The sequence below is a fragment of the Paenibacillus sp. Soil787 genome, from assembly GCF_001429545.1.
In the GTDB taxonomy this organism is placed as follows: domain Bacteria; phylum Bacillota; class Bacilli; order Paenibacillales; family NBRC-103111; genus Paenibacillus_E.
In genome coordinates this window covers 391,681-449,351 of record NZ_LMSP01000023.1, presented here as the reverse complement: position 1 = coordinate 449,351, position 57,671 = coordinate 391,681, and the positions used below count along the sequence as shown (strand labels likewise).

49 protein-coding genes, 1 pseudogene and 2 riboswitches (2 of these 52 only partly in view) are annotated in these 57,671 nt (G+C 46.1%); of the genes and pseudogenes, 27 read left to right on the top strand and 23 right to left on the bottom strand.

What is annotated here, in order from left to right; genetic code table 11:
* Together ASG93_RS21550 and ASG93_RS21545 are read right to left on the bottom strand one after the other, a co-directional pair.
* Window positions 1-1,014, bottom strand: the beginning of a protein-coding gene (locus ASG93_RS21550) for a 1,4-alpha-glucan branching protein domain-containing protein (protein WP_056835067.1). The gene continues 1,821 nt to the left of window position 1, outside the view; 1,014 of the gene's 2,835 nt are visible here — the first part of the coding sequence; its start codon is at window positions 1,012-1,014; the stop codon falls past the left edge of the window.
* A 9-nt stretch (window positions 1,015-1,023) separates the two neighbouring features.
* A complete protein-coding gene (locus ASG93_RS21545) occupies window positions 1,024-1,530 on the bottom strand; it encodes a DUF4912 domain-containing protein (protein WP_056835065.1) in 507 nt (168 codons plus the stop codon).
* A gap of 215 nt (window positions 1,531-1,745) precedes the next feature.
* Between ASG93_RS21545 and ASG93_RS21540 the strand changes: the two genes are divergently transcribed.
* Window positions 1,746-2,168, top strand: coding sequence for a hypothetical protein (locus tag ASG93_RS21540; RefSeq protein WP_047680975.1), 423 nt, complete (start codon window positions 1,746-1,748; stop codon window positions 2,166-2,168).
* Window positions 2,169-2,482: 314 nt separating this feature from the next.
* Here the strand turns inward: ASG93_RS21540 and ASG93_RS21535 are convergent, their stop codons facing one another.
* Window positions 2,483-3,328: a LytR/AlgR family response regulator transcription factor gene (locus ASG93_RS21535; protein WP_056835062.1), complete on the bottom strand. Its 846-nt coding sequence runs from the start codon at window positions 3,326-3,328 to the stop codon at window positions 2,483-2,485.
* Window positions 3,329-3,435: 107 nt separating this feature from the next.
* Here ASG93_RS21535 and ASG93_RS21530 point away from each other — a divergent pair, with 107 nt between their 5' ends.
* Entirely contained in the window at window positions 3,436-4,065 is a 630-nt protein-coding gene (locus ASG93_RS21530) for a hypothetical protein (RefSeq protein WP_056835061.1), read from the top strand.
* Here ASG93_RS21530 and ASG93_RS21525 read toward each other — a convergent pair.
* The gene (locus tag ASG93_RS21525) at window positions 4,036-4,683 is read right to left on the bottom strand and encodes a helix-turn-helix domain-containing protein (RefSeq protein WP_162262871.1); all 648 of its coding nucleotides are present in this window, start codon (window positions 4,681-4,683) and stop codon (window positions 4,036-4,038) included. The two genes, ASG93_RS21530 and ASG93_RS21525, sit on opposite strands and share 30 nt — an antisense overlap.
* 197 nt (window positions 4,684-4,880) lie before the next feature.
* Between ASG93_RS21525 and sigI the strand changes: the two genes are divergently transcribed.
* Window positions 4,881-5,660: an RNA polymerase sigma factor SigI gene (gene sigI, locus ASG93_RS21520; protein ID WP_056835059.1), complete on the top strand. Its 780-nt coding sequence runs from the start codon at window positions 4,881-4,883 to the stop codon at window positions 5,658-5,660.
* 29 nt (window positions 5,661-5,689) lie between these two features.
* The gene (locus ASG93_RS21515; protein WP_056835056.1) at window positions 5,690-7,042 is read left to right on the top strand and encodes an anti-sigma factor domain-containing protein; all 1,353 of its coding nucleotides are present in this window, start codon (window positions 5,690-5,692) and stop codon (window positions 7,040-7,042) included.
* Between the two features lie 144 nt (window positions 7,043-7,186).
* Here the strand turns inward: ASG93_RS21515 and ASG93_RS21510 are convergent, their stop codons facing one another.
* The gene (locus ASG93_RS21510) at window positions 7,187-8,347 is read right to left on the bottom strand and encodes a PepSY-associated TM helix domain-containing protein (protein ID WP_056835053.1); all 1,161 of its coding nucleotides are present in this window, start codon (window positions 8,345-8,347) and stop codon (window positions 7,187-7,189) included.
* Between the two features lie 233 nt (window positions 8,348-8,580).
* Here ASG93_RS21510 and ASG93_RS21505 point away from each other — a divergent pair, with 233 nt between their 5' ends.
* Window positions 8,581-9,594, top strand: coding sequence for an aldo/keto reductase (locus tag ASG93_RS21505; RefSeq protein WP_056835051.1), 1,014 nt, complete (start codon window positions 8,581-8,583; stop codon window positions 9,592-9,594).
* A gap of 88 nt (window positions 9,595-9,682) precedes the next feature.
* The gene (locus ASG93_RS21500; RefSeq protein ID WP_063891922.1) at window positions 9,683-11,191 is read left to right on the top strand and encodes a leucyl aminopeptidase; all 1,509 of its coding nucleotides are present in this window, start codon (window positions 9,683-9,685) and stop codon (window positions 11,189-11,191) included.
* A 492-nt stretch (window positions 11,192-11,683) separates the two neighbouring features.
* Here ASG93_RS21500 and ASG93_RS21495 read toward each other — a convergent pair whose 3' ends face one another.
* A complete protein-coding gene (locus ASG93_RS21495) occupies window positions 11,684-12,241 on the bottom strand; it encodes a hypothetical protein (protein WP_056835049.1) in 558 nt (185 codons plus the stop codon).
* Between the two features lie 124 nt (window positions 12,242-12,365).
* Here ASG93_RS21495 and ASG93_RS21490 point away from each other — a divergent pair, with 124 nt between their 5' ends.
* On the top strand, window positions 12,366-13,649 hold the full coding sequence (locus ASG93_RS21490; RefSeq protein WP_235550927.1) for an MFS transporter: 1,284 nt from the start codon (window positions 12,366-12,368) through the stop codon (window positions 13,647-13,649).
* The gene (locus tag ASG93_RS21485; RefSeq protein ID WP_056835047.1) at window positions 13,646-14,569 is read left to right on the top strand and encodes a Gfo/Idh/MocA family protein; all 924 of its coding nucleotides are present in this window, start codon (window positions 13,646-13,648) and stop codon (window positions 14,567-14,569) included. The genes ASG93_RS21490 and ASG93_RS21485 overlap by 4 nt, the downstream gene beginning before the upstream one ends.
* 513 nt (window positions 14,570-15,082) lie before the next feature.
* Here the strand turns inward: ASG93_RS21485 and ASG93_RS21480 are convergent.
* The 8 genes from ASG93_RS21480 to gcvT all read right to left on the bottom strand — a co-directional run bounded on the left by ASG93_RS21480 (window position 15,083) and on the right by gcvT (window position 30,911).
* Entirely contained in the window at window positions 15,083-20,134 is a 5,052-nt protein-coding gene (locus ASG93_RS21480; RefSeq protein ID WP_056835045.1) for an OmpL47-type beta-barrel domain-containing protein, read from the bottom strand.
* 114 nt (window positions 20,135-20,248) lie between these two features.
* The gene (locus ASG93_RS21475) at window positions 20,249-21,922 is read right to left on the bottom strand and encodes an extracellular solute-binding protein (protein ID WP_056835043.1); all 1,674 of its coding nucleotides are present in this window, start codon (window positions 21,920-21,922) and stop codon (window positions 20,249-20,251) included.
* 66 nt (window positions 21,923-21,988) lie between these two features.
* Window positions 21,989-22,864 (bottom strand): carbohydrate ABC transporter permease, encoded by an 876-nt coding sequence (locus ASG93_RS21470; protein ID WP_056835041.1) that lies wholly within the window; start codon window positions 22,862-22,864, stop codon window positions 21,989-21,991.
* Window positions 22,865-22,882: 18 nt separating this feature from the next.
* The gene (locus tag ASG93_RS21465) at window positions 22,883-23,821 is read right to left on the bottom strand and encodes an ABC transporter permease (RefSeq protein WP_056835176.1); all 939 of its coding nucleotides are present in this window, start codon (window positions 23,819-23,821) and stop codon (window positions 22,883-22,885) included.
* Between the two features lie 253 nt (window positions 23,822-24,074).
* Entirely contained in the window at window positions 24,075-26,312 is a 2,238-nt protein-coding gene (locus ASG93_RS21460; RefSeq protein WP_056835039.1) for a helix-turn-helix domain-containing protein, read from the bottom strand.
* A gap of 636 nt (window positions 26,313-26,948) precedes the next feature.
* Window positions 26,949-28,430 carry an aminomethyl-transferring glycine dehydrogenase subunit GcvPB gene (gene gcvPB / locus ASG93_RS21455; RefSeq protein WP_056835037.1) on the bottom strand — a complete coding sequence of 494 codons (1,482 nt, stop codon included), beginning with the start codon at window positions 28,428-28,430 and terminating at the stop codon, window positions 26,949-26,951.
* Complete coding sequence (gene gcvPA, locus ASG93_RS21450) at window positions 28,427-29,782, bottom strand: aminomethyl-transferring glycine dehydrogenase subunit GcvPA (RefSeq protein ID WP_056835036.1); 1,356 nt, start codon at window positions 29,780-29,782, stop codon at window positions 28,427-28,429. The genes gcvPB and gcvPA overlap by 4 nt, the downstream gene beginning before the upstream one ends.
* 34 nt (window positions 29,783-29,816) lie before the next feature.
* On the bottom strand, window positions 29,817-30,911 hold the full coding sequence (gcvT, locus tag ASG93_RS21445) for a glycine cleavage system aminomethyltransferase GcvT (protein ID WP_082615008.1): 1,095 nt from the start codon (window positions 30,909-30,911) through the stop codon (window positions 29,817-29,819).
* Window positions 30,912-31,126: 215 nt separating this feature from the next.
* Window positions 31,127-31,223, bottom strand: a riboswitch (glycine riboswitch).
* Window positions 31,224-31,419: 196 nt separating this feature from the next.
* On the opposite strand from gcvT, the gene gcvH reads away from it, so the two are divergent.
* The 8 genes from gcvH (at window position 31,420) to ASG93_RS21405 (ending at window position 36,510) form a co-directional block, all read left to right on the top strand.
* Complete coding sequence (gcvH, locus tag ASG93_RS21440; protein ID WP_056835031.1) at window positions 31,420-31,809, top strand: glycine cleavage system protein GcvH; 390 nt, start codon at window positions 31,420-31,422, stop codon at window positions 31,807-31,809.
* 15 nt (window positions 31,810-31,824) lie between these two features.
* Window positions 31,825-32,418, top strand: a complete 594-nt coding sequence (locus ASG93_RS21435; RefSeq protein WP_056835030.1) for a sulfite oxidase-like oxidoreductase — start codon at window positions 31,825-31,827, stop codon at window positions 32,416-32,418.
* Window positions 32,419-33,185: 767 nt separating this feature from the next.
* Complete coding sequence (locus tag ASG93_RS21430; RefSeq protein WP_056835028.1) at window positions 33,186-33,542, top strand: YmaF family protein; 357 nt, start codon at window positions 33,186-33,188, stop codon at window positions 33,540-33,542.
* Between the two features lie 233 nt (window positions 33,543-33,775).
* A complete protein-coding gene (locus tag ASG93_RS21425) occupies window positions 33,776-34,303 on the top strand; it encodes a TetR/AcrR family transcriptional regulator (RefSeq protein WP_056835026.1) in 528 nt (175 codons plus the stop codon).
* Between the two features lie 46 nt (window positions 34,304-34,349).
* Window positions 34,350-35,219 (top strand): proline iminopeptidase-family hydrolase, encoded by an 870-nt coding sequence (locus tag ASG93_RS21420; RefSeq protein WP_056835024.1) that lies wholly within the window; start codon window positions 34,350-34,352, stop codon window positions 35,217-35,219.
* 73 nt (window positions 35,220-35,292) lie between these two features.
* On the top strand, window positions 35,293-35,520 hold the full coding sequence (locus ASG93_RS21415; protein ID WP_056835022.1) for a spore germination protein: 228 nt from the start codon (window positions 35,293-35,295) through the stop codon (window positions 35,518-35,520).
* 129 nt (window positions 35,521-35,649) lie between these two features.
* Complete coding sequence (locus tag ASG93_RS21410) at window positions 35,650-35,859, top strand: hypothetical protein (RefSeq protein WP_056835020.1); 210 nt, start codon at window positions 35,650-35,652, stop codon at window positions 35,857-35,859.
* Window positions 35,860-36,009: 150 nt separating this feature from the next.
* Window positions 36,010-36,510, top strand: coding sequence for a DinB family protein (locus ASG93_RS21405; protein WP_056835018.1), 501 nt, complete (start codon window positions 36,010-36,012; stop codon window positions 36,508-36,510).
* 52 nt (window positions 36,511-36,562) lie between these two features.
* Here ASG93_RS21405 and ASG93_RS21400 read toward each other — a convergent pair whose 3' ends face one another.
* From ASG93_RS21400 to ASG93_RS21390, 3 genes are all read right to left on the bottom strand, one after another.
* The gene (locus ASG93_RS21400; RefSeq protein WP_056835016.1) at window positions 36,563-36,991 is read right to left on the bottom strand and encodes a VOC family protein; all 429 of its coding nucleotides are present in this window, start codon (window positions 36,989-36,991) and stop codon (window positions 36,563-36,565) included.
* Window positions 36,992-37,463: 472 nt separating this feature from the next.
* Window positions 37,464-38,474 carry a Gfo/Idh/MocA family protein gene (locus ASG93_RS21395; protein WP_056835015.1) on the bottom strand — a complete coding sequence of 337 codons (1,011 nt, stop codon included), beginning with the start codon at window positions 38,472-38,474 and terminating at the stop codon, window positions 37,464-37,466.
* The gene (locus ASG93_RS21390; RefSeq protein ID WP_056835013.1) at window positions 38,471-39,481 is read right to left on the bottom strand and encodes a Gfo/Idh/MocA family protein; all 1,011 of its coding nucleotides are present in this window, start codon (window positions 39,479-39,481) and stop codon (window positions 38,471-38,473) included. Before ASG93_RS21390 ends, ASG93_RS21395 begins: the two co-directional genes overlap by 4 nt.
* 140 nt (window positions 39,482-39,621) lie before the next feature.
* On the opposite strand from ASG93_RS21390, the gene ASG93_RS21385 reads away from it, so the two are divergent.
* The 3 genes from ASG93_RS21385 to sdaAA all read left to right on the top strand — a co-directional run bounded on the left by ASG93_RS21385 (window position 39,622) and on the right by sdaAA (window position 42,265).
* On the top strand, window positions 39,622-40,512 hold the full coding sequence (locus tag ASG93_RS21385) for a helix-turn-helix domain-containing protein (RefSeq protein WP_056835175.1): 891 nt from the start codon (window positions 39,622-39,624) through the stop codon (window positions 40,510-40,512).
* A 187-nt stretch (window positions 40,513-40,699) separates the two neighbouring features.
* On the top strand, window positions 40,700-41,377 hold the full coding sequence (gene sdaAB / locus ASG93_RS21380) for an L-serine ammonia-lyase, iron-sulfur-dependent subunit beta (RefSeq protein ID WP_056835011.1): 678 nt from the start codon (window positions 40,700-40,702) through the stop codon (window positions 41,375-41,377).
* A complete protein-coding gene (gene sdaAA, locus ASG93_RS21375; protein WP_056835010.1) occupies window positions 41,378-42,265 on the top strand; it encodes an L-serine ammonia-lyase, iron-sulfur-dependent, subunit alpha in 888 nt (295 codons plus the stop codon). It begins immediately after the preceding gene.
* A gap of 454 nt (window positions 42,266-42,719) precedes the next feature.
* Here the strand turns inward: sdaAA and ASG93_RS21370 are convergent.
* From ASG93_RS21370 to ASG93_RS21350, 5 genes and pseudogenes are all read right to left on the bottom strand, one after another.
* Window positions 42,720-43,042 (bottom strand): annotated as a pseudogene (locus ASG93_RS21370) (TauD/TfdA dioxygenase family protein); the annotation flags it as partial.
* Between the two features lie 83 nt (window positions 43,043-43,125).
* Window positions 43,126-44,469 carry an LLM class flavin-dependent oxidoreductase gene (locus tag ASG93_RS21365; protein WP_056835005.1) on the bottom strand — a complete coding sequence of 448 codons (1,344 nt, stop codon included), beginning with the start codon at window positions 44,467-44,469 and terminating at the stop codon, window positions 43,126-43,128.
* 26 nt (window positions 44,470-44,495) lie between these two features.
* Window positions 44,496-45,332 (bottom strand): ABC transporter permease, encoded by an 837-nt coding sequence (locus tag ASG93_RS21360; protein ID WP_056835002.1) that lies wholly within the window; start codon window positions 45,330-45,332, stop codon window positions 44,496-44,498.
* Window positions 45,325-46,203 carry an ABC transporter ATP-binding protein gene (locus ASG93_RS21355; RefSeq protein WP_056835000.1) on the bottom strand — a complete coding sequence of 293 codons (879 nt, stop codon included), beginning with the start codon at window positions 46,201-46,203 and terminating at the stop codon, window positions 45,325-45,327. Before ASG93_RS21355 ends, ASG93_RS21360 begins: the two co-directional genes overlap by 8 nt.
* Window positions 46,204-46,263: 60 nt before the next feature.
* Window positions 46,264-47,304 (bottom strand): ABC transporter substrate-binding protein, encoded by a 1,041-nt coding sequence (locus tag ASG93_RS21350; protein ID WP_082615006.1) that lies wholly within the window; start codon window positions 47,302-47,304, stop codon window positions 46,264-46,266.
* Between the two features lie 218 nt (window positions 47,305-47,522).
* Between ASG93_RS21350 and ASG93_RS21345 the strand changes: the two genes are divergently transcribed.
* The 6 genes from ASG93_RS21345 (at window position 47,523) to ASG93_RS21320 (ending at window position 54,648) form a co-directional block, all read left to right on the top strand.
* Window positions 47,523-48,710: a helix-turn-helix domain-containing protein gene (locus ASG93_RS21345; RefSeq protein ID WP_056834996.1), complete on the top strand. Its 1,188-nt coding sequence runs from the start codon at window positions 47,523-47,525 to the stop codon at window positions 48,708-48,710.
* Between the two features lie 75 nt (window positions 48,711-48,785).
* Window positions 48,786-50,837, top strand: a complete 2,052-nt coding sequence (locus tag ASG93_RS21340) for a molybdopterin oxidoreductase family protein (RefSeq protein WP_056834994.1) — start codon at window positions 48,786-48,788, stop codon at window positions 50,835-50,837.
* A gap of 47 nt (window positions 50,838-50,884) precedes the next feature.
* Entirely contained in the window at window positions 50,885-51,130 is a 246-nt protein-coding gene (locus tag ASG93_RS21335) for a hypothetical protein (protein WP_056834993.1), read from the top strand.
* A gap of 589 nt (window positions 51,131-51,719) precedes the next feature.
* On the top strand, window positions 51,720-52,427 hold the full coding sequence (locus tag ASG93_RS21330; protein ID WP_056834990.1) for a DNA alkylation repair protein: 708 nt from the start codon (window positions 51,720-51,722) through the stop codon (window positions 52,425-52,427).
* A gap of 251 nt (window positions 52,428-52,678) precedes the next feature.
* Entirely contained in the window at window positions 52,679-53,923 is a 1,245-nt protein-coding gene (locus tag ASG93_RS21325; RefSeq protein ID WP_056834988.1) for an ATP-binding protein, read from the top strand.
* 53 nt (window positions 53,924-53,976) lie between these two features.
* The gene (locus ASG93_RS21320) at window positions 53,977-54,648 is read left to right on the top strand and encodes a DUF421 domain-containing protein (protein ID WP_063891935.1); all 672 of its coding nucleotides are present in this window, start codon (window positions 53,977-53,979) and stop codon (window positions 54,646-54,648) included.
* 73 nt (window positions 54,649-54,721) lie between these two features.
* Here ASG93_RS21320 and queF read toward each other — a convergent pair whose 3' ends face one another.
* Window positions 54,722-55,222, bottom strand: coding sequence for a preQ(1) synthase (gene queF / locus ASG93_RS21315; RefSeq protein ID WP_056834983.1), 501 nt, complete (start codon window positions 55,220-55,222; stop codon window positions 54,722-54,724).
* Between the two features lie 11 nt (window positions 55,223-55,233).
* A riboswitch (PreQ1 riboswitch) is annotated at window positions 55,234-55,277 on the bottom strand.
* Window positions 55,278-55,557: 280 nt separating this feature from the next.
* Between queF and ASG93_RS36830 the strand changes: the two genes are divergently transcribed.
* A complete protein-coding gene (locus ASG93_RS36830) occupies window positions 55,558-55,680 on the top strand; it encodes a hypothetical protein (RefSeq protein WP_268796039.1) in 123 nt (40 codons plus the stop codon).
* Window positions 55,681-56,629: 949 nt separating this feature from the next.
* A protein-coding gene (locus tag ASG93_RS21305; protein WP_056834979.1) for an AraC family transcriptional regulator crosses the window boundary here: on the top strand, window positions 56,630-57,671 show its 5' portion. The gene runs 1,202 nt beyond the window's last position; 1,042 of the gene's 2,244 nt are visible here — the first part of the coding sequence; it begins with the start codon at window positions 56,630-56,632; its stop codon lies beyond the right edge, outside the window.

Sequence of the window (57,671 nt, the reverse complement as noted above, 5' to 3'; positions counted from 1 at the left end):
GGGTGATACGATGAGGGGTTTGCGATCCAGCCAGCGTTCCCAATGAGCAGCTTGCTTTTGGCGATTTGCTAGAAAATGATCGGCATGTTCAGCAGCTTTTTCTAAAGCCAGCTCTGGTTGATAAGGCTCCTTATGGCTGCCTTTGCTTGTGTTGCGATAATATTTAAACCCCGTGTCCTGCCCGATGTCACTGTAGTATTCACGATAGTTGAAATCTCCTGGGTAGCCGTTCTCGGCACTCCATACTTGATTGGTGGATTCCGGGTCGCGAGGAAAGGCGGTGACCCCATAGGGGGTCATAAGCGGAGCAGCCAATTCTCTAGCGGGCTGCGGTGAAGCGAACGCGATAGCAGAGGAATCGGTGAAAAAATATTGGATCCCAGCCTGCTTCAAAATGCGATCAATACCAGGTGTATAGCCACATTCAGGTAACCAGATGCCGCGTGGCTTTTGATCAAAATAACGTTCATAATCCCGAACTGCAGTCATTATCTGTGCTTTTATTGCCTCTTCTGTCTTCATTAGAGGAAGAAATCCATGCGTTGCGGCCGATGTAACAATTTCAATACGACCTAAATCTTGATAGTGTTTGAATGTCGCGATGACATTTCCTTTGCAGCTTTCATAAAGCTTCTGAAGCTCACGGAATCGTTCTGCATAATGTGCCGCCAGAGGAAGAAAAGAAGGATTTTTTTGTAACCGAACCCGTTCCTTATCTGCTAGCCCAATAAGCTTACTAAGGTAAGCGTGATAGTTGTCTTGCAAGTATGGATTGCTGAACAGGGACAAGATAGTCGGGGTTATGGAGAAGGTTAAGCGGAAATCTATCTTATCACTAGTCAGACGATTCATGACTTCAATTAGGGGGAGATACGTTTCTGTCATGGCTTGGTAGAACCATTGTTCTTCCAGATTATCGTTATGCTTCTGATGACGAATATAGGGAAGGTGAGCATGCAGCACGAGAACGAAATATCCCTTGAGCTCCGGCTTCGGTTTGATGCGATTGATCAAGAGATAACGTCACCTCACATAGGGAGAATAGGCTTGTATATTTTCAAAAAAATAGGGCTTGATTCGATTGTGAATTCGTTCAGCTTCGGCTTCTGGTACAACCGTTTGCACCGGTTCCCCCCATTTGGTTTCGGTATCCTTAGGTGTGGCGACACAATTGGAACGAAGAAGTGGAATGAACTCGCGCTCCCACGTGTAAGTGCCAATATCTACAAGGTAGGTACGGCCTGCACCTAGATGGTGAAGATACCAATTGTTAGCTTCAGACGTCGTTGTTACATCCCAGTATTCATGTGCATTACTGCCATTGAAATATAGGCTGGTCACATCGTACAAACGTATCACTCTGGGCATTGACTCATAGCCGCATTCAAAATGCTGAGATACAAGCCATCTCCGTCTATCGCTGATTTCCCAATATACATAGAGCGAATGTGCATCTACGATCATAAGATGGAGTATGTCCGTGTAATATCGATCGGGAACCTCGAACCCTGTGATAGGTAATGCCTTCAAGGTGAATTCCTCTTTTCTAATGCTATTTACTTCCTTTTCACTGTAAAAGCATGCGCTTTTCCAAAGAAAAATATGCGTGGATTGCTAAAATCTAGCTGTCCTAAAAAAAAGGAATTTCACACTTTTCCAGCGAATATATTGGACTAATCCGGGTTAAAAAGTTTATGCTTAAGATGCAAGCTTTCCTAACGGAAAGCTCTAAGGGAGGGATATCCATGAGTTTTTGTTGTGGAGCCAGTATGATTGGAACGAAAGGTACCTTGAAGCACATTCGTACACAAATTCACAATGTACCCATTCTTTTTTGCCCGGTATGTCACCGCATTGAAGTTCATTATCTGGTGGAGAACGAGTACGAGATACTAGCGGAGTATGCGCATGGAGACGGTGCTCCTGAGGTGGATTTTACGGAATATGTAGATGGTAAGGATCATCTTTTGCATGATAATTGTGTCAACCATGAGGGCGAAGAGCCCTTAGATATAGTACGCTGTCAAATTGATATGGCCCTTGATCTGCTTGGGGTTGCGAAATCGATTGGCGATAATGAATGGGAAGACCAGCTTAAGAAAAGATTGAAAATGCTGAGTGTACGCCGAGATAAACTGAAAAACAAAAAAACCTCCAAGCACACGTAGGCTGCTACTCTAATCTAGTCTATCTGGCGGGGAACGAGGAGTCGCTATTTCAGCGATTATGCCGAAACGGAGCTGGTAGGCGGAACGTAGGAGCGCTATTTTGGTGTTTTTGCGGTTTTTACACATCGAAAACGGAAATAAAGGCTCCTCGTTCCGCGAAAACGGGAAATAAGCGGCTTCGAGCCAAATAAGGTCTCTACGTTCCGCGAGCGTAAAGGTAATGTTAGTTAGGATTCTATAAAAAAGAAGACGGTAGGGTCACGGTAAAATGTGCCTATAACGTCTTCTTTTTTTCTATGGCAAGCACTTGGTGCTTAGTGAAGTTCCTGCAGAAGCTTCGCCAAATCCTTTTGTAGATTCCTGCTTAGTGGAACCTTAACAGGCGTATGGTTTAAATGAATTAGAAATCTTCTCGAAGTGGGGAATCCACTTTCTTTTGCATACGATACCACATGGCGCAAATTGACCAGAAAACCTTTGAATGGACTGAACATATGAGGGGAGCACTGTGCCAGGATATCCGTTAAATTCGTGCTGGATTCCATATGTGCTCCATTCATGAGATGGATTCTGGTTAAACGCTTGTCTTCTTTTTCAATGAAGAGGATGGAGTCTTCGGAAATAGGCAGCTCTGATTTTTGATTTTTTACAGTAATCCATGTTGTCGTTCTAGGCTTCGGAGCTTCTACAAGTTGACTGCGTTCTAGCTGAATCTCCGCAATGGCTTTCCGAATAGCCGCTTGAAACTTTGGCAGCATGACTGGCTTGGACAGGAAGTAGAGGGAACCTAGATCATGAAAGCTCGTCAGAACATGGTCGATATTCGTCGTTCCGCTAACCATAATGACTTTCTGCTGATAGCCAGCGCTTCGCAAAGATTGAACCATCGTGATGCCATCTAAATTCCCTTCCAATCCTATGTCCACTAGCATAATATCAGGCTGAAGCTGATCGTATATTTGTAATAACTGTTCGCCTTCCGAAATGATTGAGATGACTCTCAATCCGCATTGCTGGCAATAACTTTCGAGTAATTTGCCTGCCCAATAGTTATCTTCCACGATGGCCACTGTGAAACGGTGTCCCATACGTTCATCGCACTCCAATCCTCTCACCCATTGCCCATTGCGTCCTGTCAACTCATGCTCAGAAACAGCCAACTTAGTCCACTTTGAAGGCAAAAGAACGGTTATCTTGTATAGTTCTAAGTGTGGATTCAAATTGGTAGGCTGCTTAAGAGAAGGCATAGAAATGAGGGAACGTGTATTTGTTTACATGGGTGAAATTTATCCTATCCTGTATTGATTTTGTACCTATGATTTTATTCGCATTACTACTATTCAGACAAAGAGTGAAACCATATTGGATACAAATAACGCTCGCTGCACTAGCAGGAACGATGGTTGCTTATTTTGACAATTGGCCATTATTATACGTTTGTATTATTTGTACGCTGCTTATGATGGTTTGGAAATTTAGCCTTGTACCGACTTTAATTATAGCATTATCCGGATATATTCTGTCGGTCATCGTATCTACGATTGTTCTCTTTTGTTGTGATTTAACCGATCTCGCTGCTTATACAGATATCGAGGATGACTCGTTAACGACAAATTTGATATTACTTTTGACCATTCTAGTGAAATGCGGCGTTCTTCTTGCCATACATAAGCTTCGGCTCGGATTTACTTTTCTCTCGAATTATACGAGAATTCCACTTACTAGGGAAAATGCAGGCTTCTATCTCTTCATTGTAGTTGTTATTATTGGCATCACATATCGTCATTCTTATCCGGATAGCGCGTTAAGCGCGCTGATGCCGATCCAAATGCTAGGTATGGCGACTGTTCTCTTCATATACGTTATGCTAGGTAAGGAACTTGGCTTTCAAAGATGAATGCCGTGGGCTAGATTCAGCTTCCACAACAAGCCCTGTATTGCGAGCCTCATACTCAAGAAGAGTTTGGTGATATTTCTTTTGCGGCAAAGCGGCGATGGTGACACTAGGACCTTCTTCATAGTCATTAAAATAAAGTTTGCCTTCTGAGGGGGCATACTTTTTTATTTTGTTCAGATTGACGAAAAGATGCATGTCCAATTTCACAAAATGGTGATCCGTTAATGCTTCTATGAAACTCGTGAACGCCACAAGTGATTCTACGTTCTCTTCCATGATGCCATCTGGCGAAACATATTGTATCGATTTGATACCAAACTCAACATACCAAACGTTATCTAAGTGGATTTGAAAAGAAGTTTGCGAAGATGAGGCTTCGGCTTCTTCTAAATATCCTGCTTTTATTAATAAATCTGTGTAAGGATATTGGTATGCTTGTGATAGCTTTCTCAAGGTGTCAGGGGATGGCTTGATGACATCATTCGTGGTACGATTACGTCCGAGCTCTAGATCCCTAATATAGGCATGAGACAAGCCGCTTTTATTTGCAACTTTACGCAAGGACAGTTTACCTCGTAACGTCTCGAGAAACTTGCCAAAGTGATTGCCGGGTTCCAAATGAAACACCTCCCATGCCTTTAATTGTATAGGATTCATGGTTAAAATGAAACCGTACATTAGGTTTTATTTGCCATTAGGTGCCCAATTGGACATCTATGGTATAATAAATTTACTTTTTATTTCTGAATGCATATAATTGTACCCCCCGAATTGTTATACATAGGGACGAAACTACTATACTGTGAGGTGGAACGGTGCTACTGGTACTATTCAAAAAGTTCCTTGTAAAGAAGGAATCCCAGAGACAGAGTGAACCGCATGCCTCTTCCCTTGAGGTAACCATACATCAAATTCAAGCAGGAGACCTACGACTTAGGAACCAATTTATAGCTGATTACCAGCCCTATGTGGCTAAAGTTACAAGTAGGTTCTGCAAGCGATATATCGACCCTGCACGAGATGACGAATTCAGTATCGCATTAGCAGCGTTTAATGAAGCGATTAATCAATATTCTTCCGTTATGGGAAGGTCTTTCCTAGGCTTTGCAGAAACGGTGATAAGGAGGAGATTAATTGATTTCTTACGCAAAGAACAGCGTTTCAAAGGACAGATTCCTTACAGCTCGTTCGATCAAGAAGATGATGAAGATAACCTACTCAATCCAATTGAGGTTCATCAAGCTATCGAAGCTTATGAAAAGCAAAAGGGACTTGAAGAACGGCGAAGTGAAATTACTGATTTTAGCCGATGTTTAAGTGATTTTGATATCGATTTCTCTGAATTGACAGAAGCATCCCCTAAACACGACGATTCCAGGCAAATGCTGTTCGGTATCGGCCGCACGCTAGCACAGGATGCAGAGCTTATGCGTACTCTTCTTACGAAACGGCAGCTGCCGATTAAAGAGCTGCTGGAGCAAGTCCAGGTTTCCAGAAAAACATTGGAGCGAAACCGTAAGTATTTAATTGCGATAGCTCTCATCTTTAACGGACCCTACCCTTACTTGCGAGATTATTTACATATTCGAGAATGAGGAAAGCATAAAGAAAGGAAGAACAGCGCATGAACAAGGGAATCGTAATGGAAATAAGCGACAGCTCCATTATTGTCATGAATCCAGAGGGTCGGTTCGATAAGCTTCCGAGGGGAACGCGGAATTGTGAAGTTGGGGAAGAGATACTATACGCACCTGTAAAGCGGCGTATGCGTGTACCGCAAATGGCTATTGCATCAGGACTGGCGGCCGCAATCGTACTATGCTTTGTCTTAGTATCAACGTTGACTGGAACCGTTCCAGGTGGCCAAGTGGTTGCCTACGTAACCATAGATATCAATCCTAGCGTAGAAATAGGCATTGATAATGATGAAGTTGTACAGGATTTAACTGGGTTAAATTCGGATGGTGTTGACCTCATTCAAACGTTAGTCTATAAAGGGAAGTCGTTAGAAGCTGTCACATCTGATATTTTAGACAAAGCCGAGCAGGGAGCACTTGCTAGAGGTGAAGGAGATATCATCATCAGCTCAACGATTGTAGAACAAAAAACGGATGTGAATGATCAGGCGATTGCTACAAAGCTGAAAGCTCAGGTCAGTAAACATTTAGAGCAAACCCATCCGGATCAAATTAAAAATTATGAAGTGACAGCGTTCGCCGCCCCGCAAGAAGTAAGACAAGAGGCGAAGGCCAGCGGTGTATCGGCAGGGAAGTATGCGATATATTTAAATGCGGTAGACAATGGCGCGAAAGTATCTCTCGACGACATCAAAACGGTGTCGATTCATCAACTCGCAAAGGAAAACGGCGGGATTGATAAATTCGTAAAACCGGATAAGCCGATTGATAAATCATCGCTGCAAAGGCTAATCGAAGATGAAAAATCCGGAAAGCTCAGCGAGAAAATTCAGCAAATTCAGGACGAGAAATCGGCCAAAGACAAGAACAACGATAAAAATGATAAGAACGATAAGAACGATAAAAATAACAACGGTAAGAACGGTAATAATGGCAAGGCTACGGTGAAACCAACACCGTCTTCGAGAAATGACAAAAACGACAGGAACGACAATAATAAGAACTACAACAAGAACGATAATAAGAACGACAACAAGAACGATAGAAATGGCAATGATCGTAATAATGACAATAAATCAACGCTTAAACCGAGCCACTCGGATGATGACGATGAGGATGATTCGAAGAAAGAATCATCCTCAAAACCTAGAGCGACATCAACGCCAAAGCCTACAGCAAAACCTTTCAGTAAGCCAATAGGCTCAAGCAAACCGACAGATAGGCCATCTGACAAGCAAACGCAGAAACCAAAATCGGATATTGATAGAAGCACCGTTTTCCCTTGGAGCTGGAGTGATCGGAACAAAGATTCAAAAAACCACGATGATGACAAAGATTAGCAGGAGTTAAAAGAATAGAACAAGTACATAAACAACTTAGAACTATACATAAAAAATTTAGAACTATACATAAAAGACCATACATAAACACCCTAGGCATACTTCATCTTCATGTGAAGCGCTGCCTAGGGTGTTTATGTATGTTTATTCGGCAGAACTCATCGTGGGAACCATTGCTTTTGGCGGAATTTCGTTGATGCGGGAAGAGCTTTTACTTCTGCGGCGAGCTCTAGCTTTGAATTGCCAAATGACCAAACCAGTAATCATGAGGAACAAGGGCATCATACCCATGAGGAAGCTCGCGATTCTTACAGTTACTCCACCCCAAGCAGCGAAATGCAAACCTCTTTTCCAAGCACTGTAAAACACCATTGGAGCATTTGGATTGGTTTTACCTAAAATTTCACCGGTATAAGGGTCTTCATAGACGGTAACATTGCTGGAACCACTTGGACTGTACCCTTCTTTCATCGCTAACTGATAAGTTTGATCAGGCTTTATGGGCAGTTGAACTCGGACCAGCTTATAGTTAGGAAATCGTTCTTGCACATTTTGAACGATGGTGTCAAGAGAAAGTGGTGAACCGTTCATCATTGTTGTTTTGCTCCAAGAGGCAGCTGCTTCGATTTTGGTCGACAATCCGAACCATCCAAGCACATATTTATCAAGTTGAAATGCCGTACCTGTGAGGGCGAAGACGAGAAGGAAAGGAATAGTTACTATACCGACTGTTTTATGTAGTCCTAAATTGAGGGCAAGTTTTCCTTTGTTTCGAATAATTCGGAAGCCAAGAGCGAATTTTCGAAGGCCAGGCCACCAAAGATAAGCACCTGTGACTAGAATGATGATGAGACCGATACCCATGAAGCCGCCGACAATGGAAGCATTAGCTTTGCCAAGTACATCCTGGGTAAGTAAATAACGATGTATTTGCAGAATCTTCGTAAAGAAAACATTTCTATTAGGTCCTACAGGCCCAAGTACTTGGGCGGAACCTGGATCAACGTAAACATTTTGCGTCGATGCTTTGCCATTTACGTCTTTGGATAATCTTACCTGATAAAGACCATCACTTGTCGGAAGATCGATTCGATCCATCTTGAACCCTGGAAAAGCTTGCTCCACACTCTGCTGAACGTCGAGTAGTTGGGCATGACCGGGTGTAGGTTTATAAAGCTGCGGATGTATCCATTTCTTTACATCATTTTCAATGATGAGCAGACTGCCTGTCGTACAGATGACAACAATGAATAAGCCTAGAAGTAAACTTATCCATAGATGAATTTGTAATAATAATTTACGCATAGTGGCCCCTTTCATAATTGAGAATGATTATCAAAATCACGATTCTGTTTAGAATGATAATGATTATCACTTTCATTGTCAATACATTTATGGCTAGTAAAGTGTGATTGCTGTTTTTGAATTTTGTGATAGCGATTACAATTACCTACTTCATGGCATCTAGGACCGAGTTGTATTACAATAGTTGTAAGCGCAATTATGATTGATTTTCTTAGTTGGAAGGAGATTTTGGCTTGAGATATTCAACTTTCGGTAAGTCCGGCTACAACGTTTCATCACTTGGATTTGGTGCTATGAATCTTCCAGGTGTACCTCTAGAACAAGCGAGAGAAGCATTGAACTACGCCTTGGATCACGGCATTAATTATATCGATACAGCAGCAGCATACCGGAACAGCGAGGAAATTATCGGCGAATGCATCTCCCATCGCAGACAGGAATATTTTCTAGCGACGAAGACAGGGGCACGTGATTACGAAACGGCGAAAGCAGAGATTGAGCGAAGCTTGGTTCGTATGAAAACAGACCATGTAGATCTACTGCAAATTCACTACGTGAACTATGTGAGTGAGTTTAAGAAAGCGATGGATGTTGGCGGCGCCTATGAAGCTGCTCTCGAGGCTCAGCGGGAAGGGAAAGTGCGATTTATCGGCATTTCCGGACACCGTCCTGATTTACTTGCGAAATGGATCGCCAAAGGGCAATTTTCGCAGATTTTGTTTCATCTTAATTTGGCACAGCCGTTTGCACTTGATGAGCTGATCCCCAAAGCGACAGAGATGGATTTAATGAAAGTGGCGATGAAGCCTTTGTCCGGCGGGTTCATTCAACCGGTTGATCGTGCCATTCGCTATCCATACAGTCAAGACGTGCATGTGACGATTTCTGGGATGGTGAGTATCAAGGAAGTGCAAGAAAACTTGGCTGCGCAGGAGCAGGAAGTAGGAGACGAGGAGCGTCAGGAGCTGGAACAATTGGCAATAGAGCTAGGTCAACACGATTGCAGACGCTGCAATTATTGTTCATGCCCGCTCGAAATCTCAATACCAGATGTGATGATTGCCAGTAGATTTAGAGAGAAATTCGGATTGCTGCCGAAGGGTGACGGATTTTTCCAAAGACAAAAGGATAGAATAGTAGGCTGTGCAGACCATGATCCATGCAAAGAGAAACCGCTTTGCGAAGAGAAGTGCCCATACCAGCTGCCGATGCAGTCGGTGGTACAGAAGGCCGCATCTTTTTATTAATTTGAGAGACTATATAAACTATAGAAACAATAGAACAACAGAAACTACAGAAACAACAGAATCTACTTGAAGGTAAGGAGAAGTACTTATGTTTGATAAAATTACAGATGTAACGACGGGTGTATTTACGTCGTTGATGGATAATGAGACGGGGGCAGACGCGATCCTCGTCTGCCTAAGTGAAGCTGAGCTGCGCCAGGACAATGTTCTGGGACTGCCGCAGCTTGATCAGGCCCTTGAGCGCATGCGCGCAAAGGGCCTATTCATGGGCGCCTCAGGCGAGCTCGAGGCGCTGCCGACCCACGGGCTGCTGCCGTACGCGTACGTGTTCGTTGCGGGGCTCGGCCCCGCAGCGTCACGCGATACGCTGCGCGCAGCCGCGGTATTCGCAGCGCGCAAGGCGCTCGCGCTGCAGTTCGAACGCTTGGCGCTGAAGCTACCAAGCGGGTTCGACAGCCGGTCAGCCGCCTCGGCGCTGACCGAAGGGCTGCTCCTCGGTACGTACCGCATCGCGGCGTACCGCAAGAACGAGCCTGCGCGCGCGGAGCTGCGCCAGGCGGTTCTGCTCACAGAAGCGGCTGCGGATGCAGCGCTTCTGGAGGGGGCGATCGCAGCCGCTGAGGCGGTTGCGGAGGGCACGAACTATGCCCGGGATCTCACGAACCTCCCGGGCAATAGGCTCATTCCGGCTTCCATCGCAGAGGAAGCCGTTCGGCTCGCCCAGCACTACGGCTTCGCCTGCGAAGTGCTGGACGAGCACGAGATTGCCGCCCGCGGGATGGGCGGCCTTACCGCGGTTGGCGCAGGCAGCGTCAACCCGCCGCGCATGATCACCCTGCAGTATAAGGGTGATCCAGATTCGGCCGACGTGCTGGGCCTCGTCGGCAAGGGCGTGACCTTCGATACCGGCGGAATCTCGATGAAGAAACCCGACGGCATGGAAGAAATGATCAGCGATATGGGCGGAGCCGCTACCCTGCTCGGTGCCCTGCACGTCGTCGGTCAACTGAAGCCGAAGGTCAACCTGATCGTGGTTATCCCTGCGGCGGAGAACATGACGTCTGGCTCGGCCTATCGTCCAGGTGATATCGTGACAATGCTCAGCGGACATTCCGTGGAAGTGTTGAATACAGATGCGGAAGGCCGCATTATATTGGCCGATGGCTTGACCTACGCGAAGCAGCTTGGAGCGAATCGCCTGATTGATGTTGCAACATTAACAGGAGCCATCTTAATCTGCTTCGCCGATGTAGCGACTGGCGCTGTTACGAACGATGACGAGTTTCTGAAGCCGCTGCTCCAAGCAGCCTCGGCGGCTGGAGAAAAACTATGGCAGCTGCCAAACTATCCAGAGTATCGCGCCATGCTGAAAAGCGATGTCGCCGATATCAAGAATGCCACTTCATCCGACCGCTGGGCAGGCGCTATTACAGCAGGTCTGTTCATTGGATACTTCGCCGAAGAAACGCCTTGGATCCATCTGGATACAGGCGGCACGGCTTGGTTATGGTCGGCCAAAGGCATCGAACCTAAAGGTGGAACAGGCGTCATGGTTCGTACACTGGCATCCTATTTGTGCGGGGACGAACTTAACTAGTTTTTTCTGAGCTATAGGTTGATTAAAGTAGGAAAAGTGGTTGAAGTGCTCGATCAAAGTAGGATGGCTAAGTTTTTAACAACGATCGATGAAATAGCAGTCTTTAAGAGCTCTTATTTGGCCCCGAAAAGCGTGTTTGCAGCAAATAGAAGCCCCTAAAGGCTCTAATATACAGAAGAATTGTAGAAATCGGCGTCCTCTGATGAGGATAGAAGTCTTTAAAGACTCTTATTTAGAGGCTTTCACACGATTTTCTCTAAATAACAGCCTTTGGAGACTCTTAAGCATTTCTTGCACAAGCTACCCTCAATCATGAGCTAAACCTGGGTTTATCCAACAATAAACACACAAAAAAATCACCCATCATCGAGTTACCGTCATCCAACCACGAAGGTTGAATAGCGTAATAACTCAAGACAGGGTGATTTTTTGAGTAGATAAGACTTCCATGCCGCGTTGCGGCACCACTGATGAATGAAAATTTTAATTTTCTTAGGCGCCGATACTTTGTCCAGCTGCAGTAGACTGATTAACAGGCCTTTGAAGCAGTTCATTCACGTCGGATATCCGAATGACCAGACGGTTGATTTCATTTGTCGTATAAGAGAGATGTTCGGTGCGCTGTTCAAGCTGCGCTAAGGAAATGCCGATCCAATTTTTCTTACTTCGATGTTGAAATAGATCATATTTTAATACCGTCATTGCGGCGGCGAGGGGATCAGGCTTGATGTAGACATCTTTCATGATATCTTCCATATTGAAAAAGAGTTTCCCACGCTTCCATCTGACATACCCCGGTTCAAACAAGATAACAAGAAAACCAGAATCAGCCTTGTCCTTATTCTCCATGGTAATCAATCTTACAGCACCCTTAGCTTGATTCGGCTTAATGAACTGATTAGACCGAATATCGGGAAGGAAAGGAACAATGAGGAGCGGACATACGCTGGCGATATACAAATAAATGGTTGACTGGAACATGAGAGAGAGTACAATGAAAGTCAAAAAGAGTAATGAGCTTGTGATAAGACCAAAATGTTTTGGTTTCATAATAGTTGGGTGATCCCGCCTGACATGATAGAATAGGTACTCATTCCTATTTTACCATAAGCGCCCTATAGTTTGAAACTTTAAGATCAGTCATTCATCATAAGAATTACATCTGGAGGCGAGTATGGCAATGAAAATTGCGGGTTATTTACGAAATCCCAGAAAAAAAGTATCCTCCTACCGTAAAAGTCTGCTCATCGCAACGTTGGAGGGATTCCCGGCGGTTATTATTTTCCAGCTCCTTGGCGGTCCGTTTCTAACGGGTTATTTGCTTTATTTAGGAGCGACTTCAACCGAAATTGGTTTAGTGTTGGCCATTACAACCGTCGTCAATATCATTCAAATTGGGATGGCTGTGGTCATGCAAAAATTCAGAAACCGCAAACGGATGCTGCTCATATTTGCTTCCTCACACCGATTGCTCTGGACCTCTGTGGGCTTGATTCCTTTTTTATTTCCCAAAGATCTGTGGGTTGTCATGTATATTGTGCTTTATACGGCTGCTCATTTGGGAAATGCCGCGGGTGGAATCGTTTGGACTTCGCTGATTAGCGATGCGGTGCCAGGTCCGATTCGAGGACGATATTTTGGACTTCGCAACACGATATTAGGCGGGGTAAGTTCTCTAGCTCTTTTCATTGGCGGACAAATATTAGATCGATATCCAGGCGGGCAAGGTTTTAACTATTTATTTATTATATGCGGCGTTTGTGTGGTCTTAAATATACTCGCCTTTGGTTTATATCCGAATCCACCTTTCGAGCCATCTACGGCATCGAATCCGGTAGGGATGATCGGGAAGCCGTTGAAGGATCGCGCTTTTCTTAAAGCGATTCTCTTTTTGGCTGTGTTTTTATTCGTGCAAGGGGTAACCGTGCCGCTTTTCTCTTATGTCATGCTCAAGCTGATGAAAATTAATTATGAAACCGTCTCGTTAATTACGGTCGTTCATACCGTGGTCATGATGGCTAGTTACTATGTATGGGGTAATCTGAATGTGCGTTACTCGGCTCAAACCTTGCTGCTGTGGTCCTTACCGATCATCGCGTTAGCTTGTTTATTATGGGGAGCGATTGCTTTCCTTCCAGCCATTGTTGTGCTGTATGCCGTTCATATCGTTCTAGGCGTTGGACTCGGTGGGTTTAATCAGATGGTATTCACGTTTACGATTGGCGATACACCGAAGAGCGAACGTCCGATGTATATTGCTACTTATTCAGCTATCACCGGCTTTGCCGCTTTCTTGGGGCCGATTTTTGGCGGAAAAATATATGCCCTGATTACAGATGCCCCGATGTGGGTGCAAATATATGGTGTTTCTACGGCGGTTGGCGTTATTTTATTTATACTTGGACTGGTTGTTGGACGTATGGTTCTGGGAAAACAGATGAGGAGTGAAGCATTGTGACGAAGAAAAGAATTGGATTAATTGGTCTAGGTGATATTGCCCAAAAAGTGTATCTGCCTCTTTTATCGGTCAACGAGCAAGTGGAGATCGTAGGCATCATGAGCCGGGCCCCGGCGACGGTAGAACGGATGAAGGCAAAGTATCGCATTCCTTACGGGATAACGAACGTAGATGAGCTTCTTGCACAAGGGCTGGATGCCGTTTTCGTTCATAGTCCGACATCAACCCATTACGATATGGCGATGAAAAGTATAGAGCAGGGTGTAGCTGTTTATGTAGATAAACCGTTGTCCTACGATTGGGCACAGTCCTTGGAGATGGCTTCTTATGCGGAGCGAAAAGGTGTTTTGCTGGCAGCGGGGTTTAACCGCAGATTTGCTCCCCTATATATGGAGGCAAAGCAATGGCTGCAGGAGGCAGGCGGCTTCGATTGGTGTTCAGCCGTTAAGCACCGTATCAAGCAGCAAGGTCATAGCGCCAAAGAGACGTTGTACGATGACCTGATTCACATGCTCGACCTTTTGCTATGGCTTGGAAAGAGCCCCTATGAAGTGAGTACATACAACCAACAAGTCGATGAAGCAGGCAGACTGCTCCACGCGTCAGGGACGTTGGCATTCGGCTCTTCACTAGGCAATTACAGTATGGTTAGACTTGCAGGTGTTGATTTAGAAAAAGTGGAGCTGCACGGAAGCGGCCGATCGGTAGAAGTAACGAACCTAGAGTCAGCCGTTTTTTATGAAAAAGGCGCCGCGCCACGCGTGCGCTCCTTCGGCAGCTGGGACACGGTGCTTGAAAGAAGGGGCTTTGCCGGTGTTGTTCAGCATTTCCTAGACAGCTTGAACAATCCGAATGCCTGCAGCATCCGTGGAGACCTTGTCCTAGAGTCGCATCAATTAGTGGAACGATTGTCCGTATAGATCGGGTGACAAGTATCATTTCTCAGAGCACGCGAATCCTGGCCCGTGTTATAGCACTGCTTTATGGCGCTGCTCAACCCTGAGTTTTTTTTTTTGTGAGTCGGAAGTGGATCATCGAGATTCAGAATATACACTCGTATGAAAAGAAGGGGATTTCCCAAAAGTAGATAAGTCTGCTTGGGGGAGCTTGGGGGGCATTTTGAGCCTATTATGAGCAATAATAATCACCATACCACTAGTTAGAGGAACGACGATTCGTTATTTTGGGAAGTTTATGCTGGAAATCAAATTAGGGGGAACGTGGGTACGCTATTTGGCTAAAATGAACGATCCAAAGGCAAAAACCGTGAAATAACGCACTGTCGTTCCTCTTCCTCATGATTTTTGGTAGTTTTCGTCCAAATAGAGCATCGACGTTCCCTCTCTGGGGAATTTTGGTTAACATAGTATAGTAAAAAAAAGGGTAAAGGGGCATATCATCCAAGTGACTATGGATGATATGCCCCTTCTTATTCATTTCCCCGACTTTTGCTGCAAGTATAGAATGGCATCCTGAAGCAGCTTGGCGGTCGTACTATCCGTATACTTGCCATCGTTGATGACAGCATCAAAGATAGTCTGATCTTTAAGCTGGCTTTGGTTTAGCAGTTTCTGGAGCTGAGCAACCTTGTTCTGCAAGCTGTTGTAAGTGCTTTGATTTGGGAAATATCCTAGATTCCATAGTAAACGGAGTAGATCGTCCAAATGATCGAGATCCATGACCACCTTCAAAACAAAGGTACGTACCGTCGTATTGCCCGCGCTATCTGCTGCCGTTACTTCAATCGTGTGCTGGCCAATCCACAAGCTGAGCGGTTGGAGGTTAATGTTAGGGCTAACAACGGCACCGTCCAGTTTGACCACAGATGAGGCCACGCCACTTAAAGCATCTGTGATACTAACATTTAATACAATCGGATCCGTCCAAAATACAGTTAAAGGACCGGCAATGTTGATTTCAGGTGCTTGCGGATCGAAGCGTACTTCCGCAGAATGACTAGCTTCCTGATTGCCTGCCAAATCAACGCTGTAATAGTGTATCGTGTTTACACCGTAAGTGTTTACCGTAACCGAGGTTCCGGCTATGGCAGTTCCCCCATTGAGCATGTAAAAGGTCATCTCAACACCGCTCAAAGAATCATAAGCCGCTAATGTGACGGTTTGCGGCGTGTGCTGCCACCCTGCTAATGATGTGTGCACGGTTGCAGGAGCCGTTTTATCGATGCCTATAACCAAATCTTTGGGCACTTCTTCGTTATTCGTCATATCAATCGAGCGGTACTGGATTTGATGCACTCCTTCATCACTGAAGGTGACCGGCTGAGCTGTGACAGGTTGCCATGTTCCACCTTGAATTCGGTAATCCGTTTGTCTGACTCCTTCGCCATCTGCTGGATCCACCGCTGTAAAAGTGACATGAACATTTTGTTTGTTGAATGTGCCTGCCCCAGTTGCCCCGTCCGCTGTCGCAGTTGTCACAGGAGGGGTGACATCCCGCTTTTTCACCTGGAAAGTAATCTCCTTTGTATTGTTCGTGCGATCCATCTCAGTGAAACGGCCGATATCATTGATATTGACGCTTAATTGGTAGGTGGCTTCTCCATTAGGAACTTCCCAATATCCGTTCTCACCGCCTGCGTTTGTATAGAGTTTTGCACTGCCGCCTACAGGGATGGATTGATTATACGTATCCGTATAGCCAAACGAACCGCCGTTCAAACCAAACACGGCTCCGGTTATTTTGCCGGCTGGGGTTGGGAGAATACCGACATTTTTCACTGTGACATAGAATCGAATTCCCGTTTGCCCGGCATACGGATCTGCTGGATCCGTTCCAAGATCTGTTACGACAAGATCGGGGCCTGGAGTTAAGGGCTGGCGTTCCAAACTCAAAAACTCGAACGATTGATGGATGATCCGGCCGCTTTTAGCGACAACTTTGATGATATGGTTTGCCATAGGGAGACCCGTCTTTTCGAAAACAACCTTCTTCGCGCCTTGTGTGTTCGCTGTTTTCAAATCCACAGTTGCTTGCAGGACATCATCGATATAAACATCAGCCTCGCCTAGAGATGACTCAATATCGGAATACCAACGGATTCCCGTCCCTTTAAAGCCCATAGCTGTGTAATCGCCCGGCGTTGTCGTTTCATGAAGATTTGCGCCATTAGCGCCGAGAGCGAAGGTTGGAGCGGAATAATACATATTCGTACTGGAATGAATGACATTCGTCCAGAGGGCTTGAGGTGTTTCATCCAAGATGCCTTCTTTCAGCTCGAACCAATCGAAGAAGGCGAACACATTATCGCTGCTCTTGACGATGGAAAGCACAAGGTTGCTTATGTCCGCAGGCATCATGACGTTATATTCGATGGTTGTATAGACGTTTGGTTCTGTTCCCGGCAAATCAAGCGTTCGAACCAGCTGATTGTCGATAACGAGATTGACCTTTTTGTTCGCGGCCGAACTATATTTAAGCTTAAGAATGTAATTGGTATTGGCTTTTACAGGAGGTTTCAGCATGTTCATCCGTCCTTGTGTAAAGTACATGCCGACGAATGTGCCATGATGGGTCACTCCTTCCAGCTCCGTTTGCTCTGCTTCAACATGCAGAGCTCCCGTAGACGTAGCGGTAAAAGGAGATGCCGGCAATGCTAAGGAGGATATGGCTAAAGGATCGCTTGGTACGGATTCGTTGCCCGAGTCATCATAAGCGATCAGCGTATAAGAGTGTGCGCTTTCCGGTCTAACGTCTTGGTGCGAATAACGGGTTACGGCTTTTGGCAGCTTAGCTAGCAATACGCCGTTATCATAGAGTTTATACCCGGCTACTTCTGCATTATCCGTAGAAGGCTGCCAAGTCAGCTTGATTTGTTTGTACGAAACGGCCCGAGCTTGCAGCGTAGGCTTGCTTGGTGCTAGATGTTCTAACGGGGTCAAAATAAACTGCACGGCTTCGCCCGGCTGAAGTGTTTCCGATAACTGCGCGCCCGAAGCGGCGTCAATGGTCGCGAAACTGCGTGCAGCCGCATACGTGTTGCCTGCGCCAAAGCGTTCTGCTGCATACTGAGCGTTAATAGGCAGTGTGACATGGACGTTCATCGTGACCGGTGTCGTTTCAAAATTAACAAAATTGAGCAGAATTTTATTGGATTTTGCGTTGGTAGCGCTCACACTAAGACTTGATGTATCCACCGCGCGGAAATAAGCTTTTTTCCCGGCAAGCTCGCTCTGATTTGTATACACATAAGGGAGCGGTTTGCCATGCGTACTGTAGGCTAGCGCTAAGCGGCGGAAAACCTTCAAACGCGTTTCATCGGGATCGCTCGAGTTGATCCATGCTTCGGCATCGTCAGCGGATTTCATCTCGATGTCTTCTTTGAGCAAGCTGTACTCTCGGAAGTAAGCCGCATGCTGCATAATGTAATCGAGATAGCCGATGGTACTGCGCGTTTCCCGATCAAAGATGGAGGCGAAACGATGTGTGAACGTATCGTAACGGTTATTGTCGGTATGAAAATCATTAGCTCCCGTTTCACTCATCATCATCGGCTTTGCCATTCCGTCACCCTGATATTCAGGAAACGTCTTTAACGTCTCAACGACTGCGCCTCCCTCACCGCTCGAGATCCCGCTTAAGGTATAGCTGTGGCCGTTCGTCATATCGGTATAGTCTTCAATCTGTCTGCGATAGGCAGGATCGCGCTCCCAGCCATCGGGAATTCCTTTGGTGGGCCAGTAGGCCCAGCCAGGCGCAACCACTTTCAGCCATGGGTTTAGCAAAGGCTTCTGTTCACTAACATACTTGGCAAGAGCCAAATCGGCAGCAAAAGCATTGTTGAACACGCCGGGTTCATTATCAAGCTCCAAGTATTCGAATAAATCCCCATTTTCTGCAATGAGATTGTTGTAGTACTCTTTGAGCTTCTCAGGGACAACCCCCGAAGAAAGCTCAGGATCCCTGATAAAGGCTCCGAATGGCAGAAGGACGGGTGCCAAATTCAAATCGCGCAAGGCAGTCAGCCATTCCCGCGAGAATTGACTGGAACGAATGACGTTCCCGCTATAGGCGAGTCCAAGCCATTTCGTTACTTCCATCGTTTGCAAATCGCGATCCTTCAAAACATGAGAGACAAGCGCTGTTCCTAGATGGATATACCGCCCATGAATCGGTTCAGCAGCCGGAGCCCCGAGTGCCTCAAGTTTGGCATAGTCCCATTCAAACCAATGATATTCATCACCTTCAGTTCCCGCATACAAGCCTCGATCCAAAGACAGCTTCAGTTCATTAGATCCAACCTTCAGCATTTCCTTAGGAATATAAAGCTCGTAAGTTTCTTTAAATTTCCGAGTCGTATTCCCGCCGCTCAAGCCGACAATCTGGATTAATCCGGCCATCGTATCATTGGAAAATACAGCTAATTGCGGAACGGATACATACGCATCCAAGCTCCTGAAGCTGAACTGCACGCCATGTTCCGGGATCGCAGCTAAGTTGTAAGTAATAACCATAGAACCGTTGCGATTAAGCTTCAGTCCTTTAGACACTGAACTCCAATCTGTGCGAGTGGCCCAGTCAGAAGGAAGGTTGAAGGACTCGACGGGTGTTGATTTATAATCACTAAATTCAGTTGAGAGCTGATTATCAAGCCCGATTTTCCAAAGCGTTGTATAAACTGGCGCAGGCTGTTCCACGGTAGTTAGCGTATAAAAGGCGGTTGAATACAGGATCTTTCCGGCAGGCTGCGCTGTCGTTTCTTTCAACCGAACTTGTATTTGTCCCGTCGTGTAATTGATATTGTCCAGTTGAAGCGGGTTCGTTGTCACGGTTTGCCACGTGTAACCGCGATCTGTGCTGTATTCATAGGCTGCCACATCCGGATAACCGGGAATAGGTGTCCATCCGAATGTATTCGCTGTATCATCCTGCACGGGATTTGTTGGTGCATCAGGCAGCACATAGGGTGTCAGGTAAGTGCCAGGTATCACCTGTTGGGCAATTCCCGGCCCTTGCCAGGCGACAGCCAAATTGTCATTCGAGGTGTTTTCTTTGTGCAGCGCCTCGATATAATACCTTTTCCCGCTGGCTAGCTGAATGACCACTGATTTCTGAGTTGGCGATTTTTCCCACTCTCTGGGCTTGGCGAAGACGGTATTAGACGCTATCTTCTCTTTGTGCGCAGGATCGCCATCAGGACTCAGCCATAGCTCGGAGCTGTCATCCGCTGCAATCCAGAAGGTATAGCCTCCGGTGACTGGCGGCGTCAGAAAACCGTAAATGCGAGAACCATAAAGATCCCCCGTATTGTTCGGCGTCTCGAAGTTAGCGAGCAACCTCGAACCCGATGGAGGCGTCTTTACAGGAATCTGTTCCACCTTCCCTCCAGGAACGTTGTTCCAATAGTCTTGGGTAATACCGGCTGCAGCCGCAGCTGCACGATGCGCTGGAAAGAAAGGAAACAGTGAAGCAATGATCGCCGACAGAAGGACTGAAACAAGGAGTTTTGACTTTTGTAGGGATCTCATAATTACCTCCATGAACGAGATTATCAATAGGATTCCCTAATCCTATCCGGGGTCCACGTCATGTGTAGACGGCGCTCCGATACATCTAACTTGGAGCGCCGCTCCTCCTTCGTTCTATTTCAGCTCTTTCTGAGATTGTTCAGCAAATTTGTACAGATCATCGATACTAAACGCTTTGGTTTTGTTGTTCTCATACCATTTGGCGTAATAATCGTCGACTTGCTTGCCGCCTGCTTTTTCCCATACATCCTTGGCATCCTTCACAGCTTGCTGTGCGGTATAGCCAGTGCCGCCGACCAAAGCTTTCAACCAGATGTCGCCTTTATCGATGTTGTTGGATTTGCTTGTGCTTTTGACAATCGCTTGCAGATCATCAGGCAATACAGGTAAGAAGTCGTAGCCGAGCGAAGGAATAGGACGATCTTTATTGATATAAATTTCTTTGGATTTGAGGTTGATATCGAGCAGTTCTTTCTGGGTTGGCACTTCTGGGCGCAAGTTCACCAGATACACTTCCGCGCATTTGCCCAGCAGCAAATCGGATCTCATCATATTCAGATCGTCGGTGTACAGCTCTTTCTTATTTTTCTCCGTATCGATAGGCTGCAAACAGCCATTCGAGCCTTTTTGCGAATGTGTACCCTCAATACCATTCTTCAGCAAGCTTGCATGCTCTGGATCCACCATCCAGTCAATATATTGCATAATCGCTTTCGGATCCTTCGCTTTGGCATTGACGACACCGACCATTTGCACAGGTGTGCTGATAATCGGGCTGAACTGCCCGAATTGGCTCTTCGGTAAAGCCATCGGAATGACCTTAGCCGTAGGGTTGTTCTTCTTCAAAGTTTCATAGTTCGAAATGGTAAACCATGCACTGTCGATCGCGAAAATCCCTAATTTTCCGTTCATGAAATCTTGGATGCCTTTTTGTCCGTTTTTATCTGTGAGAAAATCCTTATCGACTAAACCGTCGTCAAACAAACGCTTCTGGAATTCTACGGATGCTTGGAGGCGTTCCCAATCATGTACAAAGTTACCGTTTTGCTCGGCCCAATCGATCGAACGACCGAAGATATGGCTGATCACGGAGAAGCCGACGCCGCTCAGGTTGATACCGAAGGTATCCTTTTTACCGTTGCCGTCTGGATCCTGGGTCACGAATGCTTTGGCTACGTTATACAATTCCTCAGTCGTAGTCGGGACTTGGAGGTTCAGCTTCTGGAGCCAATCCTCACGGATTAAGAGACGATGATGCGGGGCGACGACATTCAAACGCCCGATTTCATACAACTTGCCGTCTTCTTTCGTTCCAATCTTACGCAGCAGCGGGTATTTCTCCAGAATTTGCTTGTAGTTCGTGCTGTACTTGTCAATCATCTCATCGATCGGCATCAGCAGCTTCTGCGAATACCAGCTGTTCCTATAGTTGGCATCATACTCCAGAATCAAATCCGGCGCGCTTCCAGAGGCAAGCAAAGCATTAAATTTCGGGAACGATTCCCAGCGGGGAACGGGTGTATATTTCACATCGACAGGACCGTTCTTGTTGATCCACTCCACCCAACGGTTTTTATCCCAGTTGCCTTCCTCCGGAGGAATATTGCCCCGATCATAGACGGAAACATGGATTGCTCCTCTTTTAGCCGGTTCGGGTGCTGGGGTCGCATTCGGGCTTGACGATGTCCCTGGATCGTTGACTTTGGCTGTGGAGCAGCCTGCTAATACTGCGATTAAAGCTAACGTGAACAGATGAGCTTTCCGATGATTCTTACGTAACATAGACATGGATATACCCCCCTTAAATAATTCGTTTCCTAAAACAGTTCTAGTTAAAATGAGTCGCCGTTCGTGTTATCCTTTAATCGCGCCGATCATGACGCCTTTAACAAAATACTTCTGTAAAAATGGATAAACGATCAGCATAGGCACAATGAGTACAATCACGCCGGCCGCTTTAATGGATTCTGGTGTCATTTGCTGCAAATCATCCGGCCTCACCGAATTAAGCTCTTGAAGAATCGATTGGCTGGCGACCATCTGTTGAATCATAACCGCCAGATTCATCCGTGTGCTGTCATTGATAAACATAAGTACGTGTAAGAATGAATTCCAATAGCCGACGCCATAGAATAAAGTCAACGTAGCCAAGACGGGCAGGGATAAAGGGAGAATAATCCGGGTGAGAAGTCTCCATTCTCCACAGCCATCCATGCGCGCTGCCTCTTCAAGCTCTTCAGGCACATTCATAAAAAAGGTCCGAAGCACAAGCATATTGAACGCGCTGATCAGTCCCGGCATCCATATAGCGCCGTAAGTATCCAGTAAGCCGAGACCTTTCACGATCAGGAACAGAGGAATTAACGGTGTTCCGAACAGCATGGTAAATACGATGGCCAGTGTAAAAAAGCGACGCGCATAGAAATATTTCTTGGCTAAAGGGTAAGCCGCCATAATCGTAAACCACATGCTAAGCACAACGCCTATAACAGTAATTACGATACTATTACGAAACGCTTTGACCATATTCGTGCCAACATATAAGGCTTTGTACGCTTCTACAGTCCAGCCTTGCGGCCACAGGGTCACATGCCCTGATACAATCGCCTGATAGCTGCTCAGAGATAAAGATACGATATGCATCAAGGGAAGAACGCAGCTTAGAGCTGCAAGGCCTAGGAACATATAATTGATCGTGTAAAAGATTTTCTCATCCCATGCTGGTTTCATGACGGGGAGGCTCCTTTCTTACCACAGTCCTTGATCGAATTTACGGGCAAGTTGATTCGCAAGGACGACGAAGAAGAAGCCGACCAGAGATTCAAACAACCCGACCGCCGTCGTAAAACTGAACTGTCCTCCCTGGACACCCACAATAAAGATATAGGTGCTGATGACATTCGAGACATCCGAAACGGCTGCATTTTGGAGCGTGTACACATGGTCAAACCCGACTTCCATGACATTCCCCATACTCAGAATCAGCATGAGAATAATCGTGCTGCGAATGCCGGGAAGCGTGACATGCCAGATCTGCTTCCATTTGGACGCACCGTCGATGCTGGCTGCTTCATACAGATGCGTATCGATCGTGGTAAGTGCAGCCAGATAAATGATCGCTCCCCAACCGGCTTCCTTCCAAATCCCCGAGCCGAGGAAGATAGCTATCCAGCTATGCTCCTGATACAAGAAAGCAGTTGTGTGACCCGTCCATAGCGTGAGCAGCTTGTTAACGATACCGGATTGCTGGGAGAATATTGTAACAACTATACCTCCGACAATAACCCAAGAGAAGAAGTGAGGGATATAGATCAGTGTCTGTACAATTCGTTTGAACCGCATGGCGCGAACTTCATTCAGTAAGATGGCAATGATAATCGGAAATGGAAATCCAGCGACAATACTTAATAAGCTCAATGTGACGGTGTTGCGGATGATGGTCAGCGTCTGGGGTTGGGTGAAAAGGGCCTTGAAATGCTTTAGACCGACCCATGGGCTACCCCATATGCCATCCATCAAGTTATAGTTCTTGAAGGCGATGATGTTCCCCAATATTGGAAAATATTTAAAAATAATAAAGTAAGCGATAACCGGTACAAACATAATCAACAGCGGCATATTTTGCTTGAAACGACGACGGGGTTGCGACTTGGCGGCATCGTGGATAAATCTTCGTGTAGAAATCATGGGGGCTGATTGAATGTTGTCTAGCGGTGTATGTGGCATCGTTTGTCACCTCCTTTAGTGTATAAATTGAACCATCTTTTGCTCGCTTGCCGTCGATGGAATCAATGTACCCTAGAAGCGCAATCGTTCTCAATATACATGAATTAGCGAATAAACTCTTTTGTAACCCCTTGCTGTACAAGGCTTTTGTGGATGTGATGCAGAGGCGAATAAACAACAATTAACGATATACTTTTCTTGAAAAAAGGCATAATTACTCTTGCTTACGATAATCGCCGGGCGTAACGCCCGTATACTTCTTGAAGGCGCGTATAAACGATATCGCATGCGTGTATCCAACCATGCTCCCAATATCCTGGACGGAGTCACGGCTGCTTTGGAGCAGCTTTTTCGCTTGTTCCATCCGGATCTTAACGAGATAATCGACGAATTTTTCGCCAAACTCCTCTTTGAATGCACGACTGACATGCGAGGCATGAAGCTGAAACTGCTCGCTTAGAGAGGTAAGCGATAACTCTGGGTCTGCATAATGGCTCTCCACGTAGGTGCGAACTTGGGTCATTACCGCATGTGTGCTTCTGTCTTCGCGAATAGCAGCCATCCGCTGCGAGACTTCTTCTAACATATGAAACCACTCCGCATACACGTCTTCGATCGTATCGAAATGTTCAATGGCATCGTTCAACTGAGGCAGCGCCATATTCCATAACTCTTGGATCTCAGCTGAGAGCTCCATCATCTCCCGGTGTAAATGATAAACCAAATAATTCATGAGATTGCGGATCTCATCGTATGAGAATAACCCGACTTTTAATTCGGTGAAAAGTTGCTCCAAGGCCGGCTTCCAACCCTTGTCCCCCAAGCGAAATGACTGAGCCAGTGATTTGACCAGGGGCAAATGCTTATACATTTCCTTCTCTGCGGACGCCTCGGATTCCCAATGATACAGAACTCGATTCGTTCCTAAAGTCGATTTAAAGCGAAGAACATGGACAGCAGCCTCGTAAGAATGAACAAGCTCTTGAACTTGTCCAACCATATGCCCGACACCGAGCGTAATGCGGAAATGTAGATGCTGCTCGACCCAGGAGCGTACATTCTCACAAAGATTAGCCGCGAGCTTCTCGCTGTTTTTGGTATCGTGATCAGCAAATATCACGACACTCAGCCTGTGTGTAGCCGTCCATTCCGCCCATACAGTCAGGCCAAGCGGTTCAGCCGTTTCGTAAACAACACGGCCTAGTACAAATTTCAGCAGTTCTTGATCCTTTTGAGAGAACATTCTGCATACTTCCATATACTTATCCATCTCGATGACCGCTGCAGCAAGCTGACCAAAGCCAGAAGGCAATTGCAGCCGATTCATCTCAGTTTTCCAGTCTTCATAATCGACCGCCCGGCTGCCTTCCAGCCATTCTTTGAAAAAGTGCCGCCGCCTGAATACGATGTCTTCCTCATGCTGTTTCTCATAGCGGCTGGATAACTCCATAAGATTGCCTATGGCCCGGTCAATATACTGGAATTCGTCTTGTTTCTTGCCAGGGGCGCCCATCGACTTCAGTTCGGAATAAGTATGGATACGGGACATAATCAACTTAATCGGCCGATAATTGCGATATGTCACATAGGTCATCCAGATCCCGCCGAGGACAACCATAACTAGTCCCAATCCGATCCATACGTAGGAGAATACAGAAGTGAAGGTAAATAAATAGTCATCGTTGAGACCGCTTCGGTATTCCCAGTTTGTATAAGTGGAATGGATTCGGGTCAGCTCAGACCCTCTTTTCCTAGATCCTACTGCTCCATCTGTATTTCCGGATGCCATCAGCTGTTTGCCTTCGGGATCGTATACCTCGATGAAACTGATCTTTGAATTGGACATATCACCGACCATTCTTGCAATAGAATCCATACTGATATTGACAACGACGATGCCTTTTTGCCCGGATAACAGAGGAATCTTTCGTACTAAAGAAATGACGGCTTTACGTTGATCCATCTCAGCAAACTCTTTAAAGATCCGCTGATTCGTCAGCTGATATTGAGAAGGGCTCTTCATCATCTCTTCTATGAACACTTTATCGCCGAAACGGTCTGCCGTTATCATCGTATTTGGACTAATGACCATTTGATCGGAAGCACGGTAAAAATAAACCGAATCAATAAACTTGTTGTAATTCATCATCCCCCGAATCAATTCCGTGACTTCATAAGCCGAGTAATAAGGATTTCCCTCAAATTTGTTATCAAAAAACTGGTCAATTCGCTTATTTGTCTGCAGTTCCTTAATCACATATTCGTCTATCGTCTTCAAGGCATAGTCAACCGACTGCATGATATGTAAAGCATACGTTTTATTGGCATTTTCAGCTTCTTTTTTGGACAGTTGACTGATCGAAAGAATAATAAGCACAATGAGCACGGAAGTGATCATGAAAAAAACAGGCAAATAGGAGAATAAAAGCCGATAAAACCATGGTTTTGTCATAAAAAACGCTCCTCTTAAATAATCCATATACTATGAAATAACAGTTCAGCCGCGTTCGTATTGCGACCGTTCACTGTCGTACGTTATATGCAAAATAGTCAGGGATCATGCTTGTATAAGTGAATCCGATTGGTGGTGGCTTTGCTATATGTTTAACCTTACAGGCACTATCCCCTTGGTTCAGGATAGACGTGGTGAGGGGAGTTAGTCTTGATTGAGAATTTTTATGTGTACTATCCCTTTGGTTCATGTTCGAAGAAGCTAAAGAGGTAATTTTGTAGACTGCACAGAAAAATGTTTTTGAAAAGGACTGAATGGGAAGAAAGGAGACAAGAAAAAGTTCATTGAACAACAGAATCAAATGGATAAAAATGGTAATTATTGCATTTCGTGGAACTATCGAAACTACATAGAACTATCCTGATTCGTACTAACGTAAATCAAAAGCATTCCAGAAAGATATGATAACGCTCCGCCCCGACGACAACGAACTATATACATCAATTATATAGCACTGCTAAACCAATTACTCTTCCTTTCTGAGTAAAAGGGATAGTGCAAATAGGAAGATAAATAAAACCCGCCACTTCAGCTGCTGAAACAGCTTGAATGGCGGGTTTGTTGTATCTTGGTTATTTATCCGCAAGAACAGTTCAGGACAGGCTTGCGGGCAGCAAGCGCTTCGTCCATACGGCTGACGACGGTGGTATAGGGAGCATTTTTGACGAGATCCGGGTTTTCTTCGACTTCTTTGGAAATGGCGATCATTGTGTCAATGAATTCGTCTAAGGTTTGTTTGCTTTCGGTTTCTGTTGGTTCGATCATGATGCATTCTTCAACGCTGAGCGGGAAGTAGATCGTTGGCGGGTGGTAGCCGAAATCGAGCAATCTTTTGGCGATGTCGAGTGTGCGTACACCGAGCTTCTTCTGGCGGTTACCGGAAAGCACGAATTCGTGCTTACAGAAGCGGGGATGAGGCACATCAAAGTATGGTGTCAGTCTAGCAAGCATGTAGTTCGCATTCAAGACAGCGAACTCGGATACTTTGCGTAACCCTTCTGGACCGAGTGTACGAATATAGGTGTACGCACGGACAAGGATGCCGAAGTTGCCGTAGAAGCCTTTGACGCGGCCGATCGTTTGCGGGTAGTTGTAGTCGAAATTAAAGCTGCCGTCTTCCCGTTTCGCAACGAGTGGAGTGGGTAAGAATGGGATCAGCTTTTCTTTGACGCCAACGGGGCCTGCTCCAGGTCCGCCACCGCCGTGCGGGGTGCTCATGGTTTTGTGCAGATTGAGATGCACGACGTCGAAGCCCATGTCGCCGGGGCGAGTAATGCCCATAATGGCGTTAGCGTTAGCGCCGTCATAGTAGAGCAGTCCGCCTGCGGCATGCACGATCTCAGCGATCTCGACGATTTGTTCTTCGAATAAGCCGAGTGTGTTCGGATTCGTTAGCATTAACGCCGCGGTATCGGGACCAACAGCTTTGCGAAGCTCATCGAGATTCACGAGGCCGCGCTCGCCCGATTTGATGGTTATGGTTTCGAACCCGGCAACAGTCGCGCTGGCAGGGTTAGTGCCGTGCGCAGAGTCGGGACAGATGACTTTGGTCCGCTTCTCGCCGCGACTCTCGTGGTAAGAGCGGATCATCATCAATCCGGTCCACTCGCCATGAGCGCCAGCCGCCGGCTGCAGGGTTACACGGTCCATACCGGTTAGAGCTTCAAGGTCATTTTGGAGATTGTAGAGCAGCTCCATCGCGCCTTGCAGCGATTCTTCCGGTTGGTATGGATGTATTTTGGCGAAGCCAGGGAAGCGGGCTACGTCTTCGTTGATTTTTGGGTTGTATTTCATCGTACACGAACCGAGCGGATAGAAGCCGTTGTCGATACCGAAGTTACGACGAGAAAGGGCCGTATAGTGACGGATGACGTCTACTTCATATACTTCTGGCAGGTCAGGTTCGTTCTGACGCTGAAACTTGGCTGGCAAGAGATCGTTCAAGTTGACTTCTGGCACATCGGATTCAGGCAGCGAATAGGCGACACGACCTGGATGGCTCATTTCAAAGATGAGAGCTTTGCCGTCGGATTTCACGTTCACGTTGTTTTCGCTCATACGAGTTCCTCCAGTATAGCTGCGAAGGCATCGATATCTTCGCGCGTTCTTTGCTCAGTGACGGCAATCAGCATATGGCCGGCGAGCTCGGGATAATCGCGGCCGAGGTCGTAGCCGCCGATGATGTTATGCTTAAGGAGCTTACTGTTCAGCTCCTGCACATTCGTGCCGTCCGGCAGTTTGACGGCAAATTCATTGAAGAAGCTGCCTGCGAATGGCAGCGAGAATTTCGTAGATGCGGCTAGGCGGTTCGCCGCGTAGTGGGCTTTTTGGACGCACAGCTTGCCAACGTCCTGAATGCCCTGCTTGCCCATCGTGGACAAGTACACGGATGCGCAAAGCGCGAGAAGCGCTTGGTTGGAGCAAATGTTCGACGTGGCTTTCTCACGTCGGATGTGCTGCTCCCGCGCTTGGAGCGTAAGAACGAAACCGCGTTTGCCATCGCGGTCAACTGTTTGGCCCACGATGCGCCCCGGCATGCGGCGCATCCAGCTTTCGGCGACGGCGAAGTAGCCGCACGTCGGTCCGCCCAGCGCAGCTGGGATGCCGAGCGGCTGGCAATCGCCGACGACGATGTCAGCGCCGAGCTTGCCCGGCGCCTCGAGCAGCCCGAGCGTGAGCGGATTCGCGCTCACGACGAGCAGTGCGCCCGCGCCATGCGTGAGGGGCTCAGCGGTCCCGATATCCTCCAAGCAGCCGAAGAAATTCGGCGATTGGAGGATGACGGCAGCCGCGTCGCCCTCGAGCTTGGAAGTGAGGTCCTCGAAGTCGGTCACGCCCTCTGGCGTGAGACCGATCTCGACCACTTCCAAGTTCAGCCCGCGGGCGGTGGTGCGCAAGATCGCGCGCGCTTCCGGGTGCACCGCGCGGGAGACGAGCAGACGGCTGCGCTTCGTCGCTCCGCTTGCCAGGGCGCCGGCTTCGGCCAGCGCCGTTGCGCCATCGTACATCGAAGCGTTCGCTACGGCCATGCCGGTGAGCTCACAGATGTACGACTGGAACTCGAAAATCGCCTGCAGCTCGCCTTGGCTGATTTCCGGTTGATAGGGCGTATACGCTGTGTAAAACTCTGAGCGCGAGATGACGTGATTGATCACCACCGGAAGGTGATGATCGTAGATGCCAGCACCGAGGAAGCTGGCATACCGGTCAAAGTCGGCGTTGCGACCCGCCAGACCGCGCATATAGCGCAGCAGTCCTTGCTCATCCAGCGCCTTTGATACGTTCAGTTCGCCTTGAAAGCGAACCTTCTGAGGTATATCTTGAAACATCTCCTCCATGGATGAGATGCCGATGGTTTCCAGCATTTCTTTCTGATCCTGTTCCGTAATTGGCAAATAGCGGTGCTTCATGATGGCGGCTTGCTCCTCTCTTGAGACGAATGGCTTACGGTTTTCTTTTGTAAAAAGGGGTGGCAACGACTTTAGCTTTGACCTGCGCCCCTCTAATTCCCACATTCAATTCCGTGCCCAGCGCACTGTAGGCGGAATCGATTAAAGCCAAGCCCACATTCGTTTTGAAAGTAGGAGATTGTGTCCCTGTCGTGACTTCACCGATCTGTTGACCATCCGTATTGAAAACGGCATAATGCGGACGCGGAATGCCGCGTTCGACCATTTCGATGCCAACGAGTTTGCGAGGCGTACCGTTTGCCTTTTGAGCAGCGATCACGTCGCGACCTATGAAATCTCCCTTATCCAGCTTCACAAAAAACGAAAGCCCTGCCTCAAGCGGTGTAATATCCTTGGAAAGCTCCTGTCCGTAAAGGGGGAGACGAGCTTCAAAACGTAAGGTATCGCGAGCACCTAAACCAACGGGTACAAGACTAAGATTTTGATCAACACCCAGCAGCAGATTCCATAGCTTTATCGCATCGTCCTTGCCAATATACAGCTCAAATCCATCTTCCCCAGTGTAGCCTGTGCGCGAAACGAGTGCCTGAATTCCCGAAACCTCAACATTTTGAAGGAAACGGAACGCTTTTAAGGATTGAATCGGTGCGTCTGTAACTTTAGCGAGGATCTGTTCCGCATGCGGTCCCTGCAGCGCGAGCATCGCCGTTTCCTCCGAAATGTTGACTAATTCCACCCGGCCCGTGAGGTTCATCTGCATCCATTCCACATCTTTATCAATATTCGATGCATTGATGACCAGCATGTAGTTGTTATCACCAAGTTTGTAAACAAGTAAATCGTCTACAACGCCACCAGTCGGATAACACATAAGGCTATATTGGCACTGACCTGCTTCCAGCTTGGACACATCATTCGTTGTTATTTTTTGCAGAAAAGGGAGGGCGTCTTCTCCGCTTACTCGGACTTCCCCCATATGGGACACGTCAAAAAGTCCAGCCTGCTGCCTGACGGCGTCGTGTTCTTTTTGAATACCAGCGAACTGCACGGGCAGCTCCCAGCCTCCAAAATCAATGACTCGCGCTCCATGCTCTGCATAAATCGGGAAGAGCGGTGTTCGTTTTAGCATGCTCGTAACCTCACCTTCGATAGTTGACATTGCTATTTTGCCCGAAATATAAGCCAAAAAATGCAAAAAAAGAGCAAAAAGTATGCAACACAAACATACCTTTTGCCCTGTCCTTTTTACCTGAGAGTTACCTCGCCTAGACCTAAGCCCGTCAAGTTTCCCCTTGGGTGTCCGTTTTCCCGCTGTTCGCGGAAATTCGAAGCTCTCCAGAGTTGCGTCCGATACAGGTCCTTTTGCCTGAGAGATTCACCGCTTTGGGCTTACTCCTTCGGCGCCGCGAGCTTGCCCTGCGGTCTCTCCCTATACCATCATTCGCCAATATTCAATTTAGTTTATAGTATTATTATGTGCCCAAATTGGTGTGAATTGTCAACTGAAACTTTTGAAAAGCGAGACTTGACGCCTTAGTCCGGCCGTGTTGGCAAAATTTACTGCGACCACCTTGACTTTGATGTTCCCATTAGATTAAGCTAAAAGCAAAATTTGCTGGTAAGCGAGGCGTTAATCGATGAGTGAAGTACAAGCCAATTTATTTTATACCAAAGAGCATGAGTGGGTAGAGAAGCTATCGGATACAGTAGTTCGCGTAGGCATTACTGATTTTGCCCAAGATCAATTGGGGGATATTGTGTTTGTGGAGCTTCCTAAAGTCGGAACATCCGTTACCGCGAATGAAAGCATCGGCAGTGTAGAATCGGTTAAAACGGTTTCGGATATTTTCTCGCCTATTTCGGGCAAAGTAATTGCAGTAAATAGTTCCTTGGAAGGTTCACCTGAGTTGGTGAACAGTGCGCCATTCAGTGAGGGTTGGATGGTTGAAGTCGAAGTTTCAGGTGCTGAAGCTTTGGAAGGCTTACTTACTCCAGCTGAATATGCATCTTACATCGGTAACGATTAGTAAGGAGGGTTTCTCATGTTATTCGGGCAAAAGCCACAGGAGCACAATGACCGTGTTCCCCCTGGTCAAACGCTGACACAAGGCTGGCCTGTGCTTCATTACGGGACCGTGCCTTATTATAATGATATGAGCAAATGGGATCTGCGTGTCTTTGGTTTGGTTGAGGAAGAGTTCCAGATCTCCTACAAAGACTTCATGGCTCTTCCGCGCAAAGAGTTCGCTAACGACATTCACTGCGTAACCACATGGTCCAAGCTGGACAATGTGTGGGAAGGCATTGCTGTTTCTGAGCTTATGAGCAAAGTGAAGCTGAAGCCGGAAGCTACCCATGTTATGCTGCATGCTGAGCATGGCTGGACGACGAATCTTCCGCTCGAGGACTTCCTCCGTGAGACGTCTTTTCTGGGTATCAGGCACAATGGCCAGCTGCTGACACCTGATCACGGGGCTCCGGTTCGCATGGTCGTGCCGCATCTTTACTTCTGGAAAAGCGCGAAGTGGCTGCGCGGCATTGAGTTTATGCCGAAGGATAAGCCAGGCTTTTGGGAGCGGAATGGTTACCATATGTATGGGAATCCGTGGGCCGAAGAGCGGTATGATTTTGATTAAAGAAATAAAGAAATCGAATAGATCGAAAATAATTTGCGGGTATGTTTGGGATATGTTAGAGTAAAAATAACAAAGAGACGGATTCGCGGTCCGTCTCCTGCACAACACTTGGATGGAGACACTCCGAGTGAGATACCGGAATGAATAACCCCTACCCTATGGCGCTAACCTGAGTGGGGTTATTTTCTTTTCATATATGTCAACAGCGCGAGAATAAACATCCCGAACAGTATCAACTCATGAAATGAAAATGACATAGGCATTACCTCCTTTCTGGAGGATGCCGACCACCCAAGTTCAGTTTGTACGAGGGTTATTATACCATTTGAAGTCTATCATCGATAGGCCTTTTTCATTTTAAGGAATGGGATGGCTGTCTTAAAAGTCAATTGACTTTGAGACAGCTTTTTTTTCGGGTTGGGGAAGAAGGCAAAGCTAACTCCCAATATGGCTTTTGATGAGCTGAGTGTTTACAAGTGTTGTAAATTCTACAACAATTCGCACGCTTAAAGGCTATTTTGCGGCTTCAAGTTGCAGTTCGTACAACATTTCGAACCCATTTATTGCAAAATCGCCTATATTGGCCTCAATTGTTGTACATTATGCAACAACGAAGGGTGAGAGGCGGGATCTGGGCAGCAATTGTTGCACATTCTACAACATCACAAAGCTGAAAAGTACACAATTATATTTTTACCTAGCACTCATATCTGGTTTCCTTAATAGGATGTTGTGAAGCGACATCATCTTAAGGAGGCATGCAACGGATGCAGAAGAAAAAGCTAACCATAAAGAAAAGAACAGGATTAGTCGTACAGAGGCACGTACATGAATTTGAAGGTAGTACGAAACTAGCTGAAGAAGGCGCTGATCGACATAACCATCGCTTTGCAGGTGTTACAGGACAAGCGATTCGGGTAGGAACAAGCCATGTCCACGAGATTGATCTCACGAAAACTGATTTCTTAAACCATTTTCATAATCTGAAAAAGATTAGAACCGGACCGGCTATTTCAGTCGGAAACGGCAAACACGTACATTTTGTTACGGGCCAAACCACCTTAAATGATGGTCATGTGCACCGATTTAATTTCGCAACATTGATTGACGCACCTCTTGTCTAAGGAACAATTGCTTATAAGAGAAGATGTGATTTTGATTTAAATTTTTAAAGGGTGAGAGGCAGGTTGCTATGGCAACTTGCCTCTTTCAATTCTGAAGGATCTGGTCGATTTGGCATGTACATACCTCACTCATGGAGGAACTAGTTTATTTGCAAATTAAATTCCGATAAGCTAATATTAGATTAGTAATTGATCAATAACAAATGTATGTAACTTTAAAGGTGGAATAAATGATGACAAAGAATACTCCAACTTCGGTCAATCGGCGAGTAGATATTGTATCCGCGGCAATCGAAGTATTTGCTGAAATAGGCTATTACCGTGCAACGACAGCTAAAGTTGCAGAACGCGCACAAATTTCTCAGCCTTATGTTTTTCGGTTTTTTTCAACGAAAGAAGCACTGCTGCAAGAAGCGCTCGAAGTGTCTTGGACACGAATTCTTGAGGCTTTCCGCGCGGTTATTGAGACCGTTGCTCCTGATCAGCTTGAGAAAGAACTGGTTGATGCTTATATTCATATTATGAAATCTTATCAAAATGAAACGCTGCTGCAAATGCAAGCTCAAACGATAAAAGAGGATATGATCGCTGAGGTCATGCAGAAGGGATATCGGGATGTTCATCAGGTGGTCCTAGAAGCTTTTAAGCGGGCTGGCTATGAAAAACCTTATGAGAGAACCTTGATTTTTCTTGCTAGAGGGATGTTGTGCAATATTTCTATGGCGCTGTCTGTACCAGAATTAATGCTTATGGATGAATAAGCTGATTCTGGTTTTATTTTGAAGAAATGAAGTGGAGGCAAGTCATTTGAAACAAATTGAAGGTTATATAGACGTCAATGGAGGCAGGGTTTGGTATACGCAAATTGGCGATGGAAATAAAACGCCTGTAGTTGTCCTACACGGCGGACCTGGTAATACACATGATCCGCAAAAATCTGTTCTTCACGTCTTGGCTGACGAGAGGCCAGTCATTTTCTACGATCAGCTTGGTTCTGGGAATTCAGATAGACCAACGGATCCATTATTATGGAGAACGGAACGGTTTATAGATGAGTTAATAGCTATCAGGGAAGCGCTTGATTTGAAAGAAATTCATCTTTTGGGCCATTCGTGGGGAACCATGCTGGCAGCGTCCTACTTAATAGACCGCAAGCCTTCGGGTGTTCGCAGTGTTATTTTATCAAGTCCATGTCTCAGTGCGGAACGTTGGAAAAAAGACGCGGACCATTTCTTGGCTCAATTACCCGAGGATGTTCAACTTAAGATCACGCGTCATGAGGAACAAGGTACAACGGATTCAGAAGAATATCAAGAAGCCATGAACGAATACTACAAAAGGCATGTGTGCAGACTGGACCCTCTGCCTTCAATCATTGCCGAGAGCCGTACAAAAGCAAATAAGGACGTTTATATGACGATGTGGGGACCTTCTGAATTCAGTCCGCAAGGCAATCTGAAAACATACGATTGCACGCCACAACTTCATGAAATCCAAATACCGACGATCTTCGTTTGTGGGCGTTATGACGAAGCGTCTCCAGAGTCAACCCACTATTATCAATCTCTTGTCCCGGCGTCTGAGCTCCATGTTTTCGAACATAGTTCTCATATGAGTTATTTAGAAGAAACCCATGAATATGTAAGGATTGTCCGAGGTTTTTTGAGTAAAGAGTGAGTTGGCAGCTTGAGGTGACAATTAGGCAGAATTGCACATACACTGTCTTAGGGTTGAGAGGGGTGTCTGAAGAATGCCTTCAATTGTTAATGGTGCTATCAAGATCAACAGTGTCACCTCGGGTTCAAATGTCCAGATCGGAGATACCTTCATTATTAATCTATCAAGCAATTCGAAAATCTTCGCGGGAGCTAACTCCTTTTCCCCTGGCGATAGCTTTGGAAGTGTCCAAAGTGTTTTAAACGGCAGCACCAATACCATAGATCCGGATATTGTCGATACGCCGAACACGAATATTTAAATGAGATGAGTTTACTTCCACATATTGGATGAGTTTTCTGGCTATGAAGACGGTCATAAAGAGTTATATGGGTTCGAAGGTTATACGAGGATCAAACCATATTACTTACCAAATAGGGGATAGTACGTCTTGCTTAGACTAAAGTGGATTCGTTTAAAGAAGAGAAATGTAGTGTGGCTCATCCCAGTATTGATTCTTGTAACTGGTGCTTTTCCAGATATTCGGGAAAGTGGTTGGTGGAATGCGTTAGGCATTATTCTATTTTTGATTATCATCTTTGTATGTGGCTGGGATTGGTTTCAAGTGGTTCAGGAACAACGTGAACGTGAACAAATGTGAACCGAAGATCCATTGCTTTAACTGTACGAGAAAACCCCTACATGGGGTTTTTATTATTTATACCCTGACATAAGGCTGTCAGGGTATTTGCTGTATGATAAAGGTAACACTTGAAATGACGCAAGAACAGTGAAAAAGGAGACGATAACTATGACTCATCCTGCACTAGAAATGTACGATTACCACGTATGGGCGAATCAAACCATGTTGAATCGATTAAAAGAACTTCCACAGGACGTTTATAATAAGGAGATTCAAAGCGTTTTTTCTACGATATCCAAGGCGATCGCTCATATTTACTTGGTGGATGCGTGCTGGTTAGACATTATTTCCGGTAAAAGCATGAGGGAAGCAATGGCCGATTCAGCTCAATTGACTGCTGGTGTGGAGTCGAAAGGCTTGGAGGAAATGGAAAAAATGTATGTCCAGGTATCAGAGGGGTTTAAAACGTTCTTGAACCAACAGGAAGATATGGAGAAGAGGATTATGCTCGATAATCCTTATACGAGACCGCGTGATACCAGCTTATCTGAAATGGTTCTGCAGGTCGTCAATCACGCAACCTATCACCGCGGCAATATTACGGCTATGCTGCGTCAAATGGGATACGCATCTGTGATGACCGAATATGCGCTTTTTTGGTACTCCTGAACAACAAACGGCTCTGTCGCAGCGGATGCGAGCAGGGCCGTTTTTTTGCCAATTACATGGATGTGCCTTCTGTGAATATTTGGAAGGTAACACCGAACTTGTCTTTTACCTGACCATATGCGGGGCTGAAATGAGTCTCTTGGAGCTCCATAATGACTTGGCCGCCTTCCTTCAAGGCATTGTAGAACTGTTGTGATTTTTCCTTATCACCCGATGTAATACAGACAGTCACGTTATCGCCCTTTTGAACAGTCTGCCCTGGAAATGTATCGGAAAACATCAAGCTAGACTCGCCAACTTGCAGCATCGCATGTCCTATACGCCCCTTAGCATCCTCCGGTAAAGGAAAATCTGGGTTAGCCGGCATCTCACCGAAAGATTGCGAGAAAAGAACTTGGGCATCCAGTGCCTTTTCATAGAATTGAATAGCTTCCTGCGCAGTGCCATCCATCACTAGATAGGCTGTTAATTTTACTGTCATATTAAATTCCTCCTTGGTTTTTGCTTCACGCAAATAGGTTACCTCTTATTATTACCATATTTTCGAAGAAAAATAAAGAACATTTGTTCGCGTTCATTAAATCTTAACCTTTTTGTCCGCATATTGAAAAATCTGCCCTCTATCATGATTATCCCTAATCCGAGTGATGCGAATCGCTATCGGATGGCGTTAAAGTAATCGCCAATGACACGCTGCAGCTAGGTGCCGAACTGAACCATATCAAGGATAGCCAACACCAAGCGCATAATGATCTGAGAAAAATTAGTGAAGTGGAAACGACGATGCGCTATTCGCCGAAATAGCTGCCTGTTTGAGCGTTAAGGGAACGTGAGTACGTTATTTATCCGTTTCAGGCTGATATTCGGCTCTCAAGGGGAATATAGCGGATCGTCGTTCCGCAACGCTTGTATGATTGCCACTTTTGAACAAAATAGAGCATCAACGTTCCCATTCAAGTGGGGAGGAAGGAAAAGTCTACTAACAAAACGGGCTGCCCCAGTTCCACGGATTTGTAACCCGCTAAGGCGACAACAGTTGAACGTAATCCATCTTCCCCAGTGATCGGTACCTGTTCGCCATTGAGCAGAGCATGAACAAAGGCCTTCACTAAGTAATCATCCATGGAGTCTCCCCAGAAATTCCATATGCCCTTTCCATTTTCCAAACTATATAGCTCGTTTTTTTGGGCAAAACCATCAACCGATATGGTACCTTTCGTACCGATGATCGTCATCGTCACATCTCCCCAGGTAGGGAATGCCGAGTTCCGCGACCAGCTTGTGTCTAAGACGCCAAACACCCCATTAGCATACTTGACATGAATCATACCTGTATCATCGATATCCAGGTTTTCGTTAAACAAAGTGGCTGAATAGGCGTAAACCTCTTTCACCTCGGATTGGGTAATCCAATTCATCAAGTCCATGACATGTACGGTATGATCCAACAAGGCTCCGCCGCCGGATAACTCCGATTGGAGGAACCAACCGGAAGGAAGCGATCCGCGATTGGTTCCCTTAATGGCTATAATATCACCGATCTCGCCAAGCTCGACCGCTTCCTTCGCTTTAATCACCGAAGCCAGATACCGGCATGGAAACGCAGTCATAAGCTGTACATCGTTTTCCTTACAGGCAGAAATCATGGCTTCCATTTCAGAGACGGATATGCCAAGCGGCTTTTCACAGAGCACGTGCTTGCCGGATTTCGCCGCCGCTATCGTGATCTCTGCGTGACGGGCATTTTCCGAGCAAATGACGACTGCGTCAATACCTGTAGCGAGCAAATCCTGATAATTTTCAAAATATGGTAAGCCATAATTGGTTGTTACTTCCTCTACACGGCTTTTAACTTCGTCTGCAATACCAGTGATTTCCACACTCGGCATGGCCCTAAGCGAATTCAAATAAGAGTATGCATGGCCGTGTGCAAAACTGATCATACCTACTTTTAATTTCTTCATGCTGTCTCCTCCCCAAGCTTTGAACTCAAGAGCAGCCCCACAGACTTTCCTGTCCGTACCGACTCCAGCGCAGCCATGGTAATTTCTAGCGCCTTGTAAGCATCGTTAGCCGTTACGATGGGTTCGCTTCCATCTCGTATGCATTGAATGAAATGAGATAATTCCAATTCATAGGGGCTTTTAAATCCCGGACTTTGCGGAACTTCAGCGAAACGTCTGCCCTCTGAATCGGAAGGGGCCTTGCAGATTTGCAAAGAACTGCTTTTTTGGCTGTCGCTGCGTATGATACCTTTGCTGCCGGCAATTTCCACAGCGGTTTGGAACGGTCCGTGATATCCCCAAAATGCTTCCAGATTGGCCACTGCCCCGTTTTCAAAAAGAAGAGTGACCAGAGCGTAGTCGATATCATTGACGCGTTGATTCAAGCCATATACCGACTTAACTTCACCGATCGCTGAGCGAAAAAAGTCAATATCGTGTATCATGAGATCGGCAATAACGCCGCCGCTTTTATCCGCTTCGTAGAACCAAGGTCTGAGATTGCCGGGATGTGAGCCTATCCGTTTGGCATGAGCTACGCCGACCCGGCCTAACTTCCCTTCATCGATGGCTTGCTTCATTTGCACATATTCGGGGAAAAAACGAACAACGTGTCCGACAAAAAGACGAACGCCATGTTGTTCGCAGCTGCGGATCATCGCTTCTGCATCCTTTAAATCCAGCGCGAGCGGTTTTTCACAAATCACATGTTTTCCGGCTTCTGCCGCTTTCAACGTATATTCTTTATGTAAGAAGCTTGGCAATGTCACACTGACGACATCGAAATCCGTCTCAATCAGCATGGCTTCAAAGGAAGTAAAGGCAAGTGCTCCCGTTTTCTGGGATAGTTCTTGCGCCAGCTCAAAATCCGTATCGCAGACGCCAACCAGCGTCACATCCGGCATGTTCGAGTAACAGAAGGCATGTACATTTCCCATTCCCCCGCAACCGAGTATGGCTACTTTCATGCAAAATTCACTCCTTACTTTATTGTATAAATATGTTTAACTAAGTTATATGATATACGTATTGCAAGATACCGTATATGCGGACATTTATTCTTTTTATATCCATATTAGTGCTGTTTGAAAGTGCGGTGATTGAATCTATGGAAATTTTTAAAGAGCCGATCCCCTATCAGAACTCGTCGTTATGTATGAAGGTGTGGCGATTTACCCAGTCGGGAAAAGAACAGAAAGACGTGAATCCCTGGCATTACCATAAAGAGGTTGAGTTCATTTTGGTTGAAGAAGGGACTCATGAAATTCAGACGCCTAATCATGTCTACCCGCTTAATGCTGGGGACGTGGTGGTTATCGGTTCTTCCCAATTGCATAGAGGACGAAAGATCGGAGATAAGGATCTCGTCTACATCGTGCTGCACATCGACCTGCAGCCTTATTTCGATCCGGCTATGATGATGTATTACCGGCATTTTTTGGAAATATTTCATCCTCTAGAAGAGCTGAATTACATTTTTCGGGAAAATGAAAAGGTGAAGAAGGAAATTGGCATGATTATCACAGATACACATCATGAGGTTATGGGGAAAAATAAAGGCTATGAAATCGCAGTCAGCATGCATATTAAGCATCTGCTCTTGCTGCTGCTTCGCCATGACAACCGGGAGTTGTTGATGACGCATGTCAATGTTGATGCTGATGCTGATATCATTCGGTTGCTAGTAGCTTTTGTGGACGAACATTTAACTGAAAAAATAGACCTAGGAGCGGCGAGTCAAATCGCCGGCATGAGTTACTCGTACTTCTCGAAATATTTCAAAAAAAAGATGGGATCCTCGTTTACCGATTACGTCAATCAAAAGCGTATTGCCAAAGCGGAGCGGATGCTCGTTACCGAAACCCGCAGTGTGGGCGAAATTGCGGAATCTATTGGGATAGAGAATATGGCCCATTTTTACGAGTTGTTCAAACGATTCAACGGGTGTACCCCTAAACAATATCTTCGCAAAATGAGTGTTGGCAGCCAAATCAAATAAGTCCATGGTAGACCACAAGGGAAAGATTGCTTTTTCACATGTAAAAGCGAATTGCCGTCGAATATGTTACTATGATGACTGTGATCATTTTAGGAATAAATGGACGCATTGAAGACTTGTCTTTATTGTTTTCGCTTCATACAATGATAGTAAAGGTAATAACACTATAAGATAGGAGAGCTGCATGATGCGTTTTAAAGATGTGTTTTCGATCATCGGACCATCTATGATCGGTCCATCAAGCTCTCATACCGCAGGAGCGGTCCGGCTAGGACGTGTAGCCAGACAACTGCTTGGCGAACAACCGCAGAAGGTTGAAATCACGCTATTCGGTTCTTTCGCCGATACTTACCGGGGGCATGGCACCGATTTGGCGCTTATTGGCGGTCTACTGGATTATGAAACCGATGATCCGCGTATTCCTGTTGCTGCCGAAGAGGCAGAAGCGCTTGGTGTGGAGATTGCCTTCCTTACAAGTAAAGATAAAGCTGATCATCCCAACACCGTTCGATTCATACTTTCTACCGATACACGTGAATTGAGAATGACGGGAGCATCGATCGGCGGAGGTAATATTGAGATTGTTAATGTGAATCAATTTGATGTAAAATTTACTGCAGTATATCCTACATTAGTGATTTCCCATCATGATCGTCCTGGGATGATTGCTGATATTACCGCATTATTGGGGCGCAACGAAATCAATATTGGATTCATGGATTTGGATCGGAAGGGCCGCGATCGGGAAGCGATGACCGTGATCGAAACGGATGTATCGATTCCGGATTCGCTTATACAAGAACTCGAGAATTTAAGTATGATATTCGAAATAAAAAAAGTAGACCTCGCAGAAAGAGGCGAATAAATGAGATTCCGGACATTGAAACAATTAACGGAAGTATGCGCTTCCGAAGGATTATCCATTGCAGAAGTCATGCTGGCTGATCAGAGCCAAGAATCGGGCAAACCACCTGAGTATGTTTTTGAAAAAATGCGGGCGTATTACCAAATCATGAAAGAAGCTGTCGCTAAAGGATTGACGGAGGATACAACATCCCGAAGCGGGTTGACGGGAAAAGATGCTCAGCGTGTTGCGAGCTATATGACAACGACAGAAGCGTCCTTAGGCGAAGAAGCCTGCAAAGCGATGGCTTATGCACTCGCTGTGTCAGAAGTTAACGCATCCATGGGACGCATCATCGCTACGCCGACGGCTGGCTCTTGCGGGATTATCCCAGGTGTTTTCATTAGCAGTCAGCAGCGATTTGGATGGGATGACGACCATATGGTCAATGGTTTGTTGAGCGCTGGTGCCATTGGTTATGTCATTGCCAACAACTCCTTCGTCTCTGGTGCAGAAGGTGGATGCCAAGCTGAGGTTGGGTCTGCCATTGGTATGGCGGCAGGTGCGCTAGTGGAGCTTCGCGGCGGAACGCCTGAACAGGCGATGCACGCAGTGGGGCTTGCGCTTAAGAACACCTTGGGGCTCATATGCGACCCCGTTGGTGGCTTGGTTGAAATTCCTTGTATTGTCCGTAATGGTTTTGGGGCTGTCAATGCCATGGCAGCTGCCGATATGGCTTTGGCCGGTGTCAGATCCGTCATCCCTTCGGATGAAGTCGTTCAAGTGATGTACGAAGTAGGCACGGCTATGCCGGAGAAACACCGGGAGACAGCCAAAGGTGGCTTAGCTCAGACACCAACAGGCCAACAAATCATGAAAGAGCTGAATCTGGGTAAGAAGCAGCGTTAGTAATCAAGTCTGTGGGTGAGTTCACCTGCGGGCTTTTTTTGTAGTAAAAGTATAAGTATTATACTTTTACTTCACATCTACCTAGACAAACGCGTTCGTCCCTTAAGGACGACGGAGTCGTTTATCCTTGTCAACTTCTTCAATTCGCCTAATGATGAAAGTCGATTAGGGGACCAAATAAAGACTGCATCGAGCAGTGTGTCGGAGAGGGGAAACCGTTCGTCTCATCTCGACGGGGTCCGCCTTCGCAGAATCGCTGCATGTATACATCCTTTTTACCTCTAATTTAGCTCGGTAAATAAAATGCCTGCAAAAATACACTTTTTCGCAGCTACTTCTCAGGTACAAGCAGAAATGCTGCAATAATACTGTATATTTGCAGGAATTCCTCCATAATCGTCGGAATCGATTGAAAAGACTGCACTTATGCAGGCTTTTTCAGTAGATATGAGAGTATAAGTTGGAGCTGATCAACGAGGGTACGCAATTCAGAAGGGAGGTGCTCATAAGCTGCAGCCGTATTCGCCCAAACCGTATCTCCGCCGGAAGCGGGAACTACAACGGCACGGAGAATAGAAGCCTGCGGATAAGCATCGACGAAGGTCACATCAATATGCCAAGAATCGGCCCGCCCGCCATGAGCCGAATCAAGCTTAAGCACATAATCGGTTCCAGTTTTAATTGGCACCGTCGGATGAGCAACAGGATCACCAAGCAGGCGAGCAAAAGCTTCTGTCCCGCGTCATCCAGCTGATGCTGATCACGAATGAAAATGACTGACCGGAAGCACCTCAATGTGACTGGGAGTTACCTTAGCTTGTTCATTTGTACTCATACGAATTACCTCCATTTAATTATATTTATACGCCTTCAACGGCAGCAGTCGCATACTGATTAGCAGGTCGGGGCAAGCCCAAATGACCCCGCAGGGTAGTTCCTGAATACTCCGTTCGGAATAATCCTCTTCGCTGCAGCTCCGGTATGACTAGCTGCGCGAATTCATCCAAACCGGCTGGTAAATAAGGCGGCATCACATTAAAGCCATCACTGCCGCCGTGTAAGAACCACTCTTCCAACTGGTCAGCTATTTGGATAGGCGTACCAGCGAACGTACGATGACCGCGCCCTCCAGCTAGACGATGAAGCAGCCCGCGTATGGTTAAATTGTCGCGCTTCGCTAGATCAGCGACCAACTGGAAGCGGCTTTTATTCCCGTTGATGTCGGACAAGTTTGGCAGCTCCGGCAGAGGTCCATCCAACGGATAAGAGAATAAATCAATATTCAACATATTGGACAACTGATTTAGTCCATATTCCGGTACGGTTAATTCGTTTAATTCTTGCTCTTTTTCTTTGGCTTCTGACTCGGTGCGACCGATAATAGGGCAGATGCCCGGTAAGATTTTCAGCTGCTCAGGAGATCGGCCATACTTAGCCAGTCTTGATTTTACATCCGAATAAAACTGCTGGGCCTCAATAAGTGTTTGCTGTGCAGTGAATATCGCCTCCGCATATTGAGCGGCAAATTCTTTGCCGGACTCGGAGGAGCCCGCTTGAACAAGCACAGGATATCCCTGCGGAGACCTTGGTATATTCAGAGGTCCGCGCACTTTGAAGGTATCGCCGACATGATTGATTTCCCGGACTTTACTTCGATCCGCGAAGGTGCCCGACTCTCGATCGATGATCAGGGCTTCATCTTCCCAGCTGTCCCACAGACTGGTCGTTACGTCAAGAAACTCTTTGGCCCGTTCATAGCGCTTACTGTGCTCCAAATGGTCATCTTTGCTGAAATTGCTAGCCTCAAAAGAGCTTCCGGATGTAACGATATTCCAGCCTGCTCGCCCCTTGCTTATGTGATCCAACGAGGCAAATTTGCGGGCAACATGAAAGGGTTCGTTATACGTTGTAGAGACGGTGCCGATAAGTCCGATATGATCGGTTACCGCGGCTAAGGCTGATAGCAAAGTGAAGGGTTCAAGCCCAACAAACGCGCCATGTTTAATGTTTTGACTGACAGCCAATCCATCCGCTAAGAAGAGGGAGTCGAATTTAGCCTGTTCAGCAATTTGTGCAATCCGTTGAAAATATCGAATATCCGTAATATTCTCCGGCTCTGTGTTCTTATGCCGCCATGATGCTTCATGATGTCCCGTATTCATAATAAATACATTTAAATGCAGCTGTCTTTTCGCTTTGCTCATGATCACTCACGCACCCTTTAATTTTTTTATTCGCTATAGATTTGCTTCCAGCCCGTTAATCTCTTCTCCAGCGTAACGAGCAGGTAATTAATGATTAAACCAATAACCGAAATAGAGATAATGCCTGCGTACATATTCGTAATTTGAAAATTGAACTGTGTGTATTGAATTAAGTAACCGAGACCGGATTTCGCACCGACCATCTCAGCGGCAACGAGCACGAGAATAGAGCCAGCCCCAGCCTGTCGAATGCCTACGAAAATAGTCGGAGTTGCAGCGGGAATAATCACTTTGCGAAACAAGCTGATTGGCGATAAACCCATCGAACGAGCTGATTTGATCAAAAGTGGATCGACATTTTTGACACCGCTAATGGTGTTGAGCAGAAGGGGGAACGTGCAAGCGTAGAAAACAATAGCAATCTTCGAGGTTTCACCCAGACCGAGCAATAGAATGAAAACCGGAAGTATAGCAAGCGCAGCCGTATTTCGCAATAATTCAAGCAAGGGATTGAGATACTCTGATACGGGCTTCCACCAGCCAATGGCGAGACCAAGAGGGATGCTGATGAGGATTGCCAGTGTAAATCCGCCCAAAGAACGCGATAAGCTGGCTATCGTATGTTCGGCAAGATCACCCGACAGCAGCAGCTGCCACCAAGCAGCCGCTACTTCGGAGATCGGAGGGAAGAACGTCCGGTCAACGAACCCTAAGCGAGGCGTCACTTCCCATACGAAGAGCAACGCAACGATGACAATGGTATTTTTGAAAAGCTTTCTTAGCTTGGCTAAGGACCATAGGGCGGCATCAAAGCTTCCTTTTTCACGAAGAACCAGCGCTTTCCCCGCATTTACACTAGCCATTCATAACGCCTCCTTTTAACGCAGATTTATTGGGTTCAAAGCTATCCAAGCTTTTGGCTATCTCTTGCTCCTGAGCTCTCGTTACTTCGTCTTTAAGCAAATCCCACACCTCATGGCGCAGCTTGACAAAGTCAGGATGAGATCGCAAATCTTCTTCGCTTCTTCGGGATTCAAAAGGGATATCAATGACTTTCTTGATTCTCCCTGGACGAGAAGTCATGACAGCGACACGCTGGCCTAAATAAACCGCTTCTTCAATGCCATGCGTGATGAAAATGATCGTTTTTTTCGTAGCCTCCCAAATACGCAGCAGTTCGCTTTGCAGGGTCTCCCGTGTCTGCGCATCAAGCGCCGCAAAGGGTTCATCCATAAGCAGCACGTCAGGATCATAAGCTAAGCTTCTGGCGATCGCAACCCGCTGTTTCATGCCTCCTGAAATCTCATGGGGATAACGGTTTTCGAAGCCGGCAAGCCCAACCAGATGAATAAATTCTAGGGCAATTTTGCGGCGTTCTTTGCGTCCCACCCCTTTGGCTTCGAGGCCAAATTCCACATTCGCGAGTGTCGTTTTCCACGGGAAAAGCGCATACTGCTGAAACACGATACCGCGATCCAGATTCGGTCCAGTAATGGCCTTGCCATCTAACAAAATCTGCCCGCTGCTTGGCTTCGTTAAGCCCGCAAGTAAGTCGAGCAATGTTGATTTGCCGCAGCCGCTTGGGCCAACGATGACCATGAACTCGCCCTTTTTCACCTCCAAATTGATATCCTTTAGGGCGGAAATCGGCTGTAAATCTTCTTTCAAATGCCCCAGATTTCTTTGGATTCGAAACGATTTCTGCACATGCTGAATGCTTATTTTAGCTGTCATTTGCAGCACCTCCATAACGGTTTCATCAGCTTGAAACAGGCTTCACAAGACTTACTCCTTCTACTTCTTCTCATTTACAAAAGGATTGAATTCATTCGTGTACAGATCTTTAATCTCCAATTGTCCTTTTTTAAGGACGCCCTCGTCCTCCAGCCAGTAGATCCAAGTATCGAACTCTTTGTCAGAGATTAAGCCGCCTTTACCGGCAACACCGGTGCTTTTCCAAAACTTCACTGTAGAAGCATCTTCTTTTCTGCCTCGTGCGTTAATGATTTTCTCGTAACGAGCAACGACTTCATCCCGCGGTGTTGTGCGAGCCCACTCAATCGCTTTGGCGGTTGCTTCAACAAATTTACGCGAAGCATTCGGATTCGCTTTGATGAATTTATCAGTCAGCACGTAACTGCCGGCACTAAAGGTGCCAAACAGATCGATATCCTTAAACAAAGGGTGAATGCCGCCGCGTTCCAGCGCTTTGTCACGCAGCACACCGCCTAGTGTGGCTACATCGATTTGTTCCGCTCGCAGCGTCTGCTCCGTTGTGACCGGCGGTACGACAACAAGCGTTACCTGTTTAATCTCCTCCGCCGTTAGGCCGGCTCTGTGCAAGTATTCCTTAATGACGAATTCATGGTGAGCGCCAAGCGTATTCACTGCAATTTTCTTGCCAATTAAATCCTTTGCAGATTTGATGGGGCTGCCATCCAGAACGTAATATCCCGTCCACGTATTCTCATCGACACCATAATAAGCAATCACTGGCTTAATCGGAGCTTTGGCAGATATTAATTTCACGATAGCCCCATTAAAAGCTCCGCCAAAGTCGGTATCCCCTGTAACGACGGATTGAATATCTTGAGGACCGCTAATCGTGTTGCCGATAAATTTTAGCTTCAAAGGAGCTAAGTACCCCAGATCATCAGCTAATTCTGGAAAAGTAACAGAGCCAACACCTCCTTGATAACGAAGCTCCGTTACTTCAGGTGCGCCGCCGCTCGCAGATGCCGTCGCCTCTGTTTTGCCGCAGGCTGACAATAGGAAAGAGGAAGCAAGAAGGAAGACGATGGCTGTCGTGCAGCTTTTTTTAGAAAAATAAGTCATGTTCATAATCCCCCTAACGATAATTTGCCTTCGTAGATTTCTAACCAAGTTATCTCCAAAGGTCTGGTCATAAATTGTATAATTCCTATAGACTTACTATGAATATATTTCTATAATGAAATATAATCTCAGCTCACCCAACTGTCAATGAATTGGAAACACATGAACATGAATGACGATGAATGACCATCTTAACCCCGTCAGGAGGCGCGATGACCATGACCAACCAGCGATTCAACCTCATTTCTTTGCATGATGCGATCGATTTGCTTGGTGTAAGCCGATCCACCTTTGACAGATGGCGTAAATTAAAGCAGCTTCCTTTTGTGAAAATAGGAAAAGAGATCTTAATTGATAAGAAGGAGCTGGAACAGTGGGTTCGCCATCACTCTTTTAGTCTACAGAATCCGGCACATGCCTCAAGCGCCTCAGCAAACGTCAAATCTAAGGATCTGCCAACGATAACGGTTGGTTATCAAAGCGGAACTGCCCATATGTGGACAGCGCTCATCATGAAAGAGCTTGGCTGGTTGGAGGAAGAGCTCATCTTGGTGAATCCTAACCGTTCTGTTCATGTAAAATGGTTGGATGCAGCTAATGGAACATTGCTTCTGCAGGGAATGATCGGGGGCAGCCTTCAGATTGCTTCCTTGGGAGACTATCCGATTGTTCTTAGCCAATCACTTCGTCAGACGCTGCCTGCATTTCGTCCGATTCTACTTGCTTTTGACGGCAAAACCTCCGGTGGGCAAGGGATTTCGCTTGTTTTGCGCAAAGGGCTGGAGATCAACGATATGTCGGAGATCTGCGGGTGGCCGCTTTCGTCGGCAGCGCAATCGAGCGCTGGTTATCGTTTATCGAAGCTGCTTCAATCGTTTGGCGGGCATGAGAACCATTTTGAACATAAGGAAATGGATGAATGCATGGCGGGGATCGTGAAGCGGAAGCATGCCGGAAGTGTCATGTGGGAACCGTATATTAGCTTGGCTCAATACCACGGTATAGGTCATGTGCTTTTTCCAGAGGGAATGGGGGACAATTATTTAACCGGAATTGTTGCCGATGAGAACTGGGCGCGACATCATGAAGGAGACGCAGTTGCTTATTTAAAAGCACATGTTAGGGTTCATACGTATATCCGCAATAATCCTCATGCAGCTGCCGAGCTTATTTCCCGGGCCAAAGGAATTCCACTAGAAATTACAGCACGCATTATCGCTAAAGTAAGATGGGACGCTGCTTTTTATTCGAAAGATATGGACGCTCTGCAGCAGCTATCACTTTCTGTGTCACAAAAAATCTGTTTCAAAGGTGAATATTTGCAACTAGCCATTAAGGCATTAAAGCTGCCTCTTGTGGGCTGTGAGCCGTTGGAAGGGGACTGGGCCGTGGAGCAGTTGTACTAAGTGTAAAGAGACTTTCGCTTCGCTTCATTTCGGTATATAGTAAAAAAGAAGTGAAAGTGTTGAAAGGAGTACCTGATGCTTACAACGATGCGTGATGAACCAAATGGTATTTTCCCAGCTGTATGCTCATTGGATTGTCCAGATCAATGCGGACTGCTGCTTCATAAAGAAGCTGGAAAGATCGTTAAAATAGAGGGAGACCCCAATCACCCGGTAACACAAGGGGCTATTTGCAATAAAGTCCGGAACATGACGGCGCGTATATATGATGATAAAAGGCTGCAGTATCCCATGAAACGCGTGGGTCCTAAGGGTGAAGGCAGTCAGTTTGAAAGAATTACCTGGGAAGAAGCGATCGAAACCATAACAAGTCGCTGGAAGCAGCTAATCGCAGATGAAGGAGCTGAGTCTATTCTGCCTTACAGCTTCTATGGCAACATGGGACGGATTGGGACGGAAGGGATGGATCGCCGCTTTTTCAATCGGATGGGTGCGAGCCGGCTGCTTTATTCGATCTGCGAATCAGCAGGCACAGAAGGCTATAAGTATACGATGGGAGGCAGCTTCGGGACAGATCCTGAGGATACGGTTCATGCCAAGCTGATCATTATGTGGGGCATTAATGCGGTCAGCACGAATATGCACCAGGTTATGCTCGCTGAGAAAGCTCGCAAGAATGGCGCGCAAATCATCGTGATTGATGCTCACAAGAACCAAACAGGCCGCTGGGCGGACTGGTTTATTCCGATTTTTCCAGGAACAGACGCTGCCCTTGCTCTCGGAATCATGCATATCTTGTTCGATGAGAATTTGGTCGATGAAGCGTTTATGCAGCAATATACGGCTGGGCATGAGGAGCTAAGGGAGCATGTGCGTCAATATGATCCTTCTGTGGTATCTACAATAACGGGCGTACCGGTCGAGGACATCTACCGCTTGGCTCGCTTATATGGTCAGACTTCGCCGTCTTTTATTCGGATTGGAAACGGCATTCAGCATCATGACAACGGTGGTATGTGTGTGCGGACCATTGCCTGCTTGCCAGCGTTAACGGGACAGTGGCTGCATAAAGGCGGCGGCGCGATTAAAGGAAATGGCAGCTACTTGGAGCATAATATTCCCGCCTTACAGCGACCTGATTTGCGGGAAAAGGAAGCTCGTCAAACCAATATGAATCTACTCGGGAGCGCCCTGCTGGAGCTTGATCCGCCTATTCATTCGCTCTATGTGTACAATTCCAACCCAGCGTTAGTTGCTCCTCATGCGAATAAGGTGAGGGAAGGACTTCAGCGGGAGGATCTGTTCACCGTGGTTCACGACCTGTTTCTGACTGAAACCGCGAAGTACGCGGATATTGTGCTTCCTGCTACGTCCTCTTTTGAAAATACGGATTTTTACCGCTCCTATTGGCATCAATATGTGCACCTTCAGCTTCCCGTCATGGCTCCTTATGGGGAAAGCAAAGCGAATGTGGATGTGTTTCGATTGTTGGCGGTAGGGATGGGCTACGAGGATGAAGCTTTGATGGATACCGATGAAGCTTTGATTCGTCAGGCTTTGGATCATCCCGGGAACCCAGCTTTGAATAACATATCGTATGAAACACTACTGGAAAAACAGTTTATCAAGGCGGAAGTTAAGCCATTATTCCCTGGGGAATTAAAGACATCAAGCGGGAAGATTGAGCTATATTCTCATGAGATGGAGAGTAAAGGGTTCCCGCCACTTCCGACATATACGCCACTAGAGGATGAAGGTGACCTGCCATTCTTGTTCATTCCAGCACCGAATCATAACTTCCTGAATTCGACGTTTGCGCATAATGAGAAGCATATTCGTATGGAGAAAACGCCGAAGCTTCATATGAATGAGGTGGATGCGTCCACATTAGGCTTGGTCAGTGGTGATGTTGCCCGTGTTTGGAATGATCGCGGAGAGTGCGAATTAGTCGTAGCGACTGGCTCGGATGTGCTGCCAGGCGTGGTTGTGAGTCAAGGACTTTGGGCGGATTTGCCTGGGAACAAAGCGTTGGTTAACGCGCTTACGCCGGACCGAGTAGCCGATATGGGCGGCGGAGCTACCTTCTTCTCGGGCCGTGTTCGGGTGGAGAAGAGCGAAGTGAACTGAACCCTTGGGCGCTTCGGCGCATAAGGTAATTCAGGAGGTGATGACCTATGTCATTACAGCACAAAGCGTATGCCTGGATCGGAAGCCCAGTAGGTGTATCCCTAGTGGACGGCACAGGTACTTCTGGTATTCTTTGCAGTATTCAAGGTGGGTCTATTTACGTGATCGAATATTTATACCACACCCAATTTGCTACCAAACATTATGCCTTCAATCAAATTAGGGATATACTCCCTTTCCCGCAATGCCCTCAGCCTCAACTGCCTGTGTACCAACCGAAAACATTAAATTAGTTTTTAAAAAAGAAGATTAGTTAAAAAGATTCCAAATGCCGATCCTCATGGATCGGTTTTTTGGTTGTTACATGATCGCCTAATTAGCTCACACGCTGAGAATTATATCACTAGAGTAGCTAGCTTGGTGGTGTCTTTGATGATGTACTTGTTCTCAGAGAAAGGGTGACAGGCATAGAAAACCGAGAGATGATGTAATAAGTGCAGCTAATTCAGTCTAAATCAGCATTTTCAGGGTGAGTTGATGCATATCGTGCATCAAATTCGAAGATTTCTTCGTATGTTAGCTTAAAATGTTGATATTTGCTGCACTAAATGCAGTTGATCTCCCCCAAGGAGACATAATCACTTCATTTTGCTGCATAAAATGCAGTTGATCTCATCCGAGGTCGGTTCATTTTGCTGCACCGGACAGTGAATACAGTCTTATTTACAGGTTACTGCCAAACGGGGGAGCGGTACAAATCAACTAACCAAGAGTCGACGGGACATCCTCCTGACTCTTTTACGTATATAAAGCCGAAGGAATTTCACATCAAGATCTGCCCTATGATACAATACGGAAAAATGAATGTTGAGTGGAGAATCTATGACATTTGAAGAGGTAATGAATAACCTAGCGGAGCTCGGAAGTGAGCAAACGAAGAAAACGTTTCTTCGGCACGGTGCGCAGGAGCCTTTTTTCGGCGTAAAAGTAGGCGATCTGAAGAAGCTGGTCAAATTTGTTAAAAAAGACCGTGCGCTAACCCTTACGCTATACGATTCAGGCAACACGGACGCGATGTACTTGGCCGGACTCTCCATTGATCCGAAAACAATGACGAAGGAAGAGCTTCAGAACTGGGCGAAGCACGCCTATTGGTATATGCTCACCGAATATACAGTAGCTGGCGTGGCTGCAGAAAGCAGCAGCGCGCTGGAATTGGCACGGGAATGGCTGCAATCGCCCGACGAATTAATTGCCACATGCGGTTGGAGTACTTATGCCAACTATATTAGTATCACACCAGATGAGAAGCTCGATCTTCAGGAAATTACGCAGCTGCTGGAGCAGGTAAGAACAACGATTCATGCGGAAAGAAATCGCGTTAGATATACAATGAACACCTTCGTGATTACGGTGGGTGCGTATTGTTTTCCACTATTTGAAGCTGCGACGGAAGTAGCTAATGAGATCGGCAAGGTTCATGTCGACGTCGGTCAAACGGCTTGTAAAGTGCCGCTTGCGAGTGAATATATTCATAAAATAGAATCGATGGGCCGAGTAGGAACGAAGAAGAAGACGTGTATTTGCTAGTAGATAAGAAAGTATAAGTTTTATACTTTTGCTTCGCATCTACCTTGACAAACGAGCTCGTCCCTGAAGGACGACGGAGTCGTTTATCCTTGAAAAGATTTTAATAAGGCTATGACTGAATGGCAGTGAAAGATGCCGCTTCGGTTGCAGCCTTTTTTATCATTTATATTTTTCCTTGATAAAAAAAGGATAACGCTTCCCCTTGCAGAAACATTGAAAGGAATGGACCCGAGGGGAGAGCATTGTAAGCTATGTTATTAGAAAAATTATTTTTGAACATTCTTATCGTCCTTGCTCCTGTCTTATTACAGAGTGTCTTTGGAGAACGATGGCGCAATGATCCGTCACCGATCGTGATGGGCTTACTGCATGGAACAGCCTCCTCCCTTTGTTTATTATTTTCTTACTATGAACTTGATTTGTACTGGGACTTACGCTATGTTCCCCTTGTAATTTCGAGCATCTATTGGGGGCCTCTAGCAGGTCTTATTAATTACATGATGATATTGCTGATGCGCACGTATCTTGGTGGAGATGCGCTTATATTTGGGTACATCAGCATGACACTCAGTTTTATTATCCCCTTTGTAGCTTCTTACAAAATCAAAGGATTATCAGGAAACTCACGAATAAAGGCAGCTTTATTGGTTGCACTAAGTCCGTTACTGGTTATGCTGCTTATTTTAATGAGTTATGTGTCACTATACAAAGGCTTTGAATCGTTTGATTTTGCTACTATTCCTGCTGTGCTCTCTTTTGGCATACTCCTAGTTTTAGGAACCTGGTTATCAGCCATACTGCAAGAAATACATGAAGAACGATTTAGAATGAAAGTTCAAATTCAAAAAGCGGAAAAAATGAAAACGCTAGGCGAGTTAGCTGCATCCATTGCCCATGAGGTTCGTAATCCGTTAACGGTTGTTCAAGGGTTTCTGCAGCTTATGCGTCCGAACGAGCAAGGGAAAAATCAACAATACCTGAATATTGCAATGGAAGAACTAGCGAGAGCAGAATCGATTATTAATGATTACTTGAATTTTTCCAAGCCTAAACTGAACAAATTAGAATCTTTTTCATTTTCTGACGTATTAAACAACATTATTGTGCTTCTGACGCCGATGGCGATGAAGAATTGCGTTGAGATTACGGTCAATCTCGAGGATCATATTTATATTTTTTCGGATCGGGGTCAATTGCAGCAAGCCTTGGTGAATGTGATTAAAAATGCCATTGAAGCGATGCCTGCGGGCGGAGAGGTAAAGGTAAGCTTAAAAAGATTGGTTGGCCGAGCCGAAATTAAGGTTATTGATAATGGTAAAGGAATGACAAAAGAGCAGCTCTCTCGTATCGGTAATTTGTTCTATTCAACGAAAGATGTTGGAACGGGGTTAGGGACAGCAGTTAGTATTCGGATTATTGAAACGATGAATGGGGAAATGATCTACGAAAGTGAGGAAGGCATCGGTACGACTGTAACAATCACTTTGCCCTTGTAAGGGGCATACCATTTTGAGGGATAGATCAGGGAGTGATGATGGTGGAAATTTCCATGTATGTAAGCATAGCTGTTAAGTTAGTTGTTGCATTGGTTGGATTGCTGATCATGACACGGCTTCTGGGAAAGAAAGAGATTTCTCAGCTTACGGCTTTTGATTTTGTCTCTTCCTTAATGCTCAGTGAGTTAGTTGGAAATACGATTTATGATGAAAATGTGCATCTCAGCCATCTCGTCTTCGCACTTGTGGTCTGGACACTGCTTGCACTTGCCCTTGAGAAGTTTATCTGGACAGTCCCTTGGATTTCTCGATATGCAACCGGAACACCCGATTTACTGATCCGTGATGGGGTAATTGACTTTAAGGCGATGAAGCGCAACAATCTAGACTTTGGTCAACTTAGTATGCTGCTGCGGGAAAATGAAGTGTTCTCTATGAGGGAAGTTGCCTATGCGTTGTTCGAGACGAATGGCAGTATTAGCGTGCTCCGCCAAAATGATCCGGCAAGCCAGAATAATGGAGAGGCAGATTCGCCGAAGAAAAGGGTCAGCCTACCGGAGAGTATTATTGAGAATGGGAGTATCAATGAAGCCGCACTGGGGCGTCTCGGCCGTGACCCGGAATGGCTGAAGCAGCTTTTGCAGGTGAGTGGAATCAGCCATCATGAACGGGTTCTTTTTGCCGAATGGTCGGATTCTAACGGACTTTTCTACCAGCTTAAATAGATTTAGCAAAAAAAGCCTAACCATCCCCTGTTATCCAAGGTACTGACTAGGCTTAATGGGTATATTGTGCCAATTAGCGATTATCGATTTTTTCCGGATAAAGGTCATGGTTCATCAAACGATGCTCAGCCATCGCTTCGAACTTCGTGCCGGGTTGACCCCAGTTGCAGTAAGGATCGATAGAAATGCCGCCGCGCGGGGTGAATTTGCCCCAAACTTCGATGTAGCGAGGCGCCATGAGTTCAATCAAATCATTCATAATAATATTGACACAGTCTTCGTGGAAATCACCGTGATTCCGGAAGCTGAATAGGTACAGCTTAAGTGATTTACTCTCCACCATTTTAATATTCGGAATATAGGAGATGTAAAGTGTAGCAAAATCCGGCTGTCCAGTTACGGGACATAAGCTAGTGAATTCAGGGAAATTAAACTTAACAAAGTAATCCCTGTTCGGGTGCTTGTTATCGAATGCTTCTAATAAAGTGGGATCATAGTTGAATACATATTTGGTTCCTTGATTGCCTAATAAGGTAATCTCTTTCAAATCTTCACTGCTTCTACCTGCTGACATGGGTGGTTCCTCATTTCATAGTTTTTTAGAGAGGGAGTTTGCGAACCTCTTGTATTTTTCATTTTTCATTAGAAAATGTACCATATACGCACGCAAAATGCATCCTCGCCGCTATTGGAATTTCGTGGAGAGGCTTTTATTGTAAGTCACCGAGGTAGAGCTAGAGGTACACCCTTTCTAATTTTTTGGGGAAACGTAGCTGCCGGCTTTATTTCGGTGTATCAAGCCGATTCAGTCCAAGCAAGCACCAGCAGTCCAAGGAGGTCGTCAAGTATCTGTGTATGATATGCTCGCAGAGCGAAGACATTCCGCTTAGTGTGGTAGGAGACTTCGACATGATGGATGATGGAGACCCAGAAGTGCCACCGCAGTTCTCCTGCGAAACATGTGGGGGGGAAATGTACCCGGAATATTACAAAGGTGTACACGGATATGAATATGGATTGAAGAGCGGTTAGGAAAAAGAGAAGTGGAAGGCAGATGGGTGTAGAACAGAAGAGGGGTGGGTGTGAGGGCGGAAAGTTTACGGGCCGCCTTTGAAGTCGTGTTTATACCGCATAATAAATTAAAAAAACACGACTTGAACAGCGGTTGGAACCCCACATCCACCCCTCCCCTTGCTCAAATGTATGGGTTTACACGAAAAAGGACCGTCAGGATCTTTCCTGACGGTTTTTCATATCAGATTCTTCAATTCGCCTAACGATGAAAGTCGATTAGCGGACAAAATAAAGACTGCTTCGAGCAGCGTGTCGGAGAGGGGAAGTCGTTCGTTCGTCACATCTCGACTGGGTCCGCCTATGCAGACTCGCTCGTCCGCTGCGGCCAATTGATGTAGTGACTCGTTTGGGCATCAATCACCGAACTTCCGTTCGAACACTGCAGTCGCTCTGCGAAAGGATGGTTTTCCGCTGTCACAGGGGCAGCAGGCAAAAACGTCGTGTGATACGAACTTTAACGAAGCGCAAATCAGCTTTTTGTAGAATGGCTGCATTTATACATCCTTTTTACCTCTTATTTAGCTTAGTAGAGGAAATGCCTGCAAAAATACACTTTTTCGCAGCTGCTTCTCAGGTATAAGCAGAAATGCTGCAATAATACTGTATATTTGCAGGAATTCCTCCCTAATCGTCGGATTCGATTGAAAAGACTGCACTTATGCAGGCTTTTTCAGTAGATAAAGAAGTATAAACTCATTTATACTTTTACTTTGCGTCTACTTTGACAAACGCGCTCGTCCCTAAGGACGACGGAGTCGTTTATCCTTGTGGGTCTACAGAATACGGTTATGTAATGAAAAATTACATCACATGTCATGTATTTTTTGTAATTATGATGGCTATCAGGTATGATCTTAGTAATTATTGTGTTGGGCATAGGTAATATTAGAGAAAAGGGGCCGTATTCATGAGAAAATGGTACAAAAAACAATTACGTTCCTACTTTCCTCTCTTTTTGTTAACCATTTCTATCATGGTCCTGCTTGGTCTATTGGTCGTATCTGACATCTCACGGAAGGAAACGGAAAAGGCGAACGGCATATCCGCAGCCTATGTTTCTGACACGATGTCGCGGTCCTTGACCGAAGTTCAGAATGCGCTTTTGAAAGAACTTGCCACGAATGATCATATTAAAGAGTTTATCGAACATGAGAAGCAGCAGCCTAGCGACGAAGGTCTGCTTTTGTACTATATATCGGAATCCTTGAATGATCTCGTTCTTAACAATCATTTGATTCAATCGATCTACATGTATCGTGCGGATGATGGATTAATTCTTAAGGAAAATCAAAAGGACTCACTGGATACGTTTCCGGATAGGGAGTTCGTAAAAAGCATGTGGGCGCACCCGCAAACAGATCGGTGGTCGGATGTGAGAATGCTTCACGATTCGAGTACAGCGGGGGACATACCTGTCATTTCGTTAGTGAAAAAGCTCCCAATTCCTTTTGGCAGTCAAGGTATTGTCGTCATCAATGTCGATGTCCGGGTACTGCAAGAAAATTTGGACACGCTTAGCGACCATAAAGTGACTTTTTTGCGTGTGGTCAACGAACAAGGGAATGTGGTTATGTCTTCGGAACCGCTGAGTGACAGAAATAATGAATCGATTCAGGGGGAAGTGATCTCAAAAATTCCCATTTTGAAAACAGGGTGGAGCATTCATAGCGGGATTAAGGCGGGTCAGCTTTTTGCATGGTTTTCGCTCATCTCCTATGTTTGGATTGCTAGCGGCATCGCGACGATTGCTGCTTCCTTAGGATACCTGATCTATATTTCGAAACGTAATTACCGGCCGATTCAACTCATGCTTAATAAGCTGGAATCGATCCAACTTCGTTTTCTTCCGGTTGGCCGCGAAATAGATGATTTGTCTTTTATCGGACAAGCTATGGAAGGTTTGATTGAGAAGGCGCAGCATTATGAACAACAAAATCAAACGAACCTGC

Excerpts from the sequence above, each read along its gene's own strand:
- ASG93_RS21540 (WP_047680975.1), top strand. The coding sequence starts at position 1,746 with ATGAGTTTTTGTTGTGGAGCCAGTATGATTGGAACGAAAGGTACCTTG.
- ASG93_RS21515 (WP_056835056.1), top strand. The coding sequence starts at position 5,690 with ATGAACAAGGGAATCGTAATGGAAATAAGCGACAGCTCCATTATTGTC.
- ASG93_RS21510 (WP_056835053.1), bottom strand. The coding sequence starts at position 8,347 with ATGCGTAAATTATTATTACAAATTCATCTATGGATAAGTTTACTTCTA.
- ASG93_RS21500 (WP_063891922.1), top strand. The coding sequence starts at position 9,683 with ATGTTTGATAAAATTACAGATGTAACGACGGGTGTATTTACGTCGTTG.
- ASG93_RS21495 (WP_056835049.1), bottom strand. The coding sequence starts at position 12,241 with ATGAAACCAAAACATTTTGGTCTTATCACAAGCTCATTACTCTTTTTG.
- ASG93_RS21490 (WP_235550927.1), top strand. The coding sequence starts at position 12,366 with ATGGCAATGAAAATTGCGGGTTATTTACGAAATCCCAGAAAAAAAGTA.
- ASG93_RS21480 (WP_056835045.1), bottom strand. The coding sequence starts at position 20,134 with ATGAGATCCCTACAAAAGTCAAAACTCCTTGTTTCAGTCCTTCTGTCG.
- ASG93_RS21475 (WP_056835043.1), bottom strand. The coding sequence starts at position 21,922 with ATGTCTATGTTACGTAAGAATCATCGGAAAGCTCATCTGTTCACGTTA.
- ASG93_RS21470 (WP_056835041.1), bottom strand. The coding sequence starts at position 22,864 with ATGAAACCAGCATGGGATGAGAAAATCTTTTACACGATCAATTATATG.
- ASG93_RS21465 (WP_056835176.1), bottom strand. The coding sequence starts at position 23,821 with ATGATTTCTACACGAAGATTTATCCACGATGCCGCCAAGTCGCAACCC.
- ASG93_RS21460 (WP_056835039.1), bottom strand. The coding sequence starts at position 26,312 with ATGACAAAACCATGGTTTTATCGGCTTTTATTCTCCTATTTGCCTGTT.
- gcvPB (WP_056835037.1), bottom strand. The coding sequence starts at position 28,430 with ATGAGCGAAAACAACGTGAACGTGAAATCCGACGGCAAAGCTCTCATC.
- gcvPA (WP_056835036.1), bottom strand. The coding sequence starts at position 29,782 with ATGAAGCACCGCTATTTGCCAATTACGGAACAGGATCAGAAAGAAATG.
- gcvT (WP_082615008.1), bottom strand. The coding sequence starts at position 30,911 with ATGCTAAAACGAACACCGCTCTTCCCGATTTATGCAGAGCATGGAGCG.
- gcvH (WP_056835031.1), top strand. The coding sequence starts at position 31,420 with ATGAGTGAAGTACAAGCCAATTTATTTTATACCAAAGAGCATGAGTGG.
- ASG93_RS21435 (WP_056835030.1), top strand. The coding sequence starts at position 31,825 with ATGTTATTCGGGCAAAAGCCACAGGAGCACAATGACCGTGTTCCCCCT.
- ASG93_RS21430 (WP_056835028.1), top strand. The coding sequence starts at position 33,186 with ATGCAGAAGAAAAAGCTAACCATAAAGAAAAGAACAGGATTAGTCGTA.
- ASG93_RS21425 (WP_056835026.1), top strand. The coding sequence starts at position 33,776 with ATGACAAAGAATACTCCAACTTCGGTCAATCGGCGAGTAGATATTGTA.
- ASG93_RS21415 (WP_056835022.1), top strand. The coding sequence starts at position 35,293 with ATGCCTTCAATTGTTAATGGTGCTATCAAGATCAACAGTGTCACCTCG.
- ASG93_RS21405 (WP_056835018.1), top strand. The coding sequence starts at position 36,010 with ATGACTCATCCTGCACTAGAAATGTACGATTACCACGTATGGGCGAAT.
- ASG93_RS21400 (WP_056835016.1), bottom strand. The coding sequence starts at position 36,991 with ATGACAGTAAAATTAACAGCCTATCTAGTGATGGATGGCACTGCGCAG.
- ASG93_RS21395 (WP_056835015.1), bottom strand. The coding sequence starts at position 38,474 with ATGAAGAAATTAAAAGTAGGTATGATCAGTTTTGCACACGGCCATGCA.
- ASG93_RS21390 (WP_056835013.1), bottom strand. The coding sequence starts at position 39,481 with ATGAAAGTAGCCATACTCGGTTGCGGGGGAATGGGAAATGTACATGCC.
- ASG93_RS21385 (WP_056835175.1), top strand. The coding sequence starts at position 39,622 with ATGGAAATTTTTAAAGAGCCGATCCCCTATCAGAACTCGTCGTTATGT.
- sdaAB (WP_056835011.1), top strand. The coding sequence starts at position 40,700 with ATGCGTTTTAAAGATGTGTTTTCGATCATCGGACCATCTATGATCGGT.
- sdaAA (WP_056835010.1), top strand. The coding sequence starts at position 41,378 with ATGAGATTCCGGACATTGAAACAATTAACGGAAGTATGCGCTTCCGAA.
- ASG93_RS21365 (WP_056835005.1), bottom strand. The coding sequence starts at position 44,469 with ATGAGCAAAGCGAAAAGACAGCTGCATTTAAATGTATTTATTATGAAT.
- ASG93_RS21360 (WP_056835002.1), bottom strand. The coding sequence starts at position 45,332 with ATGGCTAGTGTAAATGCGGGGAAAGCGCTGGTTCTTCGTGAAAAAGGA.
- ASG93_RS21355 (WP_056835000.1), bottom strand. The coding sequence starts at position 46,203 with ATGACAGCTAAAATAAGCATTCAGCATGTGCAGAAATCGTTTCGAATC.
- ASG93_RS21350 (WP_082615006.1), bottom strand. The coding sequence starts at position 47,304 with ATGACTTATTTTTCTAAAAAAAGCTGCACGACAGCCATCGTCTTCCTT.
- ASG93_RS21345 (WP_056834996.1), top strand. The coding sequence starts at position 47,523 with ATGACCAACCAGCGATTCAACCTCATTTCTTTGCATGATGCGATCGAT.
- ASG93_RS21340 (WP_056834994.1), top strand. The coding sequence starts at position 48,786 with ATGCTTACAACGATGCGTGATGAACCAAATGGTATTTTCCCAGCTGTA.
- ASG93_RS21335 (WP_056834993.1), top strand. The coding sequence starts at position 50,885 with ATGTCATTACAGCACAAAGCGTATGCCTGGATCGGAAGCCCAGTAGGT.
- ASG93_RS21330 (WP_056834990.1), top strand. The coding sequence starts at position 51,720 with ATGACATTTGAAGAGGTAATGAATAACCTAGCGGAGCTCGGAAGTGAG.
- ASG93_RS21325 (WP_056834988.1), top strand. The coding sequence starts at position 52,679 with ATGTTATTAGAAAAATTATTTTTGAACATTCTTATCGTCCTTGCTCCT.
- ASG93_RS21320 (WP_063891935.1), top strand. The coding sequence starts at position 53,977 with ATGTATGTAAGCATAGCTGTTAAGTTAGTTGTTGCATTGGTTGGATTG.
- queF (WP_056834983.1), bottom strand. The coding sequence starts at position 55,222 with ATGTCAGCAGGTAGAAGCAGTGAAGATTTGAAAGAGATTACCTTATTA.
- ASG93_RS36830 (WP_268796039.1), top strand. The coding sequence starts at position 55,558 with ATGATGGATGATGGAGACCCAGAAGTGCCACCGCAGTTCTCCTGCGAA.